The organism is Cellulomonas sp. EB106-03-03-XG116 (genome assembly GCF_058792015.1).
This window is the reverse complement of the sequence record NZ_JBYTEP010000037.1, coordinates 1-44285: the sequence shown is the minus strand read 5'-3', so window position 1 is coordinate 44285 and position 44285 is coordinate 1. Positions and strand designations below refer to the sequence as shown.

Here is a 44285-nt window from a genome sequence, read left to right as displayed (position 1 = left end):
GCAGCCGCGGCGTCGGGCCGGCCGGCGTCGCGCGTCGCCGCACGGCGGGTGCGGCCGGCGGGGCGCTCGCCGCCGCCGGCGCGCTTGGCCTGGATGGCGTCGACCAGGTCGCTCTTGCGCATCCGGGAGGTCCCGGTCACGCCGAGCTCGGCCGCCAGGGCCTGGAGCTCCGGCATGCGCATGGCGGACACGGCGCCACCACGGGCGGAGCCGCTGGAGGCGCTGCTCACGGCCGGCTCGATGGTGTCTGTCACGAAGGACCCTTCCCCCTCGTCGGGGACCACCGCCCACGGTCGGGGCGCGCGGTCCGCGTCCGGCCCCGTCTCGGGGTCGTCGCGTCGGTGAAGCCGCACGGGTCGCGCCGATCGCGTCGACTCGCGTGGGCTGGATCGCTCCCGGGCTCGGATCTCCTGAGCGACGCTGCACCGGAAAAAGGCTGAGCGGATGTCAGGACGAGGCCCGGGGAACGGCGCCCAGCATACCACCGGGCCGCCTCGATCAGGGCAGTCTCCGGGCCTCCCCGCCCGCGGTGTCGATCGCGAGCGGGACGATGCGCCAGCCGCCCATCACCCCGCCGAACACCTGCTGCAGCGCGTCGTCCGCGTCGGTGGCCCGGGTCCCGTCCCCGCCCGGCCCCCCGGTCGCGCGCGCGAGCACGAGCACCGTCGGTCCGGCGCCGGACACGACCGCCGCGACGCCCCGGGCGCGCAGCGCGTCCACGAGCGCCAGGCTCTCGGCCATGACCGGGCGGCGGTAGCCCTGGTGCAGCCGGTCCTCGGTCGCGGGCAGCAGCAGGTCCGGGCGGCGCCCCAGCGCCTCGACCAGCAGCGCGGCGCGACCCGCCTGGAACGCGGCGTCGCCGTGCGGCACCTGCGCGGGCAGGACGCCGCGGGCGTGCGAGGTCGACAGCCTGCTCGACGGCACCACCGCGACCGGCACGACGTCCGGGTGCACCGCGAGCCGGGCCGCGCGCACCGTGTCGGCGCCCTCGGACCAGGCCACCGTCGCGCCGCCGAGCAGCGCCGGCGCCGCGTTGTCGGGGTGCCCCTCGAGCTCGGTCGCCAGCCGCAGCACGACGTCGTCGTCCAGCGACTCCGGCTCGGCCACGAGCGCGCGGGCGGCGAGCAGGCCCGCGACCACGGCACCCGCCGACGACCCGAGGCCCCGGCCGTGCGGGATCCTGTTGCGGCAGGTCAGGTGCAGGCCGGTCTGCGGCGCGCCGACGTGGTCGAGCGCGTGCCGCAGCGCGCGGACGACGAGGTGGTCGTCGCCCGACGGCACCTCGTCGGCGCCCTCCCCCACGGCGTCGACCACGACGTCGGCAGAGCCGAGCGCGCGCACCTCGACCTCGTCGTGCAGCGCGAGCGCGAGGCCCAGCGCGTCGAACCCCGGTCCGAGGTTCGCGCTCGTCGCCGGGACGCGCACCCGCGCCCGGTCGGCACCCAGTCGCACGGCGGACCTCAGCCGAGGCCGAGCGCGGCGGCGATCTCCACCACGTCGGGGCGCACCCGGGTGGTCTCGACCTCCGTGCCGTCCGCGGTGCGCAGCGCCCACTGCGGGTCCTTGAGGCCGTGGCCCGTGACCGTCACGACGATCCGCGCGCCGGCGGGCACGCGGCCCTCCTGGGCGAGGCGCAGGATGCCGGCGACGCCCGCCGCCGAGGCGGGCTCGACGAACACGCCGACCTGCGCCGACAGCACCCGGTGCGCGTGCAGGATCTCGTCGTCCGTGACGGCCTCGATCAGCCCGCCGGACAGGTCGCGGGCCGCCTCGGCCTGCGTCCACGAGGCCGGGTTGCCGATCCGGATCGCGGTCGCGATCGTCTCGGGCTCGGTGATCGGGTAGCCGTGCACGATCGGCGCGGCCCCGGCGGCCTGGAAGCCCCACATCGCCGGGGTGTGCGTCGCGACCGGGTCGAGGTCCGCGCCGCCGTCCAGGCCCGCGTACTCGCGGAAGCCCTTCCAGTACGCGGTGATGTTGCCGGCGTTGCCGACGGGCAGCGCGTGGATGTCGGGCGCGTCGCCGAGCGCGTCGACGATCTCGAACGCGCCGGTCTTCTGGCCCTCGATGCGGTCCGGGTTCACGGAGTTGACCAGCTCGACCGGGTACGCCTCGGCGAGCTTGCGCGCCGCCACCAGGCAGTCGTCGAAGTTGCCGTCGACCTGCAGCAGCGTCGCGCCGTGGGCGACCGCCTGGCTCAGCTTGCCCATCGCGATCTTGCCGTCCGGGACGAGCACCGCGCAGACCATGCCGGCGGCGGTGGCGTACGCGGCGGCCGACGCGGAGGTGTTCCCGGTCGACGCGCACACGACGGCCTTGGCGCCGCGGCCCGCCGCGGCGGACATCGCGGTCGTCATCCCGCGGTCCTTGAACGAGCCCGTCGGGTTCATCCCCTCGACCTTGACGAACACCTCGGCCCCGGTCAGCGTCGACAGCGCGGGGGCCTCGACGAGCGGCGTGCCGCCCTCGCCCAGCGTGACGACGCGCTGCTGGACGTGCGCCGGCAGCCGGTCGGCGTACTCGCGGATCACGCCGCGCCACTGGTGTGCCATCAGGCTCCCTCGACTCGCAGGACGGACACGACCTCGCGCACGGAGGCGAGGTCGCGGATCGCGGCGACGGTGGCGGCCAGCGCGGCCTCCGGCGCCTCGTGCGTGGTGATGACCAGGCGGGCGACGCCCGGTGCGTCGTCGCCGGCCGCGGTGGCGTCGGCGGGCGCGGCGTCGGCGGGCGACTGCCGCACGGCCTCGATCGACACCCCGTGCTCGGCGAGGACCGCGGACACGTGCGCGAGCACGCCCGGCCGGTCGTCGACGTCGAGCCGCACCTGGTACCGCGTGCGCGCCGACTCGGCGGGCAGCACCGGCAGCGCGGCGTACCAGGACTCGGCGGGACCGCGCCCGCCGTGCACCCGGTGCCGGGCGGCGGACACGACGTCGCCGAGCACGGCGCTCGCCGTCGGGGCGCCGCCCGCGCCGCGGCCGTAGAACATGAGCTCGCCGGCGGCCTCCGCCTCGACGAACACCGCGTTGAAGGCGCCGCGCACACCCGCGAGCGGGTGGCCGAGCGGCACCAGCGCCGGGTGCACCCGCACCTGGACGCCCTCGGCGCCGTCCTCGGTCCTGCGCCGGTCCGCGATCGCCAGCAGCTTGATCACGTGCCCGGTGCGCGCGGCCCACGCCACGTCGTCGGCCGTGACCTGCATGATGCCCTGGCGGTCGACGTCGTCGATCGACACCCGGGTGTGGAACGCGAGCGAGGCGAGGATCGCGGCCTTCGCCGCGGCGTCGAAGCCCTCGACGTCCGCGGTCGGGTCGGCCTCGGCGTAGCCCAGCGCCTGGGCCTCGGCCACGGCGTCCGCCAGGTCGAGGCCCTCGGTCGCCATCCGGTCCAGCACGTAGTTGGTCGTGCCGTTCACGATGCCGAGCACGCGGTGCACCCGGTCGCCGGTGAGCGACTCGCGCACCGGCCGCACCAGCGGGATCGCGCCGGCGACCGCGGCCTCGAAGTACAGGTCCACGCCCGCGGCGTCGGCGGCCTGGTAGAGCGTCGGGCCGTCCTCGGCCAGCAGCGCCTTGTTGGCCGTGACCACCGCGGCGCCGTGCTCGATCGCGCGGAGCAGCAGCCCGCGGGCGGGCTCGATGCCGCCGACGACCTCCACCACGACGTCGGCCTTCGCGACCAGCCCCTCGGCGTCGGCCGTGAGCAGCGCACGGTCCACGACCGGGTCGCGCGGCGCCTCGACGTCGCGCACCGCCACCCCGACGAGCTCCAGCGGCGCACCGACCCGCGCGGCGAGGTCGGACGCCTGCGTCGTGAGCAGCCGGACGACCTCCGTGCCGACGACGCCGCAGCCGAGCAGCGCGACGCGCACCGCGGGGCGGGCGGCCGCGCCCGGGGCGGGCGAGGTGGGGCTGACGGACTCGTCGCGTGCGGTCACCGCGTGCACCTTCCGATCACGCCCGGTGCTCCGGGCCTGCTGGGGTGGGGGTCCGGCGCAGCGGCGCCCGACCGGACCACAGGATAGGGGCGCGCCCTCGGCGGGCGGCCGGGTATCCACACCGTGGGCGTGGCGGCCGCGACGGCTCGAGGTCGTCCGACCCGGTACCGCGCGTCAGTCGTCCGGCTCCGGGCGAGCCGCGAGCACCACGAGCCGCCGTTCCGTGCCGGCGAGGTGCTCGCGGACGACGTCCCGCGCGACGTCCGCATCGATCCAGAGGTACCCGTGCGCGATCCGGTTCCGCAGGGAACGGATGTGCGGCCACGCGCTGTCGCACGCGGCGTCGCGATCCGCGTCGGGCATCTTCCCGATGCAGTCGAGCGCGCTGGAGAGGTGGAGCGCGACGGCGTCGAGCGCCACCTCCTCGTCGAGCCCGTACTCGTCGACGTAGCGCCGGATCAGGGCGAGGTGCTCGAGCGCGTCGTCCGCCAGATCGGTCGTCGTCCGCCTCACAGCGCGATCGCCTCCACCGTGCGTGCGACCCGCGGCTTGAGCATCCGCGCGGGGACCAGGTCGACGGGTCGCCGCAGGAGGTCCGTGAGCTCGACCTCCAGGCGCGCGAGGTCGAGCAGGCTGACCCCCGGCTCCAGGTCGACGAGCAGGTCCACGTCCGACTCCGGCCCGTCCTCACCGCGCGCGACCGAGCCGAAGACCCGGACGTTCGACATCCCGTGCCGCCCCGCCGCCGCGACGATCGCGTCCCGCTGCCGGCCGAGCACCCGGTTCAGCACGGTCTCGGGCGGCGACCCGTCCGCCCGCTCCCCCGGCGGCGCCCCGCCGTGCCCGCTCGCCGTCGGCCCGCCGTGCCCGTCCCGCGGCGCCCCGTCGACCACCACCTCGCTCCTCGCCGGCACGACGTCCACCGTCGGCGGCACCGCGTCCACGCGCCGCAGCAGCCGCGCCACCTCCGGCTGGCTCCGCCCGAGCGCCGCCGCGATCCGCCGCTGGCTCCACCCGCGGTCCGCCGCCTGCCGGACCGCGAGCACGAGCCCGCGCGCCGCCTCGGCCCGCAGCCGGTCGGCTCGCGCCGCGGCCTCCCCGAGGTATGCGCCGAACGCCGCCTCGACCGCCGTCGCCGTCCCGTCCTGGTCCCCGTCGACCATCCTCATCACCTCCGATAGCAGACGCTATCGACGGCACGGAGCACTCAACCGGCGCCCGGCCACCTACCCAGCGCCGCCCGCGGGGACGGCGGTGACCGCGGGGACGGCGGTGACCGCGGGCACGGCTCAGCCCAGGTCGAGCGCCAGCAGGTCGTCCTCGGTCTCGCGGCGGACCAGCACCCGCGTCGCCCCGTCGCGCACCGCGACCACCGGCGGCCGAGGGACGTGGTTGTAGTTCGAGGCCATCGACCGCCCGTACGCCCCGGTCGCCGCGACCGCGAGCAGGTCGCCCGCCGCCACGTCGGCGGGCAGCTGCACCTCGTGCACGACGATGTCGCCGCTCTCGCAGTGCTTGCCGACCACCCGCGCGAGCACCGTCTCGGCGGCGCCCTCCCGCGACACGATCGCCGCGTGGTAGTGCGCGCCGTACAGGGCGGGGCGGATGTTGTCGCTCATCCCGCCGTCGACGGAGACGTACAGCCGGGACCGGCCCTCGTCGAGCGAGACGGGCTTCACGGTGCCCACGGTGTACAGCGTCAGCGTGGTGGGGCCGACGATCGCGCGCCCCGGCTCGAACGACAGCCGCGGCAGCGGCGTGCCGAGCGCGGCGCAGGTCGCGTCGACCGCCGCGGCGATCTCCTTCGCGATCCGATCGACGTCGAGCGGGACCTCGCCCGGGAGGTAGGCGATGCCGAACCCGCCGCCGAGGTCGACCTCCGGCACCAGGTACCCGGTGCGCGCGGCCAGGTCGGCGCGCAGCCCGAGCACCAACTGCGCCGCGACCGCGAACCCCGCGGGGTCGAGGATCTGCGAGCCGATGTGCGAGTGGATGCCGAGGAGCCGCAGCTCGGGGTGCCGCAGCACGAGCTGGAGGGCCGTCAGCGCCGGGCTGTCGCCGCCGTCGGCGGGCGTCGCGACCGACAGGCCGAACTTCTGGTCCTCGTGCGCGGTGGAGATGTACTCGTGCCCGCCCGCGTGCACGCCGGTGGTGACCCGGACCATCACGGGCGCCGGCGCGGCGCCGGCGCCGCGCGCGCGGACCGCCTCGGCCACCCGCTCGACCTCGCCGAGGGAGTCGACGATGATCCGGCCCACGCCCGCGTCGAGCGCCCGGGCGATCTCCACGTCCGACTTGTTGTTGCCGTGCAGGCCGAGGTCCGCGCCCGGCACGCCGGCCCGCAGCGCGACGGCGAGCTCGCCGCCCGTCGAGGTGTCGACCCGCAGCCCCTCCTCGTGCGCCCACCGCGCGACGGCGACGGACAGGAACGCCTTGCCCGCGTAGTAGACGTCGACGCCGGCGCCGACCTCCGCGAACGCGGCCTCGAACGCGGTCCGCAGCGCCCGGGCGCGCGCCCGGAAGTCGTCCTCGTCCAGCACGTACGCCGGCGTGCCCTGCTCCGCCGCGAGGTCGCGCAGGTCCACCCCCGCGACGCGCACGGCCCCGTCGGCGCCGCGACCCGCGGAGGCGGGCCAGGGCAGGCCGAGCGGGGCCGGCGCGGCGGTCGGGCCGCCGGTCACATGCGCTCCGGGGCGCTCACGCCGAGCATCGCCAGCCCGTTCGCGAGCACCTGGCGGGTCGCGTCGTTCAGCCACAGGCGGGTGCGGTGCACGTCGGACACTTCCTCGTCGCCGAACGGCAGGACGCGGCGCTGGTCGTACCACTTGTGGTACGCCCCGGCGAGCTCCTCCAGGTACCGGGCGACGCGGTGCGGCTCGCGCAGCTCGGCCGCCTGGGCGACGATCCGCGGCAGCTCGGCGATCTTGCCCAGCAGCGCCGACTCCGTCGGGTGGTCGAGCAGCGACGCGTCGAAGCCGTCCTCGCGGCGCACCCCGGCGTCGGCGGCGTTCCGGCCGACCGCGCAGGTGCGGGCGTGCGCGTACTGCACGTAGAACACCGGGTTCTCGTTCTTCGCGCTCGCGAGCAGGTCGAGGTCGAGGTCGATCGACGAGTCCGCGGACGACCGGGCGAGCGAGTACCGGGCGGCGTCGACGCCGACGGCGTCCACCAGGTCCTCGAGCGTGACGACGGTGCCCGCGCGCTTGCTCATGCGCATCGGCTGGCCGTCCTTGAGCAGGTTGACCATCTGCCCGATGAGGATCTCCAGGTTGACCCCGGGGGTGTCACCGAACGCGGCGCACATGGCCATCATCCGGCCGATGTACCCGTGGTGGTCCGCGCCGAGCATGATGATGACGCGGTCGAAGCCGCGCTCGCGCTTGTCCAGGTAGTACGCGAGGTCGCCCGCGATGTACGCGGCGTCCCCGTCGGACTTGATGATGACCCGGTCCTTGTCGTCGCCGAAGTCGGTGGTGCGCAGCCAGGTGGCGCCGTCCGCCTCGAAGATGTGGCCGTTCTCGCGCAGCCGGGCCACGGCGCGGTCGACGGCGCCGGTCTCGTGCAGCGTGTCCTCGTGGAAGTACACGTCGAAGTCGACGCCGAAGTCGTGCAGCGCCTGCTTGATCTCGCCGAACATGAGGTCGACGCCGCGCGCGCGGAACGCCTCCTGCGCCTCGGCGTCGGGCAGCGTGCGCGGGTCGGGCTCGCCGGCCGCGGCGGCCTGGGCGATCACCGCGTCGGCGATGTCGGCGATGTACTGGCCGCCGTAGCCGTCCTCCGGCGCCTCCTCGCCCTTCGCGCGGGCGAGCAGCGAGCGGGCGAACCGGTCGATCTGCGCGCCGTGGTCGTTGAAGTAGTACTCCCGGGCGACGCGCGCGCCGGACGCCTCCAGCACCCGCGCCAGGCTGTCGCCCACCGCGGCCCAGCGCACGCCGCCGATGTGGATCGGGCCCGTCGGGTTCGCGGAGACGAACTCGAGGTTGATCGACTCGCCGGCCAGCGTCTCGTTGCGGCCGTAGGCGGGGCCGGCCTCGACGACCGAGCGCGCGAGCTCGCCCGCGGCGGCCGCGTCCAGCGTGATGTTGAGGAAGCCGGGCCCGGCCACGTCGACCTTCGCGACGCCCGGGGCGTCCGCCAGCCGGCGCGCGAGCTCCTCGGCGAAGGTGCGCGGGTTGGTCCCGGCCTTCTTCGCGAGCTGCAGCGCGACGTTGGTCGCCCAGTCGCCGTGCTCGCGCTGCCGGGGTCGCTCCACGTGCACGGTGGCGGGCAGGTCGGCGGCGTCCAGGGCGAAGGTCCCGTCGGCGACGGCGCCCGCGAGGGCGGCGCGCAGGGACTCGGAGAGCTCAGCGGGGGTCACCGGACAAGCGTAGCGACGCGCCGGGGCTCCCCCGAACCGGTCAGGCGGGCGGCGCGGCGGGGTCCGCCGGGCCCGGGCCGGCCGGCCGCCGCGGCCCCCAGGTGTCCTCCAGCATCACCGGCCGGCACGCCACGGTCGCGGCGCCGAGCAGCACCACCAGCGTCCCGAGCAGGAACAGCAGCGCCGCGGTCCACGTGCCGGTCGCGTCGTACAGCGCACCGACCAGCAGCGGCCCGGTGCCGGCGATCGCGTACCCGACGCCCTGCGTGAACCCGGACAGCGAGGCCGCGCCCGCCGACGTCCGCGTGCGCAGGTTGATCAGCGCCAGCAGCACCGGGAACGCGCCCGGCCCGATCCCGCCGAGCAGCACCCACAGCCACACGGGCCCGCCCGGCGACACCAGCAGCCCGACGTACGACACGGCCCAGCAGGTCACGAACACGACGACCAGCCCGATCGGGTTCCGCATCCGGGACGCGGCGATCGGCGCGATCAGCGCCGGCGGCAGCCCGAGGATCGCGAACACCGACAGCCACACCCCGGCCGCGTGCGCCGACGTCCCGCCGTCCACCAGGATCTGCGGCAGCCACGCGAACATCACGTACGAGTCGAGCGAGTTCATCGCGAACGTGATCGCCATGCCCCACGCCAGCGGGCTGCGCCACACCCGGCCGCCCGACCGGTGCCGCGACGTCAGCGCGGGCGTCGTCGCGGGCGCCCGGCGCAGCAGGCCGGACAGGTGCGCCCGCGCGGCGGTGGACCGGACGATCACCACGACCCACGGCACCGCCGCCAGCACGCCGACGACCGCCCACACCGACAGCGCCGTCCGCCAGCCCAGCCGCTCCGCCACGGGGAGCGCCAGCAGCGCGGGCAGCGCCGTGCTGAACGACATCGTCACCGAGTAGATCGAGGTGACCACGCCGATCCGGTCCGGGAAGTACCGCTTCACCACCGGGGGCAGCAGCACGTTGCCCATGCCCATGCCGGCCAGCGCGATGACCGACCAGCCGAGGAACCCGACCGCCGACGTCGACGTGGACCGCACGACCTCGCCCGTCACCGACAGCAGCATCGCCGCGACCAGCAGCGGCTCCAGCCCGACCCGGCGCGCGAGCACCGGGGTGAGCGACCCGAACGCCGCGAACGACGCCACCGGGATCGTGCCCAGCAGGCCCGCCTCCGTCGGCGAGAGCGCGACGTCGGCGCGGACCAGGTCGAGGATCGGCGACACCGACGCGACGGCGATCCGCAGGTTCAGCGCGACCAGCACCACACCGAGCAGCACGACGCGGCGACCGCGCCAGGGCGCGACGGGACCGGCGGGCGGGGTGGTGGTCGACATGCGGCCTCGGTTCTGCACGGGAGACTGCGCGCGTCGGCGGGCGCTGGCGGACGGGTGCCCCGGTCGTGTTGAATCGCGGCACAACTGACCAGGGAGACTACTCCGCATGACGCGACGCACCGGACTCATCGACGCGACGGTGGCGCAGCTCCGGGCGCGCATCACCTCGGGCGACTGGCCGGTCGGCACCCGCATCCCGCCGGAGCCCGCGCTGGTCGAGCTGCTCGGCGTCGGTCGCAACACCGTCCGCGAGGCGGTCCAGTCGCTGGTGCACGCCGGGCTCGTCGAGCGGCGGCAGGGCTCGGGCACCTACGTGCTGTCCACCTCCGAGCTGGCCGTGAGCATGGGCCGGCAGATCGCCGACGCCCGGCAGCGGGACGTGATCGAGGTCCGGCGCAGCCTGGAGGTCGAGGCCGCCCGGCTCGCCGCCCGCCGCCGCACCACCGCCGACGTGGCGGCCATCACCCGCCTGCGCGACCAGCGCGCCGAGGCGTACCGGTCGGGCGCGCTCGACCGGATGGTCGCGGCCGACCTCGCGCTGCACCGCGCGATCGCCCGGGCGGCGCGGAACCCGGTGCTGCTGTCGCTCTACGAGAACCTCATCGACGCGATCACCGACAACATCCGGTTCAACTTCGCGCAGATCCTGCAGGACGGCGACAACCACGACGGGCTCGTCGAGGCGATCGCGGCGGGCGACGACGTGCGGGCCGTCGACGAGACCAGCGTCTACCTGTCGGGGCTGCTCGGGGAGGACTGAGAGCCTGGTAGTCTCGTGCACCGCGCCGCTGGTTCGCCGGTCGGCGTGCGGCGGTACCCCGCCCTCGTAGCTCAGTGGATAGAGCGTCTGCCTCCGGAGCAGAAGGTCGTAGGTTCGAATCCTATCGAGGGCACCAGCACGCAGGCCCGGCCCCGTCGAGGGACCGGGCCTGCGTCGTCCCCGGCGCCGGGCGTCCGGTCGGGCGGCGCGGCGCGTCAGCCGTCCGCCGGGAACCGGATCCCCGCGGCCAGCCGCGCCGCGGTCTGCACCCGGCTGACCGCCACGCTCCGGTCCAGCCAGGCGGACGCGGCGGCCCGGTCGTCCTCCTCGACGGCACGGACGAACGCGCGGAACTCCGTCGCGAGCCGGTCCCCCGCCAGGCCGTCGTCGACCGTCTCCACGGTCCCGTCGGCCAGCTCGAGGGTCACCGCCCCGACCAGGTTCGGCGACATCGACGTCGTGATCCGGCCCGCGGTGCCCTGGATCAGCCCGCCCTGCGGCCCGGCGGAGTCCTTCGCCTGCGTGCAGGTCGCGACGAACCCCGGGTAGCGCAGCACCAGCACGCCGCTGGTGTCGATGCCCCGCTCGACGTTCGCGGTGTAGGCAGCCCGCTCCGGCTCGTCGAACAGGCCCAGCACGAAGTGCAGGTTGTAGAGCCCGAGATCCATCAGGGCACCGCCGGACTGCTCCGGGTCGAACGCCGGCGGGACCTCCCGCGCCCGGAACGCGTCGTACCGCCGCGAGTACTGGCTGTACTGGCTCTGCACCAGCTTCACGTCGCCGATCCGCGGCAGCCACGCCCGCACCTGGGCGAACGCGGCCAGGTGGATCGTCGTGATCGCCTCGAACAGGAAGAGCCCGCGCTCCTCGGCCAGCCGGCGCAGGTCCAGCGCCTCGTCGACGGTGCTCGTCATCGGCTTCTCGACGACCACGTGCAGCCCGCGCTCCAGGCCCTCGCGGGCGTAGGCGACGTGCGCGGCGTTCGGCACGGCGACGTAGAGGGTGTCGATCCCGGCTGCGCAGAGCTCGTCCAGGCTGTCCGTCACGAGCGGCACGCCCGTGCGGGCGGCGAGCTCCCGCGCCCGGTCGAGCGACCGCGGGCGGGCGAGCACGCCCACCACCTCCAGGCCCGGGACTCGCGGCGCTGCCCGCTCCAGGAACTCCGCCACCATGGCACCTGCACCGACGACCCCGAGACGCATCACCCGGAGATCATCCCCCGGGCGAAGGGGCGGTCCGGACCGCCGCCCGGGTCAGCGCGGGGCGCGCGGGAGCGAGCGGGACGCCGGCTCGCTGAACTCCAGGGTGATCCGCAGGTGCCGCAGCTCCCGCTGGTCGAGCACCCGGCCCGCTCCCTCGTAGTGGATCGACTCGCCGTCGATGAGCTCCAGGCGCGCCATCGGGGCGTCGACCAGCAGCGTCTCCGTCGTCGCGTCCTCGACGCGCAGGCTCCCCCCGGTGCCCTCGATGCGGACCGTGTGGCCGCGCAGGTCGACCGCGCGCAGCAGGGCGCGGGTCGCGCCGTCGCGCAGCAGGATCCGGGTCGGTCGCAGCACAGGGGGTCCTTCCGGGGGCGGGGTCGGGTGCGCGGCGCTGCGCGAGGGGAAGCGCATGCCACCCAGATCGTACGATCGGCCGCCACCAGGGCACTTGTGAGGACTTTGGCGCCGGCTTGACCCGGCGTCACGGCCCGGCCGGTACCGTCGGCACGTGCCCCGCCGCCGCCCGCCGTCGATCCCGGGCCTCGTGGAGCACCGGGAGCCGCTCGCGCCGGGCGAGGCGCACGTCGACCCCGCCGACCCGCGCGGCCTGGCCCGCCGTGCGGGCGACGGCTCGGACTGGTTCTCCTGGCGCGCGGAGCTGTTCTCGTGGGTAGCCGCGGTGCTCGCGGTCGTCGAGGTCGTGGTCGCCGTCAGCGCGGCGTCCTGGCGCCCGCTCGGTGCGGCCGCTCTCCTCCTGCTGGCGGCGGCGGTCGCGCGGCGGACGCGCACGCGGTACGACCGCTCCCCGCGCGGGAGGCGCGACATGCTGCGGATGAGCGGCGGGCTGTTCGGCGCGCTGCTCGTCTTCCTCGCCGGCCTCCCGTTCCTCGCGCCCTGACCGGGCCCGCCCCGAGCGAGCCACCACCCCGCCGGGTGGCCAGGGCCGCCGTTCGGGTGAGGCGGGCCGGTTCGCCCTCCGGGCCGGCCTGACCCGCGGCACACTCACGCCCGGGGCGACGCCCCGCGCGTCCTGAAGGAGGGCCCGTGCCCGGTGCGACCGCTCCGCCCGTGCTGCGGCTGGCGTGGCAGCCCGACCGCGCCGAGCTCGCCGACGCGCTCCGCGTGCTGCTGCGGCTGCGCCGCCGCCGGCGAGCCGGTGCCCTCCTGCTCGGCGGCCTCGCCGTGGTGGCAGGGAGCTGGACCGCGTGGCAGCCCCTCCTCCCCTGGCTGGTGATCGTCGTCCTGCTGCTGGCGTTCGTGGTGCTGCCCGTGCACCGGCTCGCCGCGCGGTTGTCGTGGCGCAGCGATCCGCGCCTGCGCGCCGAGCACACCGCCGAGGTGGTGCCCGGCGAGGGCCTGAGCCTGACGATCGGCGACGTCGCCTCCGCGTACCGGTGGTCTGCGTTCTCCGGCGTCCTCGAGACCGACGCCCAGTACCTCCTCACCCTCTCCCGCGGTCGGCGCACCTCCGTGCTCCCGCTGCCGAAGCGAGCCACCGCGCCCGGAGAGGCGGACGCACTGCGCACCGTCCTCGCCGCCGCGCTCGGCGAGCCCGTCCGCGCGCGCTGACCCGGCCGCTCGCCTGGCCGGCGCGAGCCGCCCGTGGCACCGTGCCGAGGTGACCTCCTCCGCCGCGGCCACGCCCGCGACACCGCCGACCGCCGCGCGCGGCGCCGCCCCGGAGCCCGCGCGCGCGTCGTGGGACATCGGCTCGCCGGCGCGGCTGCTCGCCGCCGCCCTCGTGTGCGGCGCCGCCGTCCTGATCTTCGCCGTGCACGTCCGGCCGCTCGGGTACGTGCCCCTCGTGCTCGGCGTCGCCCTCGGCCTCGCCGTCGACCGGGCGCTCGGACGGGACCTGGCCCTGATCGGCACCGGCATGGCGATCGTCTCGGCCATCTCGCTGAAGGCGGACCTCTCCGACGCCGGCATGGCGCGGTTCACCGTCGCCCTGTCCCTCGCCGTCCTCGTGCCGTGGGCGCTCTCCCGGTACCTGTTCGGGCAGCGGACCATCCGGTTCCCCGTCGCCACGGGCCGGCGCTGGGCGCGCTGGCAGTGGGCGTACCTCGCCGCGGTCGTCGTGATCGGCTACCTCGTCCTGCCGTTCTACTTCATCGGCTCCGGGGCCTACCGGAACTGGCCGGACCTCGACGGCGGGCAGGACATCGCACGGCTGTTCGTGGGCGTCAACGCGGTCGGCATCTGGGACGAGCTCTTCTTCATCTGCACCGTCTTCGCCCTCCTGAGACGGCACCTCGGGCTGTGGACCGCCAACGTCCTGCAGTCGGTGGTCTTCGTGTCCTTCCTCTGGGAGCTCGGCTACCGCGAGTGGGGGCCGCTGCTCACCGTGCCGTTCGCCCTGGTGCAGGGGTGGATCTTCGCGCGCAGCACCTCCCTGCCCTACGTCGTCGCGGTGCACCTGCTGTTCGACCTCGTGGTGTTCGGCGTCCTCGTGCACGCGCACCACCCGGAGCTGCTCGACGTCTTCGTCACCGCGCCGGGCTGAGCCCGCGACAGCCGAGCGCGGGACGGGTCGAGCGCGGGACGGGCTCGACCCGCGCGCGTGTCGGTGGGCGCCGCTAGCGTCCTCGGCACAGCCGCGTCCAGGGCGAGGACCGCGGGTCGCACCCGACCTCCCGGAGCCCTCGTTGACCGCCGCACCGCCCTCAGCCACCCCCGCCCTCGTCACCGTCGTCGTCGAGGACGGCCGGCCACCGGTCATCGACATCGCCGGGTACGCCGACCTCGCCGAGCGGGTCCCCGCGACCGCGACCACGCCCGTCCACCTGTGCTCAGCCGCGAAGGCGGTCACCGCGGTCGGCGTCCTCCGCCTCGCTGCTCGCGGCGTGCTCGACCTCGACGCCGACGTGCGCGCGCTCGTCCCGCTCGACGTGCCCGGCCGGACCGGCCCGACCCTCCGGCAGCTGCTCCGGCACCGCGGCGGCGTCGTCGACCCGCCGGGCGCGTTCGAGCCGTCCGCCGGCCGTGTCCCGCCGACCGCGGACGTCCTCGCGGGGACCACCGCGGCGCACGTCGGCCCGGTCCGGGTCACGGCCGAGCCGGGTACCGGCTTCGCGTACTCCGATGCCGGTTACTGCGTCGTCGAGCGCGCCGTCGAGGTCGCTACGGGCGAGTCGTTCGCCGACGTCCTGCACCGCGAGGTGGCCGCCCCGCTCGGGCTCTCGTCGACCGGCTTCTGGGCCGGGGAGGCGGCGGCCGAGGTCACCGGTCCGCGCGCGGCCGTCGTCGCCCGCCTCGTCGGGTCGGCCGCGGCGGGCCACCACGCCGACGGCCGCGGGGTCGCCGGCACACGGGCGCACTACGCCGGCCTCGCCGCCTCGGGCCTGTGGGCCTCGGCTGCGGACCTGGCCGTCCTGCTCGACGACGTCGGCCGAGCCCTCGACGGCCGGGGCGGGGTCCTGCTCGACGCCGACCAGGGGGCCGCGCTCGCCCGCGACCCGGGCGGCCTGGGCGTCGGGCTCGGCGTCTTCCCGTTCGGGGCACCCGGGCGCCCGTGCGTCATGACCCAGGGGTGGGGTGTCGGGTTCCAGTGCCAGCTCCGCTGGTACCCGGCGGCGGGCGGCGCGGTGGCGGTCGTGGTCGCGGCCGATCCCGGGGTGGGGCAGGACGCGTCCGTCGTGGGGATGACGGTCGCCACGGTGGCGGACGGCCGCGGGTGGCGGTAACCCCGGCAGCCCGGCCGCGGCCCGGTCGACCGACCCCCGACCGCGGCCCGGTCGGCTGACCCCGCGACCGCGGCCCGGTCGACTGGTCCCGCGACTTGCGGCCCGGTCGACTGGTCCCGCGACTGCGGCCCGAACGGCTGCTCCCCGAGGGGCCGGACGGACCGGGGCGACGGGCGACTAGACCAGCGCCGGCCGACGGACCGGCGCCAATGCTCCGGTGCCCGCGTGCCGGTGCCGCCAGCCCCCGGCCGCGTGGAGCACGTCGAGCGCGAGCGGCACCGACGCGGCCCGGGCGCTGCGCGGAGCCGACCTCCGCCCCGGACCCGGAGCAACACCGTCGACCTCCCACGGGGCGCTTCCGGCGTTGCCCGACGCCCCGGCGAGCGCCTCGAGGTCCTCGTGCGTCCAGTGCACCCCGAGCGGCCCCTCGCCCGGGCGGTCCGACGGCACGAACAGCAGCGCCGCGTCGCCGCGCGGGTCCGGCGCCGGGGGCAGGGCCACGAGCAGGTGCCGCGTCACCAGGTCGACGAGCGGGAGTGCCCCTCCTACGAACCGGTCCGCCAACCGCGGTCGGTCGGCCGCCAGCCACAGCGCGGGTCCGCGCAGGCGCCGAACCAGGCGCAGCCCGTCTCTGTCCCCCACAACGACGTCGGGGCGGGCCGCAGCGTGCGCGGACACGACCTCGGCATCAGGCAGGTCGGGACTGGCCGCGACCACGACCGCACCGAGCCGGAGGCAGGCCGCGACCGTCGCCGACCGCGCGGGGCCCGGCCCGAGCACCAGCGACACCCGGTGGTTCGCCCGCACCCCCGCGGAGTGCAGGGCCGAGGCGAGTCGGATCGCACGGTCGGCACGCACGCTCCCGCCGGAGGCGGCGCTCCGACGGGTGGTGACGCCCCGGTCGGCGCCGACGTCCCGGTCGGTGGTCACGCCCCGGTCCCTGGAGGTCGCGGACCCGGACCGACGTTCGGGAGCCGCATCGAGGGTGCGGTCCGCGGGATCGAGACCGGTCACGGTGCCTCCTCGAACGCTCAGCCGGCAGGTCCGGCGACGTGCTCCCACCGTCCCCCGCCCGGGCACCTCGCGTCGTCATCCCCCGGGAGGGATCGCGCCTACGTCCGCCGCGGTAGCTCCACGACCGCAGGAGGACGAACGCGCCCGGGAGATCGGCCGGACGACCGACCCCGAGGTGTCCGCGGGCCGTCGGCAGGTGGCGGGCACGGGGGGACCTCGGACGCGCAGGGGATCGCCTGCGGCACCGACTCCCCCGGACCGAGGCGGTCAGCGGGTGCTGGCGCGGATCGGCCGGTGCTGTCGGGAACGGAGTGTGGCGCGAGGCGCGAGGCGGACAGCCGCGTCACGGACCGGACGAGCCGTTCGTCGCTCAGAAGGGAGGTGGTGCGTCGTACGGGTCGGCCGTGGCGTGGTGGGTCTGCCCGGTTCCCGGGCGCGTCAGGTAGCGGTGGCCGGTGGGGGTGATCCACTCGAACAGGCCGGGTTCGATCTGCCGGAGCCGGAAGCCTCCGTCGGTCTTGAGGCGGTGGTGCCGGTGGCAGACCGGTCCGAGGTTGTCGGCGTCGGTGCCGCCCACGGGCGCGTCGGGGTCACCGCCCGGCAGAGGGTGGAACTCCTGGGTGTGGTCCAGCTCGCACGCGCAGGCCGGGACTCTGCAGCCGGGTGCGGCGCAGGTCTTGTCCCGGACGCGGATGAGTTCTGCGAGGGCGGTGGGTGGTCGGTAGCGTTCGCGTCCGACGTCCAGGACCCGGTCGGTGAGGGGGTCGGTGATGACGCGCTGCCAGACCCCGCCGATCGCCAGCGCCCGTGCCTGCACGGCGTCGATGGGGCCGTGCCCGTCGAGGTGGGCGGGCTGGTCGTCCAGCCCGAGCAGGGTGGATGCGGGGATCGTGATCCGGACCTCGGCGCCCGGACGGCCCGAGCAGCGGGTGCAGCCGCGACGCGCGGGCGCGGGCACGGGCGCGACCCTCGCGGCCTGCGAACCGGTGTCGATCACGCCGGGCTCCGGGTGCGTGGCGGCGTCGTCGAGCGGGGTGAGCGTCGCGACCGGGATCGGCTCGACCGGGCGGGTGAGCACCACCCCGTCCCGGTCGGTGAAGGTCGCCCCGTTCCACGACCGTCGCGGCTCCGGCGGCACGGGCAGCCCCGGGGCCAGGTGAACCTCGAACGCCGGGCCGTCGGACTCCGGCACGTCCCCGACGACCAGGTCCCGGAGGCCGTCGGCCCGCAGCTGGTCCAGGGTGCGGTCGTCACCGAGGGCCTTGGCAGTCTTGGCGGCGTGGGTCAGGACCCCGTCGACCCGCAGTGCGTCTGCCGCGTCCAGCACCAGCCACATCGAGGCCATGCCGTCCGGCTGGGGGCGGGGGTGGGAGACCTTGCGGGTGCACCGGGCGCGCTCACGGCGGGCGCCGGCGCCCTCGGGGTCGACCAGGCGGATCTCCCGCTCGACGCGCTGCCGCAGTTCGGCGACGGAGCACTGGTCGGCCTCGGGCAGGACCGCGTCCTCGACGGCGTGCGCGACCTGGAAGGACAGGTCCGCCAACTCTGCGGTCAGGACCTGGGCCTTGCCCGCGTCGAGGTGACCGACTTCCAACGCTTCCCGGGTCGCGCCGAGCATCCCGTCGAGCACCAGGGCCCGGTGCACCGTCTTGGTCGCCGTGACCCGCGGCCACCCCAGCCGCATCGCGAGCTCGTCGCCGGCCACGCACGCCTGCGTGGGCGGGGCACCGGCCAGCGGCGACCACTCCGGGCTCATCTCCTCCCGGGAGGCGAGCTCGGCGATCAGGCCGAGGGTGCGGGCGTGCTGGTAGGACTCGATCCGGGTCTGCGCGGCGATCACCTCGACCAGGACCGCCGAGGGCAGCACGTCCGGGTCCAGGCCCCGCAGCCAGGCGTCCAGCTCGGGCCCGGGCGGGCACGCCGCGATCGCCTCGATCTGCCGCTGCTCACCCGTCCGCGGCGCCCCACCCGCGGCGACGACGGGGTCCGGGCCGAAGTCCGTCAGGCACGTCCCGTCGGGCCCGTAGACCGGCAGCACCGGGGCGGCGACCGGGTCGCCGTCGGGGTGTTCCTGCAGGTCAGATGCCATGGCACGACACTACCGACGACCACCGACACGACCCGGCGACCGGACCGCGCCCTGGGGACGACGCACGGTCACCACACCTGTGGACGACTCGACGCCCGCACGACGACCACGCCCGAGCACGCCCGAGCACGCCGCCACAGCACCGAGCGGTCCGCCGCGCGCCTCCCCGCCGACCGACCACCGACCCGCCCGCCCCGGTCGCGCCCCCGAGCGCCCCGTCCGAGACTGACGGAGGCGGGCCGCCCCGCGACCCGCCGGCACCACCCGAGCGACGAGAGGACCGCGTCATGGGCCTGGACGACATCACCGAGAAGGCGAGCGACGCCGGCATCGAGAAGGCCGGGGACACCGCCGCGAAGAAGTCGGGCGGCGGGAACGCCGACAAGATCGACGACCTCGAGAAGAAGGCCGACGACAAGATCGGCAAGTAGGCCGCACGCGACGACGCCCGCACCTCCCCCCGGGGGTGCGGGCGTCGTCCTGCGTGGCGCGAGCCACGGCCTCGCGGGCGGTGCCGGGCCCTCCTCCCGGCTGCCGCCCGCGGCGGGTCAGCGGCGCACGCGCTGGCGTGCGTCCCGGGCGCGGGTGACCAGGTCGCCCAGGCCGACGACGACGATCACGGCCACGAGGCCCGCGACGACGATCCACACCTGCGGCGACATGACGTTGCTCCTCGTTCCGGCTCTCGACGTGCTGACGGGTTCCATCCTGGCAAGCCGACCCCGCCCGGCGGATCGGCCCTGCGCCGTATCTTCGGGTCCGACGTCGGGCGTACGGGGTCCCCCTCGGGGCGCACGGCCTCCTCCTCGCGGCGGAGGCCGACCCCCGGTCCCGCTCGGGGTCGGACCCCGAGACCCGCGACCGCGCCCGGCGGTCAGAGCACGACCGCGGGCGGCTCCGCGACGGAGTAGTTGTGCCGGAACACGTCCTCCGGGTCGTACCGGCGCTTGAGCCCGCGCAGCCGCTCCAGGGTGGCCCCCGGGTAGACGCCCGAGAGCCGCTCGGGACGGGGATCGGTCTCGAAGGACAGGTAGGCGCCGTCGAAGTGGTGCGCCATCGCGTCCCAGATCGCGTCGATCCGCCGCCGGCTGCTGCCCATCGCGACGATGCTGAAGTTCGCCGACCGGTGGGCGTAGGCGGTGGCGTCGGCGGGCACGTCGTGCACGGCTCCCCCGGCGGCCCGGATCTGGAAGAACGGCGTGGCCCCGCTGCGGACCAGCCGGGCGGCGTCGGCGGCGAGCTCCGGGGTGAGGTGCTCGGCCATGCCCGACCGCGTGACCGGCTCGCCGTCGGACGTGTGCCGCTGCGGGACGGAGACGACGGCCGGGTACGGCACGACCTGCACCTGCTGCTGGAGCAGGGGCGCGATCCGGGCGAACGGGTTGAGCCGCTCGATGATCGTGTCCGGGTCGTCGGAGTCGACCATCGCCATGACCTGCGCGGCGACGACCCCGCCGCGCGGCGGTCCCATGATGAGGAACGCCGTGGTGTCGCGCGGGGCTGCCTCCAGGGTGGCGCCGTAGTCGACGAGGAACTGCTCGGTGTCGGAGGCGTCGAAGACGAGCTGGGCGAAGCCCACGTCCCCGACCTCGTCGACCTCGAACTCGAAGGACGTGACGACGCCGAGATTCGCCCCGGCGCCGCGGACGCCCCAGAACAGGTCGGGGTTCTCGTCGTCGCTCGCCCGGACGACGGATCCGTCGGCGAGGACGACCTCGGCGGCGCGCAGGTGGTCGAGGGTCAGGCCGTGCTCCCGCACCAGGAAGCCGATGCCCCCCGCGGTGGCGAGGCCGCCGACGCCGACGCCGCCGTAGTCGCCGGAGGTGAGAGCCCAGCCGTACGGGTGCAGGGCGGCGGCGACCTCGCCCCAGCGCGCACCGGGCTGGACGCGGACGCGCCGGGCGGCGACGTCGAGAACCTCGATCGCGTGCATCCGGGACAGGTCGAGCACGATCCCGCCCTCGTTCGTGGACCGGCCGCTGATGCCGTGCCCGCCGCTGCGGATCGCGAGGGGGACGTCCTGCGCGCGGGCGTAGGCCAGGGCCTCGACCACCTCGGCGGTCGTCCCCGGCCGCAGCACGAGCCCGGGCCGGCCGCCGCGCATGTAGGTGGACCGGACGGCGGCGTACCCGGCGTCGCCGGGCTCGACGGCGGTGCCGACGAGCGCGGCGGGCACGGCGTCGTAGTCGATGCCCGGCGCCCGGGCGGCGCGCACGGCGGCGCTCCGGAGGGTCCCGACCCGGGTGCCCCGGGCGGTGCGGGCGGCGGCGACGCGGTCGCGCACGGTGCCCGCCACCTCGGCGAACGCCGCGAGCGCGGGCTCGTCGGCGACGGCGAGCACGAGCGTCCCCACGCCGGCGTCGAGCACGAGGGCGGCGAGGGCGTCCGCGACGCCCGCGCCCGGCACACCCGCGCCGCCCGCCACACCCCCGCCCGGCACGGACCCGTCGGCACCGGCCCCGAACCCGAGCGACCCGGCGTCGAGCACGAGGCCCCGCCGCACCTCGCGCGGGTCCCGGCCCGCGGCCGCGAGCGCCGCGTCGAGGGCGGCCTGCTCGCTGAGGACGGTGTCGAGGTGCGACCCGGCGCCGGCCGGCACCGGCAGCCACCAGCCGTCGGCGACGCGCGCGGCGAGCGTCCGCGCCCCGTCGGCGACCTCCGCCGGCCCGGCACCCAGCCACAGGGCCAGGTTGTGCGCCGGCGCGGGACCGCGCTGCGCCCCGGCGACCCGGTGGTGCCGCCCCTCGTGCACGAGCGGCCCGGGCTCGGCGGCGGCCCACATGCCCCGCAGGACGTCGACGCCCTCCGCGAGCGCGTCGAGCGCGTCGTCGGGGTCCGCACCGTCCGCCCCGGGCGCGAGCCCGGGCGTGACGCGTCCGCCCGCCAGGTGGTCGAGGCTCGCCACGGCGCGCGCGAGCACGGCCGGGGGCCGGCCGTCGAGCCGCAGGCCGCGGGTCGCCACGTCGACGCGCTCGGTGGCGCCCGCGACGGACGCGAGCACAGTCCACGCGTCGAGCGCGTCGTCGAGCGCATCGCCCTCCGGCGCACCCGCACCGTCCGGCACGACCACCAGGTCCAGCCCCAGCTCCTCCGCGCGCCGCGCGAGCCGCCCCGGGGCACCGGGGTCGGCCGCGGACGGGGCGAGCTCGACGCCGAGCTGCAGCGGGTGCCCGAGGTCGGCGCCGCTCACGCCTGCTCCCCCGCCCCGACGGCCGCCGCGGGCGCCCCACCGGCGGACCCGCCGCGCTCGGCGGCGACGAGCTCGCGCACGGCCGGCGCGATCTCCTGGCCGAGGACGGTGAGCAGCGTCGGGTCGTCGCCGGTGGCGATGAAGGCGCTCGTGCCGTGCTCCAGGGCGAGCAGGGCGAGCTGCTCGACCCACTGCTCCGGCGGCCCGGAGAGCAGGTCGGCGCTGCGGCGGTCGGTGAGCCGCCCGCCGACGTTGAGCAGCCGGCGTACCGCACGCGGGTCGCGGCCCGCCGCGTGCGCGGCGTCGTCGATGCGCGCGTTCGCCTCGTCGAGGTCCTGGAGGCTGCTGAGGTAGCCGAGGGACGGGAGCCAGCCGTCGGCGTGCTCCCCGGTGAGCCGGAGCATCCGCGGCTTGTAGGCGCCGACCCAGATGCCGACCGGGTGGGCGGGTGCGGGGCCGCGCTTGGCGCCCGCCAGCGGCCAGTGGTCGCCCGGCAGGTCCACGCGGGCGCGGTCGCTCGTGTCCCAGAGGGCGCGGATGACGGCGATGGCCTCGCGCAGGGCGTCGACCCCCTGACCCGGCGTGAGCCGGCGCCCGCCCATGGCCTCGATCGCGTCCCAGAAGGCGCCGGAGCCGAGCCCGAGCTCGACGCGGCCGCCGGACAGCAGGTCCAGGCTGGCGACGGAGCGGGCGAGCACGGCGGGCGGCCGCAGCGGCAGGTTCGCGACGTTCGGCGCCAGGGTGATCCGCTCCGTGCGCGCCGCGACGTAGGACAGCAGGGTCCAGGTGTCGAGGAAGGACGGCTGGTACGGGTGGTCCTGGAAGGTGGCGAGGTCCAGGCCCGCCTGCTCGGAGAGCTGCGCGAGCCCGACGACGCGCTCGGGCGCCGCGTTGCTCGGCGTGATGAACGACCCGAAGAGCAGGTCGTGGCCGTAGTCCGTCATGTCCGCCTCGTCTCGATCCGCTGAGCCATCCGTCGGCGCGCACGATCGTATGTCGTGCAGATGATTGGCTCAACCACGGGCCCCGGCGTACGATTCCCGGCATGACGGCGACCGACGAGCAGACGACGCACCCCGCCTCGGACCTCGGGTGGTCGCTGGGCGTGCTGCTCCGCGCCTACGAGCACGCGATGACGTCCGCGGTCGAGGCGGTCCCGCACGGGTTCCGCGGGTTCCTGGTGCTGCGCGAGGTGGTCCGCGGGGCCCACCCCAGCCAGGCCGCCCTGGCGGCGAGCCTCGGCATCGACCGGACGGTGATGACCTACCTGATCGACGACCTGGAGCGTGCCGGCCTGGTGGCGCGGCGGGTCGCCGAGGTCGACCGCCGGCAGCGCCGCGTGCACCCCACGGCGGGCGCGGAGGCGCTGCTCGCGGAGCTGGAGCACCGGATGGCCGTCGCGGAGGACGCGGTGTTCGGCGCGCTGGACCCGGCGGAGCGCACCGCCGTCGGGCAGCTCCTGCGCCGCGCGGCCTGCGGCTACCGCGAGACCGGCGACCCGTGCACGACGGTGGAGCACGCGCTCGGTCGCTGACCGACCACCCGGCGCCCGGGGCGCGTCAGCCCCGGCGGCCCTCCGCGTCCTCGCACGCGGCGAGCAGGAGCTGCGCCGCCTCGCGCACCTGCGCCACCTGCGCGGGCTCGAGCCGCAGCCCGTCGACCATCGCGGCCGGGATGCCCACGGCCCGCTCGCGCAGCGCGCGCCCGTCGTCGGTGAGCCGGATCGCGAGCGCGCGCTCGTCCGCGCCGTCGCGCGCGCGCTCGACCAGCCCGAGCGCCTCGAGCCGGCGGACCAGCGGCGACGTCGTGGCGGGCTCGAGGTGCAGCAGCGCCGCGAGCGCCTTGAGCGTGAGGTCGCCGTGCTGCCACAGCGCCAGCATCGCGAGGTACTGGGGGTGCGTGAGCCCGAGCGGATCGAGCAGGGGCCGGTAGAACGCGACGAGCGCGCGGGCCGCTGCGGACATCGCGAGGCACACCTGCGCCTCGACGGCGAGCGGGTCGGCGAGGGGCGCGTCCCCCGCAGGCGCGTCCCCGGCGGGCAGCACGACCCGGGGCGCGGGCGCAGGGGCGGCGGCGGGGCGGGTCACCCGACGATACTAGCCCGGATCGTTCGTGCGCATATAATGAGGGCACTCAGCATCGGACGGGACGAGGCGGCGGGCATGGGCAGGATCGGCAGGGCGAACGACAGGCGGGAGGCGGCGCTGCTCAGCGTCTTCGGGCCGGCCCAGGTCGGCGACCCCCTCGCCCCCGACCGCGAGGTCGCCGAGGCCGACCGCGAGCGCGACCAGGCGCTGCGGACCGAGTTCGTCCGGGTCGTCGGCGCGGACGGCCGGTCGTACCTCGTGGAGCGCCCGGTCGCCGGCTGACGCCGCTCCCCCGCGGTGCGACACGCGCGGTGCGACACCCCCCCGCGGCACCACACCCCCGCAGCACGACGCCCCCGTGACCGGCCGGTCACGGGGGCGTCGCACGTGCGGGGCGGGGTCAGCGCGCCCCGGCCCGCCGCCACGCGAGCACGGCGACGACGAGCGCGCCGACCCCGGCCGCGAGGCCGAGCCCGCCGAGCACGACGGGCAGCGCCCCGGCGTCGTCGGCCGAGGAGCCGGCCCCGGCGTCGCCCGCGCCGGTCTGCGCCGCCTCGTCGCCCGACGCGTCCGCGGCGCCGCTCCCGTGACCGTCGGCCGCCGCCCCGGTCGTGGTGAAGGCCGGCGCCGGGCTGTCCGGCTCCTCGTCGCCCTCGGCCACCTGGTCCCAGTCGACGACCTCGCCGTCGGCGTACTCCTGGTGCGCGGGCAGGACGAGCTCGGTGCCGGCGGCGGGCAGCGGGCCGACGGAGAGGGCGAACTGCTGGAACTCGCCGTCGCCGATGCCGGCGCCGTCGGCGGTCCAGGTGACGCGCAGCGGCGCCTGGGTGAGCGTGACGCCGTCGACCTCGACCGGCTCGGGCAGGGCGCCGTGCTCGACGGTGGCGGTCCACCCGGGCACGGGCTGCGTCGAGACCGACGTCAGCGGCGTGCCCGTCGGCAGGTCGACCGTCACCCGGGTGGTCGCGGACGTCGGCGACTCGTTGGGGACGCGGAAGGTGAGGACGGTCCAGCCGCCGGCGGCGGTGGTCTCCGGGACGACGCGGACGTGCGCGGACGCCGCGGCAGCCGAGCCGAGGACGAGGGCGGCGGCCAGCGCGGGGCCGGCGACGAGGCGCGCGAGGGCGCGGGGGGATGCGGACACGGTGGGTTCTCCTGGGGGACGGCGTGGCGCGCGCCGTCAGGCCGTCGCACCAGGGCGGCGGCAGGGCGCGCGGGGACGGCGTGACCCGGCACCCCCGCCGCGCAGGGCGTGCGGGGGCTCAGGCCACGCGGGGGCGGAGCACCCCGGGCGGGCCGCGCCTCGCGACCCCGCCGCACAGGGCCGGCACGGGGCGCGGTGCGGCGGCGACCGGCGCGACCGGCCGCGCGCGCGGCACGACCGGCGTCGGCACCGCGCCCGCGAGCGCCGGCAGCAGCGCCGCCCAGCGGCGGGCCAGCGCGAGGACCCCGCGGTCGGTCGCCACGAGCAGCAGCACGGTGGCCGCCATCGCCGCCGCGTGGGCGGCGAGCATCAGCCCGCCGGCGCCGTGCGGCGCGGCCACCGCGGCGTCGAGCGGGACCCCGGCCGTCGCTGCCGTCCCGACGAGGGTGGGCACCACCTCCGGCAGAGCGGCCCCGTGCTCCGCGTGCACCCCGCCCGGCAGCGCGGCACCGGCGCCCGACGCGAGCCAGGTGAGCGCCGCGTGCACCCCGAGCTGCCCCGCCACCGCGGCGGGGAGCAGGACCCGCACCGTCAGGGGCCGGCGCGCGAGCGCCGCGGAGCCGACCAGGACGAGCGACCCGATGAGCGCGAGCGCACCCCCGGACGGGGCGTGGCCGCCGCCGAGCACGTGCGCGCCGGACCCGAGCGCGAGCACGGTCGCCGCGACGCCGAGCAGGCGCCCCACGACGAGCGCACGCTGCACGGACGGGTCCACGGCGCCGACGCTACGGCATCTCCGGGACCAAGGTCCTGACGGCGCCGGGTGATCGGCGCACCGGCGCGCGCGGGCCGGTCACCCGCCCCGGGTGTCAGACGGCCGGGTACCCGCCGTCGACCTGGTGCAGGCTGCCGGTGATGAACGACGCCTCGTCGCTCAGCAGGAAGGCCACGAGCGCGGCGACCTCGTCGGGCCGGCCGATCCGGCCGATCGGGTGCCTCGCCGTGATGGCGTCGATCTGGTCCTGCGGCAGCTGCGCCATCAGCGGCGTCCAGATGTTGCCCGGCGCGACCGCGTTGACCCGGACGCCGCGGGTGCCGTACTCGACGGCGGCGTTCTTGGTCAGGCCGTTGATCGCGTGCTTGGACGCGACGTACGCGGAGTTGCCGGGGGCGGCGACGAGCGCGTGCATCGACGCCATGTTGACGACCGCGCCGCCGCCCGCCGCCTCGATCGCGGGGAGCTCGTACCGCAGGCCGTACAGCACGCCGTTGAGGTTGATGTCGATGACGCGGCGCCAGTCGGCGTCGAGGTCGAGCTCGCCGGTCGGCAGCTGGTTCCGGGCCGCGATGCCGGCGTTGTTCACCGCGAGGTGCAGCGCGCCGTAGGTCGCCACGGCGTGCTCGACCGCGGCGCGCGAGCTCTCGGCGTCGGCGGTGTCCTGCTGGAACGCGGACGCGGCGCCGCCGGCCGCGACGATCTCGTCCGCGACGCGCTGCGCCGCCTCGAGCCGGATGTCGGTGAGCACGACGGACGCGCCCTCCGCGGCGAGCCGCTGCGCGACGGCCTCCCCGATCCCGCTGCCGCCACCCGTCACCAGGGCCACCTTGCCGTCGAACCGCGCCATCACGCGTCACTCCTCGCTCAGATCTCGTGGACCGCGGCGCGCGGCCCGTCCGAGTCAACACCGACCGACCGGTCGGTGATGGCCGCGCACGGTGTCGGGACCGTCACACCGGGACGGAAGACCCTCGACATCGCTCCCCCGGGGGCACGGGCGCGGCGGCTCGCGGCCCCGTAGCCTGCTGGTCGGGGACGGTCGACAGCCGGGAGGGCGCGTGACGACGGAGCTGCTGGGCGGCGCGACCACCGACGCGACCCCGCGGCCGCCCCGGGCGCTCCGCCGGCCGGGCGCCCGCGACCTGCGCCTGGTGGCGCTGTTCGCGCTGCTCAACGCCGCGGCCTGCCTGCTCGGCCGCGCGACTCGGGTGCCCGAGGCCGAGGTCAGCCTCGTCTGGCCGGCCGCGGGGGTGTCGGTGCTGTGGCTGGTGGCGCGGGCCCGCCGCCCGTGGCCCTGGCTGGACCCGCTGGTGCTCGCGCTGTCGACCGGAGCCGTGGTGGCGGCGACCGGCGCGTCGCCGTCGACCGCCGCGATCGGTGCGCTCGCCGCGACGGTGCAGGCGGTGGTCTGCGCGGCGGTGCTCGCCCGGTACGCGCCGTACGTGTGGGCCGCGCGCGGGACGCAGCAGCTGCGCCGCGTGCCCGACCTCTGGTGGTTCGTCCTCGGCGCGGTGCTGAGCTCCGTGGTCTCGGCGCCGCTCGTGGAGCTCGCGGTGGTGCTCGGCGGCGAGCCGTGGACCTGGCGCACGGCGCTGCTGTGGTGCGCGCGGAACACCGTCGCGATCGTCGGGATCGGCACGCTCGGCTTCACGCTCGGCGCGTGGCTGCGCCTGCGGGCCGCACGCCGCACGGCGCACGACCGCATCGAGTGGTGGACCGAGGGCCGGGGCGCCGACTACCTCGCGGCGCTGCTGCTCGCCCCGCTGCTCTACGTGGTCTGGTTCGTCGAGATCGACTGGCTCGCGGTGGTGTTCCCGCTGATCGGGCTCACGGTGTGGGCGGGCTCGCGGCTGCCGACGCGGTCGGTGGTGCTGCACACGACGGTCTGCGGCGTCGTCGCGATCCAGCTCACGCTCGCCGGGTCGGGGCCGTTCGCGGAGCTGCCCGACCCGACGGCGCAGGTCGCGATCGCCCAGCTGTACGTCGGGCTGGTCGCGGTGATCGGGCTGGCGCTGGCCATCGCCCGGGACGAGCGCGGGCGCCTGGTGGCGGACCTCCAGACCGCCCGGGACCGGGCGCAGGAGCAGGCGACGCTGCTGGCGACGGTCGTGGACACCATGTCGGAGGGCGTCCGGGTGGTGGACGCGACCGGCCGGGTGGTGGTGCGCAACCCGACGGCGGCCCTGCTGCTCACCGGCCGCACCACGCCCGGTGGCGAGGGCGACACCGACCTGGCGCACCTCGCGCGCCTGGACGGCAGCCCGGTGCCGGACGCGGAGCTGCCGTTCCGCCGGGCGCTGGCGGGCGAGCAGGTGCGCGACGCCGACCTGCTCGTGCGGGTGCCCGGGGCCTCGGAGCCGCGGATCGTCACGTTCTCGGCCTCGCCCCTGCCCGACGCGGCGGGCGGCGGCGCGGTGACGGTGCTGCGGGACGTGACCGTCGAGCGCACGGAGCTGCGCCGGGCGGCCCAGGTACAGGCGAGCCTGCTGCCGTCCCTGACCCTCGACGTGCCCGGGCTGGACCTCGCCGCGCGGTTCGTGCCGGCGGGCTCGGTCGGCGGCGACTTCTACGACTGGCAGCCGGTGGCGGACGGCCTGGTGCTCACGCTCGCGGACGTGATGGGCAAGGGCCCGGCCGCGGCGATCCTGGCCGCGACCACCCGCTCGGTGCTGCACGCGCAGCGCACGCTGCGCGACGTGGCCGGCACGCTGGCGGCGACCGAGCGGGCGATGACGGCCGACCTGGCGAACGCCGGCGCGTTCGTGACGATGTTCCGCGCCTACGTGGACGCGGCGGACGGTCAGGTGTCCTACACGGACGCGGGCCACGGGCTGTCCCTGATCGTGGGTCAGGACGGCTCGGCGCGCCGGCTCTCGGCGACCGGCCTGCCGCTCGGCATCGCCCCGGGTCCCGAGCGGGTGAGCGCGCGCGCCAGGCTGGCCCCGGGCGAGCTGCTGGTCACGTTCTCCGACGGGGTCCTCGACGCGCTCGGCGGGTCGCTCGACGACCTGGACCAGGTGGGGCGCGCGGTGCGCGGCACCCGCACCGCCGAGCAGGCCGCCGACGCGGTGCTGTCGCTGGTCGACCCCCGGCACCCCGAGGACGACCTCACGGTCGTCGCGCTGCGCCGCGCCGCCTGACCCCGCACGCCCCCCCGACCCCCCGACGCCGGAGGCCCCGTGGACCTGCTGCTCCTCGCCGACACCCACGTCCCGCGCCGCGCCCGCGACCTGCACCCGGTGGTGTGGGATGCGGTCGACGCCGCGGACGTCGTGCTGCACGCGGGCGACTGGGTCGACGTGACGCTCCTGGACGCCCTGGAGGCCCGGGCGCGCCGGCTCGTCGGCTGCTGGGGCAACAACGACGGGGCCGACCTGCGCGCCCGCCTCCCGGAGGTGGCCCGCGCCGAGCTGGGCGGGCTGCGGTTCGCCGTGGTGCACGAGACCGGGCAGGCGCAGGGCCGGGAGGCGCGGTGCGCGGCGGCGTACCCCGACGTCGACGTGCTCGTCTTCGGCCACAGCCACATCCCCTGGGACACCGTCGCGCCGGGCGGGCTGCGGCTGCTCAACCCGGGGTCGCCGACCGACCGGCGCCGGCAGCCGACGGGGACCTACCTGACGGCCCGTGCGGAGGGCGGGGCGCTGCACGACGTGGTGCTGCACCCGGTGCCGCCGCGCGGCTGAGCCCGGCGGGCCGGGCTGGCCGGGGCGTCAGCCCGCCCGGCGCACCGCCACCACCGTGATGTCGTCCGGCCGCTCGGCCGCGGCCGCCGCCAGGCGCAGCACCGCCTCGACCGCGTCGTCCGCGGACCGGGCCCCCCGGACGGCGTCGACGACCGGCGGCAGGCCCTCGAGCGTGCCGTCCACCAGGTCCAGCACGCCGTCGGAGAACGTCACCAGGAGGTCGCCGGGGTCGAGGTGCGCGGTCCGCTGCTCGCGAGCCTCCTCGTCCAGCACCCCGAGCGGGAGCCCGGTGGCGGGCAGCCGCTCGTCGGTCCCGTCGGCGCGCACGACGACGGTGAGCCCGTGGCCCGCGTCGGCGTAGGAGACGTCCCCGGACGCGGCGTCGAGCGAGGCGTGGAACGCGGTCGCGAACACGCCGGCGCCGGACAGGTCCGAGTGCAGGATCGCCCCGGCGTACAGCAGGGACTGCGCGACGTCGGCCCCGTGGGCGGAGCCGCGCAGCACCGCGCGGATCGAGGCGGCCATGATCCCGGCGCCGGCGCCCTTGCCCATGACGTCGACCAGGCTCAGCACGACGCCGCCCTCGGTCGCCGACCAGTCGTAGAAGTCGCCGCCGACGGCCCGGCTGGGCAGGCACGCGCCCGCGACCTCGTACCCCGGCACGACCGGCGCGGACCGGGGCAGCAGCCCCGCCTGCACCTGGGCCGCGCGCTCGAGCTCGGAGTCGATGACGAGCTCCTTCTCGACCCACGCGGCGAGGTCGCGCAGCAGGGAGGCGCTGTCCGCGTCGAACTGCCGGGGCTTCTGGTCGGCGATGCACAGCGTGCCGACGCGGTAGCCGCCGGGGGCGACGAGCGGCTGGCCGGCGTAGAACCGGAGCCCGTCCGCGCCCACGACGAACGGCTTGTCCCGGAACCGCTCGTCCTGGGCCGCGTCGGGCACGACGAGCATCCGGTCCTGCTCGACCGTCGTGCCGCAGAACGAGTCCTCGCGAGGGACGACCGGGTCGTCGAAGCCCACCATCGCCTTGTGCACCACGACGTGCCGGTCCACGAGCGAGACCATCGCGGTCGACACGCCGAACAGCTGCCGGGCGAGCCGGACGACGCGGTCGAACCGGTCCTCGGCGGGGGTGTCGAGCACGCCGAGCCGGTGCAGGGCGGCGACGCGGTCGTCTTCCAGGTGCAGGGTCTCAGAGCTCATCGGCACGACCGTACGTCACGCCGACCGGTCGCGGGCCAGCCGCCAGGTGTTCCGGCCGTCCTCCCGCGCCAGGCTCAGGCTGTCGACGGCCCGGAGCACCAGGGCGATCCCCCGCCCGCTCTCGGCGAAGTCGTCCACCGGGTCCGGGTCCAGGTCCACCCGGACGGGCGCGCCGTCGTCGGTGAGCTCCGCCTCGAGCCGGCGGTGGTCGGCGCGCAGCAGCACGCTCGCTCGGACCGGGCCGTCGCCCACCGGGACGGTGTGCCGGACGACGTTCGTCGCGATCTCGATCACCGCGGTCTCGAACCGCAGCCGGTCCAGGTCGGGCACCTCCGGCGCCGCGTCCCACAGGCGGGCGAGCGCGTCGTGGACCCGGTCGAGCCACGCCGTCTCCGCGGGGCCGTCGACGCGGAGCTCCGCGGCCCCCTCAGCGGCCGGCACCGACCGCGTCCTCGACGGTCGCGTACGGGCGCAGCACCCGGTCCATCGTGGTGAGCTCCAGCACGGTCCGGACCTGCTGGCCGACCCGGGCGATCCGGAGGTCGCCCCCGGCCGCGCGGGCGGTGCGCAGGCCGCCGACCAGCGCGCCCAGCCCGGACGAGTCCAGGAACGCCGTCTCGCCGAGGTCGACCACGACGAGCGTCCGCCCCTCGGCCACCTCGCGGTCCACCGCGGCCTTCAGCTCGCCCGCGGCGGCCATGGTCAGCCGGCCCTGCACGCGCAGCACCGCCGCGCCCTCGGTCCGGTCGGTCGTCAGCTCCATCGGGTCCTCCTCGTCGTCGTCATGCGATGCCCCGGCGCCGCGCGCTGGACGGCGGGCTCGCCTCGGGCCCGGTGAACCCGCGATAGCGCAGCGCCTGCACCACCACGCTGAGCACCACCAGGTCGTACACCACCCACAGCAGGTTCACGGTCGTGCCCACCCACAGGGACAGCCCGAGCGACGCCCGGACGATCCCGACCACCGCGGCCACCACCAGCAGCGCCATCGCGAGCAGCTGCGGCCACACGAGCCGCCACTGGCTGGGCGACCCGTCGGGCCGGACCTTCGGGGTGACCGCGAAGCCGAGCGGCCGGCCGAACCACACGTTCGCCACCGCGGTCCACACGGCCTTGATCCACACCGGGAACAGCGCGAGCGCGTACTGCTGCCCGCGCCAGGTCTTCACGCCCCGCGCCGCCACCACGAACAGCAGCTGGCTCGCCAGGAAGAACGGGATGAACCGCGCGAAGAAGTCGACCGTCCAGGCCGTCACCGGCAGCACCCCGAAGCACAGGAAGATGATCGGCGCGGCCAGGTAGACCAGCGCGGCGAAGCCCGACAGGTAGGACCACATGGTCGCGAAGTACATGAGCTTCTGGCCGACCTTGAGGCCCCGGACGCCCAGCGGGTTCTCCTTGAGCATCACCTGCATCGTGCCCTGCGCCCAGCGCAGCCGCTGGGTCATCATCGTGCCGAGGTCCTCGGGGGCGAGGCCGTGCGCCAGGCTCTCGTGGTGGTAGACCGTCTTCCAGCCGAGGGCGTGCAGCCGCATCGCGGTCGCCATGTCCTCGGTGACGGACAGCGTGGCCACCGGCATCACGGCCTGCGCCTCGGAGCCCCGGTCGACGTCGACCGCCCGCACCAGCGCCTGCACCGACTCGATCGCGCCGAGCGGCGACCACTCCCGGTCGGCGAGCCGGGCGAGCGCGGGCTCGTCGACCACGACCGCGCCGATCTCGTCGTCCCGGGCGATCGGCAGCGCCGCGATCGCGGCGAGGTCGTCCTGGATGCTCGCGACGTCCCGGGCCACGACCTGCGCGGAGATCCCGTCGACCTCCCGCTGGAAGCCGTAGGTGACGTCGGACAGCGGCTCGCCCGCGTCCAGCGCCCCGAGCGCCCGCGCCGCGGCCTCCTGCACCTCGTGCAGCACGGCCGCCTGGGCCGCGTCCGGGGCGTCCCGCTGCGCGCGGTCGAGCAGCCGGCGCGACGCGTGCAGCGCCTCGCGCACCGACCGCTCGGTCTCCCGGACGTAGCCGACCAGGCCCAGCTGCATGAGCGCGTCCCGGCGCAGCACCGCGTTCGACCCGCAGAAGAACGCGGCGTTCCAGCCGTCCTTGCCCTGCTGGATCGGGCCGTAGAACAGCGGCGCCTGGCTCCCGAGCGGGTCCGCCGAGGTGACGTTGGTGAAGAACTGCGGCGTCTGCACCAGGGCGACCGCGGGGTCGTCGAAGTAGCCGAGGACGCGGTCGAGGAGCTCGGGCTCGGGGATCTGGTCCGCGTCGAGGATGAGCAGGAACTCCCCGTCCGTCTGGAACAGCGCGTTGTTGAGGTTGCCGGCCTTGGCGTGCCGGGGCCGGTCGGTCCAGTCCTCGGAGCGCTCGATGTACCCGACGCCCGCGGCGCGCGCGGCGGCGGCCAGGTCGGGTCGCGAGCCGTCGTCGAGCACCCACGTCCGGTGCGGGTACGCGATGTCGCGCGCCGCCGCGGCGGTCCGCATCACCAGCTCGACCGGCTCGTTGTAGGTGGTGACGAACACGTCCACGGTGATCCCCGCGGCGGGCGGGGCCGGGTCGTCGCGCCGCTTCGCCTTCCACATCGTCATGCCGAACAGCGCGACGTCGACCAGCGAGTAGGTCTCCGCGATCACCAGCGGCACGGCGATCCACCACGCCGACCAGTTCACCGAGTCGAGCCACCGCCAGGCGATGTAGTTCACCCCCAGCAGGAGCGTCAGCACCACGACGACCCGCAGCACGAGCTGCTGCCTCATCCGTTCTCCCTCCGCAGCACCACGACGGTCACGTCGTCGGGGCGGTCCGTGGCGGTGCCGGCGGCCGCGAGCACGCGGGCCACGGCGTCCGCCGCCGACGTGGCGGCGCCGAGCGGCGCCGCCAGCACGTCCTCCGGGTCCAGCGCCCGGTCGCCGCGCTCGAGCAGGCCGTCGCTCACGACGGCCAGGGTGTCGCCGGGCGCGAGCGCGACCTCCGCCGCCACGCGCGGCACCCCCACGACCACGCCGAGCGGCGGCCCCTGCGCGGGCAGTCGCCGCAGGGTGCCGTCCGCGGCGCGCAGCACCGCCAGGCCGTGGCCCGCGTCGGTGTACCGCAGCACGCCGGTCGCGGGGTCGAGCTCCGCGTGGAACGCGGTGACGAACGCGCCGGCGCGGTCGAGGTCGGGCTCGAGCACCCGCTCCGCGAGCGCCACCGCCGCGGCCACGTCCTCGTGCCGCCCGACGCCGCGCAGCACCGACCGGACGGTCGCGGCGATGATCGCGGCGCCGAGGCCGCGGTCCATCACGTCCGCGAGGGTCAGCAGCAGCCGGCTCGGGGTCGCCTGCCAGTCGTAGAAGTCGCCGCCCACGCCGTGCGCGGGCAGGCAGGCGCCGGCGAGGTCCCACCCGGGGAGGTCGGGGGCGGCCGTCGGCAGCAGCCCGCGCTGGACCTCCGCCGCGCGCCCCAGCTCGGCGTCCGCGGAGAGCTCCTTCTCCACCCACGCGGCCAGGTCCGTGAGCAGCGCCTCGTCCTCCGCCGTGAACTCCCGCGGCCGGCGGTCCATCAGGCACAGGGTGCCGACGCGCTCCCCGGCCGGCGTGGCGAGCGGCCGCCCGGCGTAGAACCGGATGTGCGGGTCGCCGGTCACGAACGGGGCCGCGGTGAACCGCGGGTCGAGCGCGGCGTCGGGCACCACCATCGTCGCCGGCTGCTCGATCGCGACCGCGCAGAACATCCCGTCCCGCGGCGTCTCGTGCGCCGTCGTCCCCTGGTGCGACTTCAGGTACAGCCGGTCGGCGTCGACCAGCGAGACGAACGCCATCTGGACGTCGAACAGCTGCTGCGCGAGCCGGGTGACGCGGTCGAACCGCTCCTCGGCGGGGGTGTCGAGCACGTGCAGCTCGCGCAGCGCGGCGACGCGTCGCGCCTCGTCGACGTCGTCCCGTGCGGTCTCGCCCATGCCTCACCCCCGCGGTGACCCTACCCACAGGTCCCCTGACCTGCAGGACGGCGCGACGCTCCGAAGACCACCCGCCTGACGGGTCAAGGACGGTCCCGGGGTGCCGATCAGGCACCCGTGCTGCAGCGAGTCCCCCACCCGCCGCTCGCGGTCGTCGTCGCCGCGCTCGCGGTGCACGCCGTGCTGCCCGCCGGGACCCTCCGGGACCTGCTGTACGTGGGCGTCGGCGCGGTGTGCGCGGTGCGGACCCACCGGGCCGCGGGCCGGATCCCGGGCCCGCAGCGGCGCGCGTGGCGGCTGCTCGCGCTCGGCCTCGGCGCCTGGGTCCTGGGCGACGCCGTGTGGACGCTGCTGGAGCGCGGGCTCGGCGTGCAGCCGTTCCCCTCCGTCGCCGACGTGGCGTACGTCGTGTCCTACCCGCTGCTCGCCGCCGGCCTGGTCCGGGCGTTCCCCGCGCCGCGCGACCGGCGGCCCACCTGGCTCCTGGACGCGCTGCTGGTCACGAGCGGCCCGCTGCTGGTCCTGTGGCTGCTGGTCCTGGAGCCGACCCTGTCGGGCTGGGGCGCCGACCCGCTCGGCACGGCCGTCGGCGCGCTCTACCCCGCCGGCGACGCCGTGCTGCTCCTGCTCCTCGCGCGCGCCGCCACCGCCACCGGCGACCAGCCCCGGGCGCTGCGGCTGATCACGTGGGGCGTGCTGGCCATCCTGCTCGCGGACGAGCTGTTCCTCCTGGCCCCGGGCTGGCCGGCGCTGGACGACCGGGTGCACCTGATCGACACCCTGTGGCTGCTCGGGTACGTGCTCCTGGCCTGCGCCGCCCGGCACGCGTCCGCGGGTCGCGCCGCGCCCCCGCGCGCCGACGGCGACCTCAGCACCGGCCACCTCGTGCTGCTGGGCGCGTCGGTGTGCGTGCTGCCGGGGACGCTGGCGGTGGAGGCGTTCCGGGGCGGCCCGGTGCACCTGGCCGAGGTGTGCACCGCCGCCACGGTCGTGATCGCCGCGTTCCTGCTGCGGTTCGGCGGGCTGCTCCGGGCCATGCGGCGCCAGCACCGGCACCTGCAGCACCTCGCCGTGACGGACCCGCTGACCGGCCTCGCGAACGCGGGCGGGCTGGCGCGCCGGCTGGCGGCGGCGCCGGCCGACGCGCCGGCGGGCACCGTCCCCGCGGTGCTGCTGGTGGCGCTCGACGGCTACCGCGACGTCACGCAGACGCTCGGGCACGCCGTCGCGGACGACCTGCTCCTCGCGGTGGGTGCCGTCGTCGGCCGCGAGGCGGAGGAGGGCGGGACCCCGGCGCGCCTCGCGCGCGACGTGTTCGCCGTCGGGATCGACGTCGCCGACCCGGCGGAGGCGGAGCGCGCGGCGACCCGCCTCGTCGACCGGCTGACCCCGCCGCTGCCGGTCGGCGGGCTGGACCTCACCGTGCAGCCGCTCGTCGGCGTGGCGGTGGCGTCCGGACGCCCGGCCGCCGCCGACGCGCTCGTCACCCGCGCGGACGCCGCCCTGACCGCCGCGCGCGGTGGTGACGCGCGGGTGGCCGTCGACGCGGGCACCCCGGCCCTGCCGGCGCAGCGGGCCGAGGGCGGGCCCGCGGCTGCTCCGGCGCCGTGCGCCGCGTCGCTGCTCCGCCGGCTCCCGGCGGCCGCCGCCCGCGGCGAGCTCGTGGTGCACTTCCAGCCGCTGGTCGCCGTCGCGGGCGGTCGCGTCGAGGGCGCGGAGGCCCTGGTGCGCTGGCAGCACCCCGAGCACGGCTTCCTGGGCCCGGACGCGTTCGTGCCCGCGGCCGAGCGGACCGGCCTGGTCCGCCCCGTCACGCTGCACGTGCTCGACGTCGCCCTGGCGCAGTGCGCCCGGTGGCACGCGGCGGGCGCCGGGTCGTTCGCCGTGTCCGTCAACGTCTCCGCGCACGACCTGGACGACCCCCGGCTGGTGGGCGACGTGCGGGCGGCGCTGGACCGGCACGGCCTGCCCGCGGACGCGCTGGGCCTCGAGGTCACCGAGACGATGGCGATGCGCGACGCCGCGCTGGCCGGGCGGACCCTCCGGGCGCTCGCGGACCTCGGCGTCGTGCTCGCGGTGGACGACTACGGCGTGGGCTACGGCTCGCTCGACTACCTGCGCCGGCTGCCGTTCACCGTGCTCAAGGTCGACCGGGCGTTCGTGGCGCCCGCCGCCGACGACCGGGTGTGCGCCGAGATCCTCCGCTCGACGGTCGACCTCGGGCACGCGCTCGGCATGCAGGTGGTCGCGGAGGGCGTCGAGGACGAGCGCACGCTCGCGCTGCTCCGGGGGCTGGGGTGCGACGCCGCGCAGGGCTGGGCGCTCGGCCGGCCCGGCCCGGCGGCGGCGCTCGACGCGCGCCTGGGCGCCGGGACGCCTGTCAATTAGTAGATCCTTCAAGTATTGTCTCCGGACCGACCGGCCCGCGGGCCGCGCCGACCGACCGGAGGAGTACCCCATGCCCGACCGCCGTCCCACCGCGGCCGAGCGCCAGGCCCGCCTGGCCGCCGTCCGAGCCGAGCAGCGCAAGAAGGAGCGCGGCCGCGCCGTCTGGATCGGCTCGATCGCCGGCGTCCTCGTCCTCGCCCTCGTCGGCGTCAGCGCCTGGGTGATCGTCGACGCCGGCCGCGACAAGGCCGCCCTCGAGGCGCAGGCGGACGCCGACATCGAGGGCGTCGAGGCGTTCGACGGCCTCACGTTCAACCACGTGACGACCGCCGTCGACTACCCGCAGTCCCCGCCCGCCGGCGGGGACCACAACGCCGCGTGGCTGAACTGCGGCGTGTACACCGAGCCGGTGCCGGACGAGAACGCGGTGCACTCGCTCGAGCACGGCGCCGTCTGGATCACCTACGACCCTGCACTGCCCGCCGCGGACGTGGCGACGCTCCAGGCGTTCGCCGAGAACCAGTCCTACGTGCTGGTGTCCCCGTACGAGGGCCTCGACTCCCCGGTCGCCGTGAGCGCGTGGGGCTACCAGCTCAAGGTCGACTCGGTCGACGACGAGCGGCTGCCGGTCTTCATCCAGAAGTACCTGCTCAACCCGGAGCTCGCCGAGGTCGGCGCGCCGTGCTCGAGCGGCGTGGGCACCCCGGCGTGACGTCGGAGGACCTGCGCACCGACGCGCCCGTGGCGCCGGAGCCCGCACCCGCGGGCCGGGGTCACGGGCGCGTGGTGCTCGCCGTCGTGGCCGTCGCCGCGCTGGTGCTCGGCGCGCTCGCCGGGGGGCTGCTCGCGCGCCAGCCGGCGCTGACCGCCGCGCCGGAGGGCTCGGTCGACGCCGGGTTCGCCCGGGACATGCAGGCGCACCACGCGCAGGCGGTGGACCTCGCCGTGCTCGTCCGGGACCGCAGCACCGACGAGGAGGTGCGGACCGTCGCGCTCGACATCCTGCTCACCCAGCAGAACCAGATCGGCCAGATGGCCGGCTGGCTGTCCACGTGGGGGCTGCCCGCCGCGGCCTCCGACGCGCCGATGGCGTGGATGACGGGCGGGGAGCACGGGCACGGGGCGTCCGCGACCGAGTCCGCCGGCTACGCCGCGATGCCCGGCTGGGTGTCCCGCGAGGACCTCGCCCGGCTCACCGCGGCGACCGGCGCCGAGGCGGACCGGCTGTTCCTGCAGCTGATGATCCCGCACCACCAGGGCGGCGTGGAGATGGCCGAGTACGCCGTCGAGCACGCGCAGCGCCCGCAGGTGGTGGCGCTGGCGCAGAACATCGTGACGTCCCAGGAGCGCGAGCTGACCGCGCTGCAGGACATGCTGGACGCCCGGGGCGGCCCGGTGTCCTGACCGGCGCCGCGGGCGCGGGCGTCCGCGGCCGCTAGTCCCGCGCGCGCAGCTCCAGGCTGATCTGGTCCGCGTCCAGCACCCGCAGCGCCTCGGTCAGCGCGCCCGAGCTCGCGGTGCCCAGGTCGCGGACCTTCAGCAGCGCCTCCCGCTGCGCGTCCAGCACCGCCAGCCGCAGCTCGCGCACCTGGGCCGCGGCGGACGCGCGGTCCTCGGCCTCCTCGTCCTCGTCGAGCTCGCCGCCCTGCCGCTCGGCGATCCGCCGGGCCTTCTCCAGGACCACCGCGTCGTACGGGGTGCCGTCCGGCCGGCGCAGGTCGGGGTCGCCGAGCAGGGCCGCGGCCGCCACCGCCATCTCCCCCGCGAGCCGGTCCACCTCCGCCCGGTCGTCCGTGCCGTCGCGGCCCAGGCCGAGCCGGCGCACCAGCCAGCCGAGCGTGCCGCCCTGCACGAGCAGGGTGCCGGCCGCCACGACGAACGCGACGAGCACGAGCAGCGCGCGGTGCGGGGTGTCCCGCGGCAGCGACTGCGCGGCGGCGAGGGTGACGACGCCGCGCATCCCGGCCCACACCAGGACGGCGCCCTCGCGCGGGCCGAGGTGCTCGGCCTGCAGGTAGTCGATGTCGGCGATCCGGCGGGTGATCCGGTAGCGCAGCCGGACGCCGCGGGCCTCGGGCGCGTCGTCCCGGCCGAGGCGCGGGCGGCGGCGCCCGAGCACCCGGCGCACCTTCGCCGCGTCGACGGGCGCGGTGGTCGCGCGCGGCGCGGCCCCCGCGGGCGGCGCGCCCGGGATCCGGCGCTCGGCCAGGTCCTCCCGCGTCAGGGTGGCGAGCGAGTCGGCGCGGTCGTTGAGCGCGCTGAGGTAGCCGCGCACGGTGACGCCCCGGCGCGCGCGCCGGGACAGCCGCGACAGCAGGTAGGCGACGTACCCGGTGCGCACCACCAGCACCACCACGGCCGAGAGCGCGCCGAGGCCGACGGCGTACCAGAGGTGGCCGTGGTCCGCCTGCACCTCCGCGACGAGGCCGTACAGCTCGAGCCCCATGACCAGGAACACCGCTCCCTCGAGCAGCAGCTCGAGCGTGCGCCAGTTGGCCGCCTCGGCGATCCGGTCCTGCGGCCGCAGCCGGACGCTCCCGGACCCCGCGACGAGCCCGGCGCTGACCGTGGCGACGAGGCCGGACGCGTTCAGGTGCTCCGCCGGGATGTAGGCGACGAACGGGACGATGAACGAGATCGCCGTCGTCAGGTGCGGGTCGGCGACCCGGGTGCGCACCCACAGGCTGACCTTGCCGACCAGCCCGCCGATCACGACGGCCACGACCACCGCGTAGACGAAGTCGGTCGCCACCTCCCACAGGGTCACCGACGCGGCCGTCGCCGCCACCGCGGAGCGCAGCAGCACCAGGGCGGAGGCGTCGTTCAGCAGGCTCTCGCCCTCCAGCACCGTGACGATGCGGGGGCTCACCCCGGACTTCCGGACGATCGAGGTCGCCACTGCGTCGGTCGGGCTGAGGACCGCGCCCAGTGCGATGCCGGTCGCGAGCGTGACGTCGGGGATCAGCCAGGAGAAGATCACACCCAGCACCACCGACGTCGCCACCACGAGCAGCACCGACAGGCCGCTGATCGCCGTGAGGTCGCGCCGGAAGTCCATCGTCGGCACCGAGACCGAGGTCGCGTAGAGCAGGGGCGGCAGCACCACCCCGAGGATCCACTCCGGCTCGATCTCGACCGCCGGCACCACCGGGAGCAGGCTGATCACGACGCCGAGCGCGACGAGCAGCAGCGGGGCCGACACCCCCACCCGCGGGGCCAGGGCGGTGACGGTGACCACCGCGACGGCACCGATCACCCCGATCAGCAGCAGGTCCATGCGCTCCGCCCCTCCGTGGCCGCCCGCCGCGCGCTCAGCCGGCGGACCCCGCGGCCACGGCGGCCGGGTCCGCGTCCCGCACGAGGCCGCGGTAGTGCTCGATCTTCTCCGCGAGGTGCTCCTGCTGGTGCAGCAGCAGCTCGATGGTCGAGGCTACGTGCTCGGCGTGGGCCTCCAGCAGCGCGAGCCGCTCGGGCACGGTCGCGTCGGCGCCCGGGCCGGTCGCCAGGGCGAGCCCCGCGTACCGGCGCATCGCGGCGATCGGCATGCCGGTGTCCCGCAGGCAGCGGAGCACGCCGAGCCAGTCCAGGTCGGCGTCGTCGTACAGCCGCCGGCCCGCGGCGTCACGCCGGACGTCACGGACCAGGCCGATCTTCTCGTAGTAGCGGAGCGTGTCGAGGCTGAAGCCGGAGCGCCGGGCGGCGTCGGCCGGGGCGTAGGTGGTCACGGTCGCCAGTGTGGCGCGGCCCGGGCGGGCACGGGGCGGGTTCGGCGCCGGGCCTTGCGCTGGAGCGCGCTCCAGCCGCCACGCTGGCGCGCATGACGACGACCGCGCCCGCGACCGGGCCCCGCGCCTCCGACGACACCCCGACCCCCGTCCCGCCGATCGCGCTCGGCGCGATGCTGTTCGGCACCCGGCACGACGACGCCGAGTCCTTCGACCTCCTCGACGCGTACGTCGAGGCCGGCGGCGTGTGGATCGACACCGCCGACTGCTACGCGTTCTGGGCCGACGACTCCGGCCGCGGCGGCCAGAGCGAGCCCGTGCTCGGCCGCTGGCTCGCCGCCCGGCCCGGGATGCGGGACCGGGTGCGGATCGCGACCAAGGTCGGCTGCGAACCACTGCGGCCCGGCTCGTTCCCGGAGCGCACGACGGGCCTCGGCGCCGACGTCGTGCGGTCCGTGGCGCGGCAGAGCCTGGACCGGATGGGAATCGACCGCATCGACCTGTTTTGGGCGCACCGCGACGACCGGTCGACGCCGCTGCCCGAGATCGTCGACGGGTTCGGCGGGCTGGTCGCGGACGGTGTGGTGGGCGCGTGGGGGTTCTCCAACACGGCACTGTGGCGGGCCGAGCGCGCCGCCGGGCTCGCCCGCGCGCGGGGCCTCGCGGAGCCGACCGGGCTGCAGCTGCGCTACTCCTACCTGCAGCCCCGCCCGATGGTCCGGGACCACGAGCACGACCACCGGTTCGGCTGGATCACCGACGAGGTCCTCGACTACGCGGAGGCGAACCCGACCGTCGGCCTGTGGGCGTACAGCCCGCTGATGTCGGGCGCGTACGAGCGCGCGGACCGGCCCGTCCCCGAGGGCTTCGACCACCCGGGGACCGCGCGGCGGCTCGCGGTGCTGGCGGCGGTCGCCGCGGAGCTGGGCGTCAGCCGCAGCGAGGTGGTGCTCGCGTGGCTCGCGGGCGGGACGCCGCGCGTCAGCCCGGTGGCGGGAGCGAGCAGCCTCGCGCAGCTGGGCACAGCCATGGCCGGCGTGCGGCTGGTGCTGCCGGCCGAGGCCCGGGAGCGGCTCGACGCGGCCTGGTGAGCGCGCGCCGGGCGCGGGTCGGGCGGGTGCGGGAACGGTAATGAGACTGAGTATCAGTTGTGTTAGCGTGACCGCGCTGATCATCCGACCCGCGACCGGAGAGGAGACGGCGGCGAGGGCACCCGTGCGCCCGCACGGGCCCCGCGACCGCCGGCCCCCCACATGACCCTTTCGACCCGCACCCGCCCCCGACTCGCCGGGGCGCTCGGCCTCGGCGTGGCCGCCGCGCTGCTCGCCGCCTGCGGCCAGACCGCCGACCCCGCCGCGGCGCCGTCCGCGACCACCGAGGAGCCGGCCGCCCCCGCCGCCACCGAGGTCGCCACCGCGAAGCCCCGCCTCGCGCTCACCTACGACGGCGGCATCCAGGTGCTCGACGCCGACTCGCTCGAGGTCGTCTCCGACATCGAGCTGGCGGGCTTCAACCGGCTGAACCCGGCCGGCGACGAGCGGCACGTCCTCGTGTCCACCACCGGCGGCTTCCAGGTGCTCGACGCCGGCACCTGGACCGAGCCGCACGGCGACCACACCCACTCGTTCACCAGCGACCCGGTGCTCACCGACGTGCTGTGGTCCGCCGAGAAGCCCGGCCACGCCGTCCGGCACGAGGGCCGCACCGCCCTGTTCGACGACGGCACCGGCCAGGTCACCGTCGTCGACTCCGACGCGCTCGCCGACCCGGACGCCACGACCCGCGAGTACACCACCCCGTCCGCGCACCACGGCGTCGCGGTCGAGCTCACCGACGGCACCCTCGTCGTGTCCGAGGGCGACGAGGACGCGCGCACCGGCGTGCGGGTGCTCGACGCGGAGAACACCGAGATCGCCGCGATCGACACCTGCCCCGGCGTGCACGGCGAGGCGGTCGCCGCCGACGAGGCCGTCGTCATCGGCTGCGAGGACGGCGCCGTGGTCTGGGCCGGCGGCGCGCTGACCAAGGTCACCGCCCCCGACGCCTACGGCCGCATCGGCAACCAGGCGGGCTCCGAGGCCTCCCCGTACGTGCTCGGCGACTACAAGTCCGACCCGGACGCCGACCTGGAGCGCCCGACCCGGGTCTCGCTGATCGACACCCGCGACGCGTCGATCCGCCTGGTCGACCTGCCGGCCTCCTACACGTTCCGCTCGCTCGCCCGCGGCGACGCCGGCGAGGCCCTGGTGCTCGGCACCGACGGCGCGCTGCACGTCATCGACCCGGAGTCCGGCACCGTCGTGCGGTCCGTCCCGGTGATCGACGCCTGGGAGGAGCCCGAGGAGTGGCAGCAGCCGCGCCCGGCGATCACGGTCCTGGACGGCTCGGCGTACATCACCGAACCCGCCACGAACTCGGTGCACGCGGTCGACGTCGAGACCGGCGAGGTCTGGCTGTCGGCCGAGCTCGAGGTGACGCCGAACGAGATCGCGGGCGTCTCGGGCGCCGCGGCGGAGCACGGCCACGCCGACGACGACCACGCGCACGAGGACGAGCACGACCACGCGCACGACGAGGAGACCACCCAGGGCTGACCCCTGGCCCACCCCTCGCACCCCCGGAGTGGAGCGTGCTGCCCGGACACGCCGCGCGTGCCGGGCAGGACGCTCCACTCCCGCGCACCCCCGACCCGGAAGGACCCCCGTGGCCCGCAGCACGACCTGCCCTCGCACCGCGCACCCCCGCTCCACCCGCGCCCTCGCGGCCGCGGCCGCCGTCGCCGCCGCGACCGCCCTCGCCGCCTGCTCCCCCGCCGACGCCGACGACCGGCACGACGTCGTCGCCGCGTTCTACCCGCTGCAGTTCGTCGCCGAGCGGGTGGGCGGCGCCCACGTCGCCGTCACCTCGCTGACCCCGCCCGGCGGCGAGTCGCACGACCTGGAGCTGTCGCCCAGCGCGGTGTCGGGCCTGGGCGCCGCCGACCTCGTCGTCTACCTGTCGGGGTTCCAGGCGGCGACCGACGCGGCCGTGGCCGCCACCTCCCCCGCGCGCGTCGTCGACGCCGCCGAGGCCGCCGGGCTCGAGGTCGCGCCGGACGGGGTCGCACCCGGCGCCGGCGACAGCCTGGACCCGCACTTCTGGCTCGACCCGACCCGGCTCGCGGACGTGGCGCACCAGGTCGCGGACGCGCTCGCGGACGTCGACCCGGCGCACGCGGACGACTTCGCGGCCGCGGCCGACGCGCTCGTCGCCGACCTGCACGCCCTGGACACCGAGCTCGCCGAGGGCCTCGCCGCCTGCCGGGGCGCCACGCTCGTCGCCTCGCACGAGGCGTTCGGCTACCTGGCGCAGCGGTACGGGCTGCACCAGGTCGGGCTGAGCGGCGTCGACCCCGAGGTCGAGCCGTCCCCGGCCCGCCTCCGCGACGTCGCCGCGACCGTCGGGGCCGAGGGCGTGCGGACGCTGTTCTTCGAGACCCTGACCAGCCCCAAGGTCACGCAGACGCTCGCCGACGACCTCGGGGTCGCGACGGCCGTGCTCGACCCGCTGGAGGGGCTGGCCGAGGACGACGCGCGCGACTACCTCGACGTCATGCGGGACAACCTGGCGGCGCTGGCGGGCGGGCTGACCTGCGGCGCGTGAGCCCGAACGCGACGGGCCACCCCGCGTCCAGTGGAAGGGGGGGGGGGGGGGGGGGGGGGGGGGGGGGGGGGGGGGGGGGGGGGGGGGGGGGGGGGGGGGGGGGTAGGGGGGGGGGGGGGGG

Annotated in this window: 42 protein-coding genes and 1 tRNA gene; 17 read left to right on the top strand and 26 right to left on the bottom strand. The window is 76.7% G+C overall.

Annotated elements, in window-relative coordinates; translation table 11 throughout:
• From AC3WUG_RS13755 to AC3WUG_RS13715, 9 genes are all read right to left on the bottom strand, one after another.
• Nucleotides 1-254: Rho termination factor N-terminal domain-containing protein (locus tag AC3WUG_RS13755; protein WP_492328187.1), on the bottom strand; the 254-nt coding region annotated here is incomplete at its 3' end.
• 244 nt (nt 255-498) lie between these two features.
• Nucleotides 499-1452, bottom strand: a complete 954-nt coding sequence (gene thrB, locus AC3WUG_RS13750; protein WP_492328186.1) for a homoserine kinase — start codon at nt 1450-1452, stop codon at nt 499-501.
• Between the two features lie 8 nt (nt 1453-1460).
• The gene (gene thrC / locus AC3WUG_RS13745; RefSeq protein ID WP_492328185.1) at nt 1461-2552 is read right to left on the bottom strand and encodes a threonine synthase; all 1092 of its coding nucleotides are present in this window, start codon (nt 2550-2552) and stop codon (nt 1461-1463) included.
• The gene (locus tag AC3WUG_RS13740; RefSeq protein WP_492328189.1) at nt 2552-3874 is read right to left on the bottom strand and encodes a homoserine dehydrogenase; all 1323 of its coding nucleotides are present in this window, start codon (nt 3872-3874) and stop codon (nt 2552-2554) included. Before AC3WUG_RS13740 ends, thrC begins: the two co-directional genes overlap by 1 nt.
• A 240-nt stretch (nt 3875-4114) precedes the next feature.
• Complete coding sequence (locus AC3WUG_RS13735; protein ID WP_492328184.1) at nt 4115-4453, bottom strand: HepT-like ribonuclease domain-containing protein; 339 nt, start codon at nt 4451-4453, stop codon at nt 4115-4117.
• On the bottom strand, nt 4450-5103 hold the full coding sequence (locus AC3WUG_RS13730; protein WP_492328183.1) for a nucleotidyltransferase family protein: 654 nt from the start codon (nt 5101-5103) through the stop codon (nt 4450-4452). Before AC3WUG_RS13730 ends, AC3WUG_RS13735 begins: the two co-directional genes overlap by 4 nt.
• A 126-nt stretch (nt 5104-5229) precedes the next feature.
• Nucleotides 5230-6621, bottom strand: coding sequence for a diaminopimelate decarboxylase (lysA, locus tag AC3WUG_RS13725; RefSeq protein WP_492328182.1), 1392 nt, complete (start codon nt 6619-6621; stop codon nt 5230-5232).
• Complete coding sequence (gene argS, locus AC3WUG_RS13720) at nt 6618-8297, bottom strand: arginine--tRNA ligase (protein ID WP_492328181.1); 1680 nt, start codon at nt 8295-8297, stop codon at nt 6618-6620. The genes lysA and argS overlap by 4 nt, the downstream gene beginning before the upstream one ends.
• Nucleotides 8298-8337: 40 nt before the next feature.
• Complete coding sequence (locus tag AC3WUG_RS13715; protein WP_492328180.1) at nt 8338-9642, bottom strand: MFS transporter; 1305 nt, start codon at nt 9640-9642, stop codon at nt 8338-8340.
• A 106-nt stretch (nt 9643-9748) separates the two neighbouring features.
• Between AC3WUG_RS13715 and AC3WUG_RS13710 the strand changes: the two genes are divergently transcribed.
• Together AC3WUG_RS13710 and AC3WUG_RS13705 are read left to right on the top strand one after the other, a co-directional pair.
• Nucleotides 9749-10402, top strand: a complete 654-nt coding sequence (locus AC3WUG_RS13710; RefSeq protein ID WP_147795938.1) for a FadR/GntR family transcriptional regulator — start codon at nt 9749-9751, stop codon at nt 10400-10402.
• Nucleotides 10403-10462: 60 nt separating this feature from the next.
• Nucleotides 10463-10538, top strand: a tRNA-Arg gene (locus tag AC3WUG_RS13705).
• A gap of 79 nt (nt 10539-10617) precedes the next feature.
• Here AC3WUG_RS13705 and AC3WUG_RS13700 read toward each other — a convergent pair.
• Together AC3WUG_RS13700 and AC3WUG_RS13695 are read right to left on the bottom strand one after the other, a co-directional pair.
• Entirely contained in the window at nt 10618-11604 is a 987-nt protein-coding gene (locus tag AC3WUG_RS13700; RefSeq protein ID WP_492328188.1) for a Gfo/Idh/MocA family protein, read from the bottom strand.
• A 51-nt stretch (nt 11605-11655) separates the two neighbouring features.
• On the bottom strand, nt 11656-11958 hold the full coding sequence (locus AC3WUG_RS13695) for a hypothetical protein (protein ID WP_492328179.1): 303 nt from the start codon (nt 11956-11958) through the stop codon (nt 11656-11658).
• A 154-nt stretch (nt 11959-12112) separates the two neighbouring features.
• Here AC3WUG_RS13695 and AC3WUG_RS13690 point away from each other — a divergent pair, with 154 nt between their 5' ends.
• The 4 genes from AC3WUG_RS13690 to AC3WUG_RS13675 all read left to right on the top strand — a co-directional run bounded on the left by AC3WUG_RS13690 (nt 12113) and on the right by AC3WUG_RS13675 (nt 15287).
• Nucleotides 12113-12502 carry a hypothetical protein gene (locus AC3WUG_RS13690; protein WP_492328178.1) on the top strand — a complete coding sequence of 130 codons (390 nt, stop codon included), beginning with the start codon at nt 12113-12115 and terminating at the stop codon, nt 12500-12502.
• Between the two features lie 146 nt (nt 12503-12648).
• Nucleotides 12649-13173: a YcxB family protein gene (locus tag AC3WUG_RS13685; RefSeq protein ID WP_492328177.1), complete on the top strand. Its 525-nt coding sequence runs from the start codon at nt 12649-12651 to the stop codon at nt 13171-13173.
• A gap of 49 nt (nt 13174-13222) precedes the next feature.
• Entirely contained in the window at nt 13223-14107 is an 885-nt protein-coding gene (locus tag AC3WUG_RS13680) for a CPBP family glutamic-type intramembrane protease (protein ID WP_492328176.1), read from the top strand.
• A 142-nt stretch (nt 14108-14249) separates the two neighbouring features.
• Entirely contained in the window at nt 14250-15287 is a 1038-nt protein-coding gene (locus tag AC3WUG_RS13675; protein ID WP_492328175.1) for a serine hydrolase domain-containing protein, read from the top strand.
• Nucleotides 15288-15464: 177 nt separating this feature from the next.
• Here the strand turns inward: AC3WUG_RS13675 and AC3WUG_RS13670 are convergent, their stop codons facing one another.
• Nucleotides 15465-16217: an AMP-binding protein gene (locus AC3WUG_RS13670; RefSeq protein WP_492328174.1), complete on the bottom strand. Its 753-nt coding sequence runs from the start codon at nt 16215-16217 to the stop codon at nt 15465-15467.
• 454 nt (nt 16218-16671) lie between these two features.
• Nucleotides 16672-18390, bottom strand: coding sequence for an HNH endonuclease signature motif containing protein (locus tag AC3WUG_RS13665; protein ID WP_492328173.1), 1719 nt, complete (start codon nt 18388-18390; stop codon nt 16672-16674).
• 287 nt (nt 18391-18677) lie between these two features.
• Here AC3WUG_RS13665 and AC3WUG_RS13660 point away from each other — a divergent pair, with 287 nt between their 5' ends.
• Nucleotides 18678-18821, top strand: a complete 144-nt coding sequence (locus AC3WUG_RS13660; protein WP_166938335.1) for a hypothetical protein — start codon at nt 18678-18680, stop codon at nt 18819-18821.
• A gap of 443 nt (nt 18822-19264) precedes the next feature.
• Here the strand turns inward: AC3WUG_RS13660 and AC3WUG_RS13655 are convergent, their stop codons facing one another.
• Both AC3WUG_RS13655 and AC3WUG_RS13650 read right to left on the bottom strand, forming a co-directional pair.
• Nucleotides 19265-21580 carry an LLM class flavin-dependent oxidoreductase gene (locus tag AC3WUG_RS13655; RefSeq protein ID WP_492328172.1) on the bottom strand — a complete coding sequence of 772 codons (2316 nt, stop codon included), beginning with the start codon at nt 21578-21580 and terminating at the stop codon, nt 19265-19267.
• A complete protein-coding gene (locus tag AC3WUG_RS13650) occupies nt 21577-22524 on the bottom strand; it encodes an LLM class flavin-dependent oxidoreductase (RefSeq protein WP_492328171.1) in 948 nt (315 codons plus the stop codon). The genes AC3WUG_RS13655 and AC3WUG_RS13650 overlap by 4 nt, the downstream gene beginning before the upstream one ends.
• Nucleotides 22525-22625: 101 nt before the next feature.
• On the opposite strand from AC3WUG_RS13650, the gene AC3WUG_RS13645 reads away from it, so the two are divergent.
• A complete protein-coding gene (locus AC3WUG_RS13645; RefSeq protein WP_492328170.1) occupies nt 22626-23114 on the top strand; it encodes a MarR family winged helix-turn-helix transcriptional regulator in 489 nt (162 codons plus the stop codon).
• Between the two features lie 25 nt (nt 23115-23139).
• Here AC3WUG_RS13645 and AC3WUG_RS13640 read toward each other — a convergent pair whose 3' ends face one another.
• Nucleotides 23140-23667 carry a MarR family winged helix-turn-helix transcriptional regulator gene (locus tag AC3WUG_RS13640; RefSeq protein WP_492328169.1) on the bottom strand — a complete coding sequence of 176 codons (528 nt, stop codon included), beginning with the start codon at nt 23665-23667 and terminating at the stop codon, nt 23140-23142.
• Nucleotides 23668-23703: 36 nt separating this feature from the next.
• Here AC3WUG_RS13640 and AC3WUG_RS13635 point away from each other — a divergent pair, with 36 nt between their 5' ends.
• Nucleotides 23704-23949: a hypothetical protein gene (locus AC3WUG_RS13635; protein ID WP_492328168.1), complete on the top strand. Its 246-nt coding sequence runs from the start codon at nt 23704-23706 to the stop codon at nt 23947-23949.
• Between the two features lie 118 nt (nt 23950-24067).
• Here AC3WUG_RS13635 and AC3WUG_RS13630 read toward each other — a convergent pair whose 3' ends face one another.
• The 3 genes from AC3WUG_RS13630 to AC3WUG_RS13620 form a co-directional block, all read right to left on the bottom strand.
• Complete coding sequence (locus AC3WUG_RS13630) at nt 24068-24811, bottom strand: YcnI family copper-binding membrane protein (protein WP_492328167.1); 744 nt, start codon at nt 24809-24811, stop codon at nt 24068-24070.
• Nucleotides 24812-24929: 118 nt separating this feature from the next.
• The gene (locus tag AC3WUG_RS13625; RefSeq protein WP_492328166.1) at nt 24930-25586 is read right to left on the bottom strand and encodes a hypothetical protein; all 657 of its coding nucleotides are present in this window, start codon (nt 25584-25586) and stop codon (nt 24930-24932) included.
• 94 nt (nt 25587-25680) lie between these two features.
• Nucleotides 25681-26436 (bottom strand): SDR family NAD(P)-dependent oxidoreductase, encoded by a 756-nt coding sequence (locus tag AC3WUG_RS13620; protein ID WP_492328165.1) that lies wholly within the window; start codon nt 26434-26436, stop codon nt 25681-25683.
• 211 nt (nt 26437-26647) lie between these two features.
• On the opposite strand from AC3WUG_RS13620, the gene AC3WUG_RS13615 reads away from it, so the two are divergent.
• Nucleotides 26648-28729 (top strand): SpoIIE family protein phosphatase, encoded by a 2082-nt coding sequence (locus tag AC3WUG_RS13615; RefSeq protein ID WP_492328164.1) that lies wholly within the window; start codon nt 26648-26650, stop codon nt 28727-28729.
• A 39-nt stretch (nt 28730-28768) separates the two neighbouring features.
• Complete coding sequence (locus AC3WUG_RS13610) at nt 28769-29272, top strand: metallophosphoesterase family protein (RefSeq protein WP_492328163.1); 504 nt, start codon at nt 28769-28771, stop codon at nt 29270-29272.
• Nucleotides 29273-29299: 27 nt separating this feature from the next.
• On the opposite strand, the gene AC3WUG_RS13605 is transcribed toward AC3WUG_RS13610, so the two are convergent.
• Genes AC3WUG_RS13605 through AC3WUG_RS13585 form a run of 5 tightly spaced genes read right to left on the bottom strand, consistent with a single transcriptional unit; the run spans nt 29300 to nt 34409 of the window.
• Entirely contained in the window at nt 29300-30475 is a 1176-nt protein-coding gene (locus AC3WUG_RS13605; protein ID WP_492328162.1) for a PP2C family protein-serine/threonine phosphatase, read from the bottom strand.
• Nucleotides 30476-30490: 15 nt separating this feature from the next.
• Nucleotides 30491-30916, bottom strand: coding sequence for an ATP-binding protein (locus AC3WUG_RS13600; RefSeq protein ID WP_492328161.1), 426 nt, complete (start codon nt 30914-30916; stop codon nt 30491-30493).
• Nucleotides 30903-31238, bottom strand: coding sequence for an STAS domain-containing protein (locus tag AC3WUG_RS13595; RefSeq protein WP_492328160.1), 336 nt, complete (start codon nt 31236-31238; stop codon nt 30903-30905). The genes AC3WUG_RS13600 and AC3WUG_RS13595 overlap by 14 nt, the downstream gene beginning before the upstream one ends.
• A 19-nt stretch (nt 31239-31257) precedes the next feature.
• Nucleotides 31258-33228, bottom strand: coding sequence for a glycosyltransferase (locus AC3WUG_RS13590; RefSeq protein ID WP_492328159.1), 1971 nt, complete (start codon nt 33226-33228; stop codon nt 31258-31260).
• On the bottom strand, nt 33225-34409 hold the full coding sequence (locus AC3WUG_RS13585) for a PP2C family protein-serine/threonine phosphatase (protein ID WP_492328158.1): 1185 nt from the start codon (nt 34407-34409) through the stop codon (nt 33225-33227). Before AC3WUG_RS13585 ends, AC3WUG_RS13590 begins: the two co-directional genes overlap by 4 nt.
• Before the next feature lie 117 nt (nt 34410-34526).
• Here AC3WUG_RS13585 and AC3WUG_RS13580 point away from each other — a divergent pair, with 117 nt between their 5' ends.
• The 3 genes from AC3WUG_RS13580 (at nt 34527) to AC3WUG_RS13570 (ending at nt 38201) form a co-directional block, all read left to right on the top strand.
• Nucleotides 34527-36797, top strand: a complete 2271-nt coding sequence (locus AC3WUG_RS13580; protein WP_492328157.1) for a putative bifunctional diguanylate cyclase/phosphodiesterase — start codon at nt 34527-34529, stop codon at nt 36795-36797.
• A 70-nt stretch (nt 36798-36867) separates the two neighbouring features.
• Nucleotides 36868-37509: a thioredoxin-like domain-containing protein gene (locus AC3WUG_RS13575; RefSeq protein WP_492328156.1), complete on the top strand. Its 642-nt coding sequence runs from the start codon at nt 36868-36870 to the stop codon at nt 37507-37509.
• Entirely contained in the window at nt 37506-38201 is a 696-nt protein-coding gene (locus AC3WUG_RS13570) for a DUF305 domain-containing protein (protein WP_492328155.1), read from the top strand. Before AC3WUG_RS13575 ends, AC3WUG_RS13570 begins: the two co-directional genes overlap by 4 nt.
• A gap of 31 nt (nt 38202-38232) precedes the next feature.
• On the opposite strand, the gene AC3WUG_RS13565 is transcribed toward AC3WUG_RS13570, so the two are convergent.
• Both AC3WUG_RS13565 and AC3WUG_RS13560 read right to left on the bottom strand, forming a co-directional pair.
• Entirely contained in the window at nt 38233-40074 is a 1842-nt protein-coding gene (locus tag AC3WUG_RS13565) for a cation:proton antiporter (RefSeq protein ID WP_492328154.1), read from the bottom strand.
• 34 nt (nt 40075-40108) lie between these two features.
• Entirely contained in the window at nt 40109-40522 is a 414-nt protein-coding gene (locus AC3WUG_RS13560) for a MerR family transcriptional regulator (protein ID WP_492328153.1), read from the bottom strand.
• A 92-nt stretch (nt 40523-40614) separates the two neighbouring features.
• On the opposite strand from AC3WUG_RS13560, the gene AC3WUG_RS13555 reads away from it, so the two are divergent.
• The 3 genes from AC3WUG_RS13555 (at nt 40615) to AC3WUG_RS13545 (ending at nt 44164) form a co-directional block, all read left to right on the top strand.
• Nucleotides 40615-41613, top strand: coding sequence for an aldo/keto reductase (locus tag AC3WUG_RS13555; RefSeq protein WP_492328152.1), 999 nt, complete (start codon nt 40615-40617; stop codon nt 41611-41613).
• 162 nt (nt 41614-41775) lie between these two features.
• Nucleotides 41776-43116, top strand: coding sequence for a zinc metallochaperone AztD (aztD, locus tag AC3WUG_RS13550; protein WP_492328151.1), 1341 nt, complete (start codon nt 41776-41778; stop codon nt 43114-43116).
• A 109-nt stretch (nt 43117-43225) separates the two neighbouring features.
• Nucleotides 43226-44164 carry a metal ABC transporter substrate-binding protein gene (locus AC3WUG_RS13545; protein ID WP_492328150.1) on the top strand — a complete coding sequence of 313 codons (939 nt, stop codon included), beginning with the start codon at nt 43226-43228 and terminating at the stop codon, nt 44162-44164.
• The last annotated feature ends 121 nt before the right edge of the window (nt 44165-44285 follow it).

Excerpts from the sequence above, each read along its gene's own strand:
- AC3WUG_RS13590 (WP_492328159.1), bottom strand. The coding sequence starts at position 33,228 with ATGAGGCAGCAGCTCGTGCTGCGGGTCGTCGTGGTGCTGACGCTCCTG.
- AC3WUG_RS13565 (WP_492328154.1), bottom strand. The coding sequence starts at position 40,074 with ATGGACCTGCTGCTGATCGGGGTGATCGGTGCCGTCGCGGTGGTCACC.
- AC3WUG_RS13665 (WP_492328173.1), bottom strand. The coding sequence starts at position 18,390 with ATGGCATCTGACCTGCAGGAACACCCCGACGGCGACCCGGTCGCCGCC.
- AC3WUG_RS13595 (WP_492328160.1), bottom strand. The coding sequence starts at position 31,238 with ATGGAGCTGACGACCGACCGGACCGAGGGCGCGGCGGTGCTGCGCGTG.
- AC3WUG_RS13700 (WP_492328188.1), bottom strand. The coding sequence starts at position 11,604 with ATGCGTCTCGGGGTCGTCGGTGCAGGTGCCATGGTGGCGGAGTTCCTG.
- aztD (WP_492328151.1), top strand. The coding sequence starts at position 41,776 with ATGACCCTTTCGACCCGCACCCGCCCCCGACTCGCCGGGGCGCTCGGC.
- AC3WUG_RS13715 (WP_492328180.1), bottom strand. The coding sequence starts at position 9,642 with ATGTCGACCACCACCCCGCCCGCCGGTCCCGTCGCGCCCTGGCGCGGT.
- AC3WUG_RS13620 (WP_492328165.1), bottom strand. The coding sequence starts at position 26,436 with ATGGCGCGGTTCGACGGCAAGGTGGCCCTGGTGACGGGTGGCGGCAGC.
- AC3WUG_RS13660 (WP_166938335.1), top strand. The coding sequence starts at position 18,678 with ATGGGCCTGGACGACATCACCGAGAAGGCGAGCGACGCCGGCATCGAG.
- AC3WUG_RS13575 (WP_492328156.1), top strand. The coding sequence starts at position 36,868 with ATGCCCGACCGCCGTCCCACCGCGGCCGAGCGCCAGGCCCGCCTGGCC.
- AC3WUG_RS13645 (WP_492328170.1), top strand. The coding sequence starts at position 22,626 with ATGACGGCGACCGACGAGCAGACGACGCACCCCGCCTCGGACCTCGGG.
- AC3WUG_RS13555 (WP_492328152.1), top strand. The coding sequence starts at position 40,615 with ATGACGACGACCGCGCCCGCGACCGGGCCCCGCGCCTCCGACGACACC.
- AC3WUG_RS13650 (WP_492328171.1), bottom strand. The coding sequence starts at position 22,524 with ATGACGGACTACGGCCACGACCTGCTCTTCGGGTCGTTCATCACGCCG.
- AC3WUG_RS13730 (WP_492328183.1), bottom strand. The coding sequence starts at position 5,103 with ATGGTCGACGGGGACCAGGACGGGACGGCGACGGCGGTCGAGGCGGCG.
- AC3WUG_RS13710 (WP_147795938.1), top strand. The coding sequence starts at position 9,749 with ATGACGCGACGCACCGGACTCATCGACGCGACGGTGGCGCAGCTCCGG.
- AC3WUG_RS13605 (WP_492328162.1), bottom strand. The coding sequence starts at position 30,475 with ATGAGCTCTGAGACCCTGCACCTGGAAGACGACCGCGTCGCCGCCCTG.
- AC3WUG_RS13635 (WP_492328168.1), top strand. The coding sequence starts at position 23,704 with ATGAGGGCACTCAGCATCGGACGGGACGAGGCGGCGGGCATGGGCAGG.
- AC3WUG_RS13585 (WP_492328158.1), bottom strand. The coding sequence starts at position 34,409 with ATGGGCGAGACCGCACGGGACGACGTCGACGAGGCGCGACGCGTCGCC.
- thrC (WP_492328185.1), bottom strand. The coding sequence starts at position 2,552 with ATGGCACACCAGTGGCGCGGCGTGATCCGCGAGTACGCCGACCGGCTG.